General features: G+C 30.3%; 49 protein-coding genes (1 of these 49 only partly in view). 7 read left to right on the top strand and 42 right to left on the bottom strand.

Annotated elements, in window-relative coordinates; translation table 11 throughout:
- The 10 genes from atpE to RR561_RS06060 form a co-directional block, all read right to left on the bottom strand.
- Nucleotides 1-198: the 5' portion of an ATP synthase F0 subunit C gene (gene atpE, locus RR561_RS06100; RefSeq protein ID WP_332506666.1), read on the bottom strand. Its footprint begins 63 nt before the window's first position; only the first 198 of its 261 coding nucleotides appear in the window; its start codon is at nucleotides 196-198; its stop codon lies beyond the left edge, outside the window.
- Between the two features lie 109 nt (nucleotides 199-307).
- A complete protein-coding gene (atpB, locus tag RR561_RS06095) occupies nucleotides 308-1,018 on the bottom strand; it encodes a F0F1 ATP synthase subunit A (RefSeq protein ID WP_332506665.1) in 711 nt (236 codons plus the stop codon).
- Between the two features lie 3 nt (nucleotides 1,019-1,021).
- Nucleotides 1,022-1,411, bottom strand: a complete 390-nt coding sequence (locus tag RR561_RS06090; RefSeq protein ID WP_332506664.1) for an ATP synthase subunit I — start codon at nucleotides 1,409-1,411, stop codon at nucleotides 1,022-1,024.
- Nucleotides 1,412-1,415: 4 nt separating this feature from the next.
- The gene (locus RR561_RS09075; protein ID WP_334309598.1) at nucleotides 1,416-1,598 is read right to left on the bottom strand and encodes an AtpZ/AtpI family protein; all 183 of its coding nucleotides are present in this window, start codon (nucleotides 1,596-1,598) and stop codon (nucleotides 1,416-1,418) included.
- 358 nt (nucleotides 1,599-1,956) lie between these two features.
- Entirely contained in the window at nucleotides 1,957-2,586 is a 630-nt protein-coding gene (gene upp, locus RR561_RS06085) for a uracil phosphoribosyltransferase (protein ID WP_332506663.1), read from the bottom strand.
- A 277-nt stretch (nucleotides 2,587-2,863) separates the two neighbouring features.
- On the bottom strand, nucleotides 2,864-3,307 hold the full coding sequence (gene rpiB, locus RR561_RS06080) for a ribose 5-phosphate isomerase B (protein WP_332506662.1): 444 nt from the start codon (nucleotides 3,305-3,307) through the stop codon (nucleotides 2,864-2,866).
- Between the two features lie 169 nt (nucleotides 3,308-3,476).
- The gene (locus tag RR561_RS06075; RefSeq protein ID WP_332506661.1) at nucleotides 3,477-4,517 is read right to left on the bottom strand and encodes an L-threonylcarbamoyladenylate synthase; all 1,041 of its coding nucleotides are present in this window, start codon (nucleotides 4,515-4,517) and stop codon (nucleotides 3,477-3,479) included.
- 156 nt (nucleotides 4,518-4,673) lie between these two features.
- Complete coding sequence (prfA, locus tag RR561_RS06070) at nucleotides 4,674-5,738, bottom strand: peptide chain release factor 1 (RefSeq protein ID WP_332506660.1); 1,065 nt, start codon at nucleotides 5,736-5,738, stop codon at nucleotides 4,674-4,676.
- A 320-nt stretch (nucleotides 5,739-6,058) separates the two neighbouring features.
- Nucleotides 6,059-6,394 carry an AzlD domain-containing protein gene (locus RR561_RS06065; protein ID WP_332506659.1) on the bottom strand — a complete coding sequence of 112 codons (336 nt, stop codon included), beginning with the start codon at nucleotides 6,392-6,394 and terminating at the stop codon, nucleotides 6,059-6,061.
- On the bottom strand, nucleotides 6,387-7,127 hold the full coding sequence (locus tag RR561_RS06060; RefSeq protein ID WP_332506658.1) for an AzlC family ABC transporter permease: 741 nt from the start codon (nucleotides 7,125-7,127) through the stop codon (nucleotides 6,387-6,389). The genes RR561_RS06065 and RR561_RS06060 overlap by 8 nt, the downstream gene beginning before the upstream one ends.
- A gap of 714 nt (nucleotides 7,128-7,841) precedes the next feature.
- On the opposite strand from RR561_RS06060, the gene prmC reads away from it, so the two are divergent.
- Nucleotides 7,842-8,726 carry a peptide chain release factor N(5)-glutamine methyltransferase gene (gene prmC, locus RR561_RS06055; protein WP_332506657.1) on the top strand — a complete coding sequence of 295 codons (885 nt, stop codon included), beginning with the start codon at nucleotides 7,842-7,844 and terminating at the stop codon, nucleotides 8,724-8,726.
- Between the two features lie 239 nt (nucleotides 8,727-8,965).
- On the opposite strand, the gene rpmE is transcribed toward prmC, so the two are convergent.
- From rpmE to murC, 21 genes are all read right to left on the bottom strand, one after another.
- The gene (gene rpmE / locus RR561_RS06050) at nucleotides 8,966-9,166 is read right to left on the bottom strand and encodes a 50S ribosomal protein L31 (protein ID WP_332506656.1); all 201 of its coding nucleotides are present in this window, start codon (nucleotides 9,164-9,166) and stop codon (nucleotides 8,966-8,968) included.
- Nucleotides 9,167-9,315: 149 nt separating this feature from the next.
- Nucleotides 9,316-10,911: a transcription termination factor Rho gene (gene rho, locus RR561_RS06045; RefSeq protein WP_332506655.1), complete on the bottom strand. Its 1,596-nt coding sequence runs from the start codon at nucleotides 10,909-10,911 to the stop codon at nucleotides 9,316-9,318.
- Between the two features lie 135 nt (nucleotides 10,912-11,046).
- Nucleotides 11,047-11,940 (bottom strand): UTP--glucose-1-phosphate uridylyltransferase GalU, encoded by an 894-nt coding sequence (galU, locus tag RR561_RS06040; RefSeq protein ID WP_332506654.1) that lies wholly within the window; start codon nucleotides 11,938-11,940, stop codon nucleotides 11,047-11,049.
- Nucleotides 11,941-12,043: 103 nt separating this feature from the next.
- Nucleotides 12,044-13,012: a Ppx/GppA phosphatase family protein gene (locus tag RR561_RS06035; protein WP_332506653.1), complete on the bottom strand. Its 969-nt coding sequence runs from the start codon at nucleotides 13,010-13,012 to the stop codon at nucleotides 12,044-12,046.
- 30 nt (nucleotides 13,013-13,042) lie between these two features.
- Complete coding sequence (locus RR561_RS06030; RefSeq protein WP_332506652.1) at nucleotides 13,043-13,282, bottom strand: RNA-binding S4 domain-containing protein; 240 nt, start codon at nucleotides 13,280-13,282, stop codon at nucleotides 13,043-13,045.
- Nucleotides 13,283-13,681: 399 nt separating this feature from the next.
- Nucleotides 13,682-13,960: an HU family DNA-binding protein gene (locus tag RR561_RS06025; protein ID WP_106777299.1), complete on the bottom strand. Its 279-nt coding sequence runs from the start codon at nucleotides 13,958-13,960 to the stop codon at nucleotides 13,682-13,684.
- Between the two features lie 138 nt (nucleotides 13,961-14,098).
- Nucleotides 14,099-15,046, bottom strand: coding sequence for an SAM-dependent methyltransferase (locus tag RR561_RS06020; protein ID WP_332506651.1), 948 nt, complete (start codon nucleotides 15,044-15,046; stop codon nucleotides 14,099-14,101).
- A gap of 190 nt (nucleotides 15,047-15,236) precedes the next feature.
- Nucleotides 15,237-16,853: a putative polysaccharide biosynthesis protein gene (locus RR561_RS06015; RefSeq protein ID WP_332506650.1), complete on the bottom strand. Its 1,617-nt coding sequence runs from the start codon at nucleotides 16,851-16,853 to the stop codon at nucleotides 15,237-15,239.
- A 180-nt stretch (nucleotides 16,854-17,033) separates the two neighbouring features.
- On the bottom strand, nucleotides 17,034-18,128 hold the full coding sequence (locus RR561_RS06010) for a peptidylprolyl isomerase (RefSeq protein WP_332506649.1): 1,095 nt from the start codon (nucleotides 18,126-18,128) through the stop codon (nucleotides 17,034-17,036).
- A 12-nt stretch (nucleotides 18,129-18,140) separates the two neighbouring features.
- A complete protein-coding gene (gene mfd, locus RR561_RS06005) occupies nucleotides 18,141-21,548 on the bottom strand; it encodes a transcription-repair coupling factor (RefSeq protein ID WP_332506648.1) in 3,408 nt (1,135 codons plus the stop codon).
- Nucleotides 21,549-21,565: 17 nt separating this feature from the next.
- Nucleotides 21,566-22,126, bottom strand: coding sequence for an aminoacyl-tRNA hydrolase (gene pth, locus RR561_RS06000; RefSeq protein WP_332506647.1), 561 nt, complete (start codon nucleotides 22,124-22,126; stop codon nucleotides 21,566-21,568).
- A gap of 455 nt (nucleotides 22,127-22,581) precedes the next feature.
- Entirely contained in the window at nucleotides 22,582-23,316 is a 735-nt protein-coding gene (locus RR561_RS05995) for a hypothetical protein (protein WP_332506646.1), read from the bottom strand.
- Between the two features lie 167 nt (nucleotides 23,317-23,483).
- Nucleotides 23,484-24,563 carry a type IV pilus twitching motility protein PilT gene (locus tag RR561_RS05990; RefSeq protein ID WP_332506645.1) on the bottom strand — a complete coding sequence of 360 codons (1,080 nt, stop codon included), beginning with the start codon at nucleotides 24,561-24,563 and terminating at the stop codon, nucleotides 23,484-23,486.
- 447 nt (nucleotides 24,564-25,010) lie between these two features.
- Nucleotides 25,011-25,559 (bottom strand): Mpv17/PMP22 family protein, encoded by a 549-nt coding sequence (locus tag RR561_RS05985; protein WP_332506644.1) that lies wholly within the window; start codon nucleotides 25,557-25,559, stop codon nucleotides 25,011-25,013.
- A 449-nt stretch (nucleotides 25,560-26,008) separates the two neighbouring features.
- Nucleotides 26,009-26,962, bottom strand: a complete 954-nt coding sequence (locus RR561_RS05980) for a ribose-phosphate diphosphokinase (protein ID WP_332506643.1) — start codon at nucleotides 26,960-26,962, stop codon at nucleotides 26,009-26,011.
- Between the two features lie 279 nt (nucleotides 26,963-27,241).
- Nucleotides 27,242-28,621 carry a bifunctional UDP-N-acetylglucosamine diphosphorylase/glucosamine-1-phosphate N-acetyltransferase GlmU gene (gene glmU / locus RR561_RS05975; protein ID WP_332506642.1) on the bottom strand — a complete coding sequence of 460 codons (1,380 nt, stop codon included), beginning with the start codon at nucleotides 28,619-28,621 and terminating at the stop codon, nucleotides 27,242-27,244.
- A 264-nt stretch (nucleotides 28,622-28,885) separates the two neighbouring features.
- Nucleotides 28,886-29,539 (bottom strand): C39 family peptidase, encoded by a 654-nt coding sequence (locus RR561_RS05970; protein ID WP_332506641.1) that lies wholly within the window; start codon nucleotides 29,537-29,539, stop codon nucleotides 28,886-28,888.
- A gap of 696 nt (nucleotides 29,540-30,235) precedes the next feature.
- Nucleotides 30,236-30,634, bottom strand: a complete 399-nt coding sequence (locus RR561_RS05965) for an RrF2 family transcriptional regulator (protein WP_332506640.1) — start codon at nucleotides 30,632-30,634, stop codon at nucleotides 30,236-30,238.
- A 190-nt stretch (nucleotides 30,635-30,824) separates the two neighbouring features.
- Nucleotides 30,825-34,127 (bottom strand): BspA family leucine-rich repeat surface protein, encoded by a 3,303-nt coding sequence (locus tag RR561_RS05960; RefSeq protein WP_332506639.1) that lies wholly within the window; start codon nucleotides 34,125-34,127, stop codon nucleotides 30,825-30,827.
- A gap of 207 nt (nucleotides 34,128-34,334) precedes the next feature.
- On the bottom strand, nucleotides 34,335-38,897 hold the full coding sequence (locus RR561_RS05955) for a cell wall-binding repeat-containing protein (protein ID WP_332506638.1): 4,563 nt from the start codon (nucleotides 38,895-38,897) through the stop codon (nucleotides 34,335-34,337).
- Between the two features lie 330 nt (nucleotides 38,898-39,227).
- Nucleotides 39,228-40,574 carry a UDP-N-acetylmuramate--L-alanine ligase gene (gene murC, locus RR561_RS05950; protein WP_332506637.1) on the bottom strand — a complete coding sequence of 449 codons (1,347 nt, stop codon included), beginning with the start codon at nucleotides 40,572-40,574 and terminating at the stop codon, nucleotides 39,228-39,230.
- Between the two features lie 407 nt (nucleotides 40,575-40,981).
- On the opposite strand from murC, the gene purR reads away from it, so the two are divergent.
- The 3 genes from purR to RR561_RS05935 all read left to right on the top strand — a co-directional run bounded on the left by purR (nucleotide 40,982) and on the right by RR561_RS05935 (nucleotide 43,045).
- On the top strand, nucleotides 40,982-41,812 hold the full coding sequence (gene purR / locus RR561_RS05945; RefSeq protein WP_332506636.1) for a pur operon repressor: 831 nt from the start codon (nucleotides 40,982-40,984) through the stop codon (nucleotides 41,810-41,812).
- Nucleotides 41,813-41,983: 171 nt separating this feature from the next.
- Nucleotides 41,984-42,724, top strand: coding sequence for a pentapeptide repeat-containing protein (locus RR561_RS05940; protein WP_332506635.1), 741 nt, complete (start codon nucleotides 41,984-41,986; stop codon nucleotides 42,722-42,724).
- 18 nt (nucleotides 42,725-42,742) lie between these two features.
- The gene (locus RR561_RS05935) at nucleotides 42,743-43,045 is read left to right on the top strand and encodes a DUF898 family protein (RefSeq protein WP_332506634.1); all 303 of its coding nucleotides are present in this window, start codon (nucleotides 42,743-42,745) and stop codon (nucleotides 43,043-43,045) included.
- A 223-nt stretch (nucleotides 43,046-43,268) separates the two neighbouring features.
- Here RR561_RS05935 and RR561_RS05930 read toward each other — a convergent pair whose 3' ends face one another.
- Entirely contained in the window at nucleotides 43,269-44,648 is a 1,380-nt protein-coding gene (locus tag RR561_RS05930; RefSeq protein WP_332506633.1) for an aminopeptidase, read from the bottom strand.
- Between the two features lie 343 nt (nucleotides 44,649-44,991).
- Here RR561_RS05930 and RR561_RS05925 point away from each other — a divergent pair, with 343 nt between their 5' ends.
- Both RR561_RS05925 and RR561_RS05920 read left to right on the top strand, forming a co-directional pair.
- On the top strand, nucleotides 44,992-45,450 hold the full coding sequence (locus RR561_RS05925) for a MarR family winged helix-turn-helix transcriptional regulator (protein ID WP_332506632.1): 459 nt from the start codon (nucleotides 44,992-44,994) through the stop codon (nucleotides 45,448-45,450).
- A 51-nt stretch (nucleotides 45,451-45,501) separates the two neighbouring features.
- On the top strand, nucleotides 45,502-47,031 hold the full coding sequence (locus RR561_RS05920) for an endonuclease MutS2 (protein WP_332506631.1): 1,530 nt from the start codon (nucleotides 45,502-45,504) through the stop codon (nucleotides 47,029-47,031).
- A gap of 49 nt (nucleotides 47,032-47,080) precedes the next feature.
- Here RR561_RS05920 and RR561_RS05915 read toward each other — a convergent pair whose 3' ends face one another.
- From RR561_RS05915 to RR561_RS05900, 4 genes are read right to left on the bottom strand one after another with little or no spacing between them, the layout of a single operon-like run.
- Nucleotides 47,081-47,932 (bottom strand): hypothetical protein, encoded by an 852-nt coding sequence (locus tag RR561_RS05915; protein WP_332506630.1) that lies wholly within the window; start codon nucleotides 47,930-47,932, stop codon nucleotides 47,081-47,083.
- Nucleotides 47,922-48,806, bottom strand: a complete 885-nt coding sequence (gene rsmA / locus RR561_RS05910) for a 16S rRNA (adenine(1518)-N(6)/adenine(1519)-N(6))-dimethyltransferase RsmA (protein ID WP_332506629.1) — start codon at nucleotides 48,804-48,806, stop codon at nucleotides 47,922-47,924. The genes RR561_RS05915 and rsmA overlap by 11 nt, the downstream gene beginning before the upstream one ends.
- Nucleotides 48,807-48,821: 15 nt before the next feature.
- The gene (rnmV, locus tag RR561_RS05905) at nucleotides 48,822-49,358 is read right to left on the bottom strand and encodes a ribonuclease M5 (RefSeq protein WP_332506628.1); all 537 of its coding nucleotides are present in this window, start codon (nucleotides 49,356-49,358) and stop codon (nucleotides 48,822-48,824) included.
- The gene (locus RR561_RS05900; protein WP_332506627.1) at nucleotides 49,355-50,038 is read right to left on the bottom strand and encodes a DUF1836 domain-containing protein; all 684 of its coding nucleotides are present in this window, start codon (nucleotides 50,036-50,038) and stop codon (nucleotides 49,355-49,357) included. The genes rnmV and RR561_RS05900 overlap by 4 nt, the downstream gene beginning before the upstream one ends.
- Before the next feature lie 309 nt (nucleotides 50,039-50,347).
- Here RR561_RS05900 and trhA point away from each other — a divergent pair, with 309 nt between their 5' ends.
- Nucleotides 50,348-50,992, top strand: a complete 645-nt coding sequence (gene trhA, locus RR561_RS05895; protein ID WP_332506626.1) for a PAQR family membrane homeostasis protein TrhA — start codon at nucleotides 50,348-50,350, stop codon at nucleotides 50,990-50,992.
- A 285-nt stretch (nucleotides 50,993-51,277) separates the two neighbouring features.
- Here the strand turns inward: trhA and RR561_RS05890 are convergent, their stop codons facing one another.
- The 6 genes from RR561_RS05890 to RR561_RS05865 all read right to left on the bottom strand — a co-directional run bounded on the left by RR561_RS05890 (nucleotide 51,278) and on the right by RR561_RS05865 (nucleotide 57,352).
- Nucleotides 51,278-53,269: an ABC transporter permease gene (locus RR561_RS05890; protein WP_332506625.1), complete on the bottom strand. Its 1,992-nt coding sequence runs from the start codon at nucleotides 53,267-53,269 to the stop codon at nucleotides 51,278-51,280.
- A gap of 3 nt (nucleotides 53,270-53,272) precedes the next feature.
- Entirely contained in the window at nucleotides 53,273-54,028 is a 756-nt protein-coding gene (locus RR561_RS05885; RefSeq protein ID WP_332506624.1) for an ABC transporter ATP-binding protein, read from the bottom strand.
- 219 nt (nucleotides 54,029-54,247) lie between these two features.
- Entirely contained in the window at nucleotides 54,248-55,162 is a 915-nt protein-coding gene (locus RR561_RS05880) for a sensor histidine kinase (RefSeq protein WP_332506623.1), read from the bottom strand.
- Nucleotides 55,155-55,844 carry a response regulator transcription factor gene (locus RR561_RS05875; protein WP_332506622.1) on the bottom strand — a complete coding sequence of 230 codons (690 nt, stop codon included), beginning with the start codon at nucleotides 55,842-55,844 and terminating at the stop codon, nucleotides 55,155-55,157. Before RR561_RS05875 ends, RR561_RS05880 begins: the two co-directional genes overlap by 8 nt.
- 11 nt (nucleotides 55,845-55,855) lie before the next feature.
- Entirely contained in the window at nucleotides 55,856-56,665 is an 810-nt protein-coding gene (gene proC / locus RR561_RS05870) for a pyrroline-5-carboxylate reductase (RefSeq protein ID WP_332506621.1), read from the bottom strand.
- Nucleotides 56,666-56,686: 21 nt separating this feature from the next.
- Entirely contained in the window at nucleotides 56,687-57,352 is a 666-nt protein-coding gene (locus RR561_RS05865; protein WP_332506620.1) for an HAD family hydrolase, read from the bottom strand.
- Nucleotides 57,353-57,671: the final 319 nt, after the last annotated feature.

The raw sequence follows: 57,671 nt of genomic DNA, 5'->3' as shown, positions 1-57,671 counted from the left end.
AGACTCTGCAACTGCCTGACCTAGTATCATTGTAGATACGATGTCACTCTTTGCTTCTGGCTGATTTGCAACTGCTTCAGCACCCTTACCTGCAGCGTAACCCTGACCCATACCTGCACCAAAACCTGTAGCTACGGCAATACCTGCACCTATAGCTGAACCTGCGATTGCTATTCCTAAACTCATTCCTTCTAACATTGTGTTTTCCTCCTGTTTACTTAATTTTCTTTTAATAAAGTGTTTATTATTATATTATATAGTTTTCACTATACTATAGCGTTACTTTCATTTTTAACTTGCTTTCCAACTACTCTTCTTCTGGAACAACACTACTAACAAATACCATTGTTAACATTACAAATATAAATGCCTGTAGGGATCCTGCGAAAAGGTCAAAATACATATGAAGTGGGACTGGTATCAAAAACTGTCCTACTGGAATACTCATATGTGGTATTAGAGTTGAAATATATTGTAATAAGCTGTAGACCAATCCCATAATTATTGTTCCACCAAGTATGTTACCAAATGGACGGAAACTTAGTGAAATAGGTCTTGCTAATTCTCCTATAATATTAAGAGGTGCCATTAAAGGCGTTGGCTCTATAAGTGATTTGAAGTATTTTGGACCATTGAACTTTACTCCCATTACATAAATCATAAAGAATGTTATTAATGCCCATCCTACTGTTGTATCCAAATCAGTAGTTGGCGATTTAAGTGCTAAAAGCCCAACCAAGTTCGAAGATAAGAAGAACAACATTATTGTTCCTATATATGAAGTAATCCAAGGAACTCTAGATGTAAATGTTTCACCCATAGTTTCTTTTACTAACTTCCTCAGTGCGCCTATAGCCCACTCAAGAAAATGTTGCCTCTTACTTGTCGGTACCTTCTTTAGATCTCTAGTGAGTATAAATGCTGCTATAATTAGAAGTAACATTATAACCCACTGTACAACTATTGTCTCACTGATCTTTAGATTACCCAAGTAAAGGACATATCTGGCTTGATCCATATTTTATTCCTCCTTTCTCTTAATTTTTTTAAATACTAGCTGTTGCAATTTTATTACTAAGCCTGTACTAATTAATCCCAATGCTACTGTATATACGCTGATACTTTTATTTACTGCTGCAAACACTAATATCGCTGCATATAGAGTAAGTCTTAACATATACCCAAACATAGCAGCAACACTGGCCTTTCCTTTATTTTTTTCCACCAAATCAACAACGTTTTTGGTAAGCATTAACAAGGCCAAAATAGACACTAAACTACCTGCTATCAAACCGCCGACTGTGGCAAAGGACAACTTTTTAATGATTAGCATAATTAATATAATTACACAATCATAAATTCCAATTCCTATTAATATTTTTTTAATATCATTAAGTATTTTACTATCCAAGGCATCACTTCCTTTTCTTTATATATGATTCAAGAGTTCTATATAAACTAACAAAAGCGCTACCTATCCCAAGCAATATGAATATAATTGCAAATAAAGGTGCGGTATTTAGTCTTCTGTCAAGGTATATACCCACATAAGCGCATCCAAAAACGCATATTACTACTATTAATCCAAGTTGTGTCAATAAGGATAATGACTTTACTATCTGAAACCATTGTTTTTTATTCAATTAAATCTCTCCATTATCATTTTAATTTTAAAAAGTAGTATTTCAAACTTGTTACACGAGTTACATTTTATCACTAAATCTTATGATATTCTATCTTTTAACAATAATTTTACATTCCGTTTACCTTCTATATTTTTGCATTAACTGTATCTTTTAAAAATTTAAACTTTTCTAAATAAAAAGACTTTTTAAGAAGTCGTTAGCCCTATATATATTATTTTCTTCAACTAACAGTATTTAATTAGTGGTAAAATGTAACATAATAATTCAGAGGCTGTATGATATAGTATATCATACAACCTCTGCAATTCAATTATTTTGTGCCAAATAGTCTATCTCCAGCATCACCTAATCCTGGAACTATATATTTATGATCGTCTAGTTTTTCATCAACTGAAGCGACATATATATCTACGTCTGGATATTTACTATGAACTTCTTCAATTCCTTCTGGAGCAGCAACAAGATTTATAAGTCTTATATTCTTTGCACCCTTTTCTCTTAGCAGTTCAATTGCCGCTGTAGCTGAACCACCTGTAGCAAGCATAGGATCTACTAGAAATACTTCTCTTTCTCCTATATCCTGTGGTAACTTGCAGTAGTATTCAACTGGCTTGCAAGTTTCTGGATCTCTGTATAGACCAATATGTCCAACTTTTGCAGCAGGTATCAAGCTGACAAATCCGTCAACCATTCCTATTCCAGCTCTTAAAATTGGTACTATTGCTAACTTCTTACCAGCTAAAACTTTAGACTTTGTCTTTCCAACTGGTGTATCTATTTCTGTATCACTTAAAGGTAAATCCTTTGTAACTTCATATCCCATTAACATTGTTATCTCTGTCAATAGTTCTCTAAAATCTTTTGATCCTGTATCTTTCATTCTCATCAATGTCAACTTATGTTGAATTAAAGGATGTTCTGTAATTATTACTTTGTTCATAATATGCCCTCCTAAATTTATGTGCAATTTCTTGTTATTTTTTTTATCTGTTTTTCTTAAAAATATATCGTGGTTATTATAATTCTTTTTGTAACATTATTCAATAGTATTTCCATATTTTCTATATATTATTTTAATAAATTAAATATATTTCATCTATAGAATTAATCTATAGTTTTTAAATTGAATGTTACAAAAACTCTTTTATAAATAATTTCTAATCTTGATTAAATCGTAATAAAATATTTTTTAATACAATTTCAACTCTCTGTTTATACTACTTACCAGCTTCTATTTCCATTATCTTATCTATTCTATTTTGGTGTCTTCCACCTTCAAATTTTGAATTTAGATAAGCATCAACTATGTCAAGTCCTAGACCTACTCCAGTAACTCTTTCTCCTAGAGCTATCATATTTGCGTTGTTGTGTGCTTTTGTCATTCTTGCTGAGAATGTATCTCCAACAGTTGCACATCTTATTCCCTTTACCTTATTTGCAGCTATTCCTATACCAATTCCTGTGCCACATACTAATATACCACAGTCTGCTTGGCCATTTGCTACTGCATCTGCGGCTTTCTTAGCGTAATCTGGATAATCTACAGAATCTGTAGTGTATGTTCCGTAATCTTCAACCTCGTAACTATTTTCTTCAAGGTGCTTCTTAATTGCGTTTTTTAAGTTTAGACCGCCATGGTCACATGCTAATGCAATTTTCATAATACATTTACCTCCATTGTTTTTTATCTTACCTTTTAAACATTAAATTAAACTTAATAACATCTGTTATTTTAGTCTTTTTACAAAATCTATTTTAAAAATAAAGTAAAACCTTTGTCATTGCAAATTATTTGTGCTATTCACGTTAATTTGCATTATTATTTCTCGCTTAAGCCTCTATAATTCTATACCCTGCAGATTTTTTTAATCTGTTCATAATCGCAACGCCTACGCCTTTTTCTTCAAAGCTTTCTGTATAAGCTATATCTATTCCTTCTTTGTCAAGTTTTATCAATTCATCAAATAAATTATGAGCTACATCTTCATAGTTATCACCCAGATTGAATGTCTTGGTATTATATCTGCTTAAATTCTTACCCATGCATAAAACACCTGTTTTCAATCCTTTTTTTGAATTTTCTTCTATCAACTCATTTATTTTTAATACTCTAGCTTCATCATTTCCAGATACTATATATACTTGTGCATCTGGTGAATAATGCTTGTATTTCATACCTGGTGCTTTGGCTTTTATATTATCATCTTTATTCATTATAGATGGATCTATCTCTACCTTACCCAAGACTCCTCTTAACATTTCAAGAGTAACACATCCTGGTCTAAGTACTAGAGGATAGTCTCCAGATAAATCTACTATAGTTGATTCTACTCCAAAGTTACACTCTCCACCTATAAGGATTGCATCTACTCTACCATTCATATCCTCTATTATGTGTTCTGCCTTAGTAGGTGATGGCTTACCAGATATATTTGCTGACGGAGCCGCAATAGGAACTCCTGCTGCTTTAATTATTCTTCTAGCAACTTCATCTGATGGCATTCTTATGGCAACAGTGTCTAAGCCTCCACTTGTTCTATCAGGTATTATGGATTCCTTCTTAAATAGAATTGTAAGTGGCCCTGGCCAAAATTTCTCCATAAGCATCTTTGCTTTTTCATCTACATTTTTTACAAGATCATCTACTTCTGAAATATCAGAAACATGAACTAAAAGTGGATTGTCACTCGGTCTACCTTTTGCTGTATATATCTTTGCCGCTGCATTTTCATCCAATGCATTTGCTCCCAGACCATATACTGTTTCTGTAGGAAATATTACAGTCTTCCCATCTCTTAACATCTTTCCAAACTCATCTATAGTATCCATGTCAATGTTATTTGGATCTATAGTCTTTATTATTGTTTCCATAAATTGTGGCAGATTCTCCAACTTGCGCCAGGGAGGAACTGCCAATCCTCCTTCCAACTATAATTTTATAGTTACTTAAAATTTCTAAAAATTTCTAAAAAAAGGCTCTGGCTTATAAGCCAGAGTCTCAATTAGAAAATTAATTTACACAATCAATTAAAATGATGACATCTTTTCTGTCTGGTCAACTGTTATTAGCGCATCTATCATTTCGTCTAGATCGCCATCTAGGAATGAATCCAGCTTATATAGTGTCAAGTTTATTCTGTGATCACTTACTCTTCCCTGTGGGAAATTGTAAGTTCTTATTCTCTCTGATCTATCTCCTGTACCAACCTGGCTTTTTCTTTCTTCTGCAATACCCTTTTGTTGTTCTGATAAGGCCTTATCATAAAGCCTTGCCTTTAGAACCTTCATAGCCTTCTCTTTATTCTTTAGCTGAGATTTTTCATCCTGACACGATACCACTTCTCCTGTAGGAACGTGTGTCAATCTAACGGCAGAGTCTGTAGTATTTACACACTGACCACCATTTCCAGAAGCTCTAAATACGTCAACTCTAACATCTTCTGGATTAAGCTGTATTTCTACATCTTCTACTTCTGGAAGTACAGCAACTGTTGCTGTTGATGTATGTATTCTACCGCCTGATTCAGTTGTTGGTATTCTTTGAACTCTATGTACTCCTGATTCGTACTTAAGTCTTGAATAAGCTCCCTTACCCTTTATCATAAATGAAACTTCCTTAAATCCACCAGCACCAGTTTCATTTGAACTCATAAGAGTCGTTTTCCATCCTCTTCTTTCTGCATATCTACTATACATTCTAAGTAGGTCTGCAGCAAATAATGCGGCTTCATCTCCACCAGCACCACCTCTTACTTCGACGATTACATTCTTTTCGTCGTTAGGATCTTTTGGTACCAATAGAATCTTAAGTTCCTGTTCTACTTCCTTAAGACTTGCATCTGCTTCAGATAGTTCTAACTTTGCTAGTTCTCTTAGATCTTCATCACTTTCTTCTTCCAATATTTCTTTTGACTCAGCAATCAAGTCACTAGCTGCTCTATATTCTTTATACTTCATAACAATTGGTTCTAGTTCAGAAGTTTCTTTCATTAGTTTTTGCCAAGTTGGCTGATCACTAATTATTTCTGGATCTGCAACTTTTTCGCTCAGTTCTAAATATTTATCTTCCAAAACTTTTAGCTTATTTAGCATTAATTTTCACCTTCCTATATAAATTAAATATCCGATATATCACAAAAAAATTCTTGTAATTTCATCTTTCGTTCCTAAACATAATCAATTAAATATTATAACATAAATACCTACTTTTAACAATAAATAAAGATTAAAATCTCAATATTATCATCTTATATTCGAATTTTCACAAAATATTTTAATAAATAAAACTATTGCTTAGGTTTTATTATATTTTTATTACCTAAATTGTTTTTCTCTTTATAATTATATCTTACACCCAATATAATCATAATTTCTATTTTATACTAATTTTAGTACTTTGGCCTTTTCAAACTTTACAATCTCGAACTTATAAGCATTGCTATAATTATTAGAATACCACCTGATACCACAGATAAACCAATATTTTTAAACTTTATTGAAATTGCTATAACAATGAGCATAGGTAGTAGCTTTATATTTTCTAGTGATAAGAAAATATTTCCATCCTTAAAAAATATATCTTTTACTATCAAAGCAACGAATACTCCAATTGGAATATATTTTATAAATCTTTCAAATTCTTTTGACGTTCCCTTCTCACCTAAAATAACAAACGGAATATATCTCATGGCAAACATACCTATAAATGATATAAATATTATTGCCATCTTTAAAACTGTACTAGTCATAAATATCCCCCTCATTATACCTTGAATTTATTTTTTCTCTTTGCTCCAACTTTTTATCCAAGAAGTATCCTATGCTAGTCACTATAAGAGCTATTATAATAAGGTCTAGACCACCTTGATATATGCTCAATACTGCAAATGATACTATTACCGAGACCACTAGCATCAATAGATCGAGTTTTTTTTCTATTTGTAATACTGTCAGTATTATAAACATGCTAGACATCATGAAAAAGCCTAAGTCGAGAGGTATATCAATTACTTGTCCAAACACTCCACCCAATCCATTTCCTATTAAACCATAAAGACAGGCAAATAAATTTAGATAGAGTGCACAGTCCCCATCCCACTCTTTATCTTTTTCATAGCATATCTTATTTACTGCAAAAGTTTCATCTGTAACAAATTGGGCAAATAAAGCTCTTTTTTTCCCTTTTAAATCTTTGGTATTATTTACCAATGAAGAGCTATACATTATATTTCTAAGATTCGTTATAAGAATTGTAGCAATCAAGTATATAGATATCTGTGGATATATTCCAGCTGATAACATGTTTGCTGCTATAAATACAGCACTACCTGAAAATATTAGACAAGATACCAAGAGTATCTCCAATACATTAAATCCGCTTTTTTGTATCATTGCTCCACCCATAAATCCTAATGATATATATCCAAAAGCTATAGGAATTGACATTTTAAATGCTTTATTAATCTTTTCTTTTCTAGACATAATACTCCCCTATCTGATATCATTAAACCATTGTATACAGTATCCTTCATTTTTTTGTTTTTTCTGAATTATCGTTTTCTTCTCTAACTAACTCTATTATACTATCAATTCATAGATTTTCTCAATCTCAAGTTCAAATTTCTAAAATATTCTTTTTTAAATCTTTTTATTAAATTTTATAGCAAAACTTCAATATTTTTATTTTCAAAAACATATCCCATTAATTTTAATTAAACAATTTGTTTACAAATAAAAAATAAATTTTAAATATATTTTTTTATAAATCTTCAATGAAACTGTCATAATTGAATATTCTTTTTTTTCAGATAAAAAATACGATTTGCATTTCCTATTTTTTAATAAAGTATTTTGTTTATTACATTCCCTGTCATATTTAATTATTAGTTGATAATCTCCCTATTGATTTTATATCTTTTCTAAATCCAAACAGCTTTCTTAATCAAACCTCTTTCTTAATCCAAATATCTCTCTAAAAATGCCTACGATTTATAAAAGTTTAATTTCTATATCAAAACTATTTATAGTTAGGTCTATGAAAATATAGTATACTTATATTCTAGCATGGTTTTAATATATATGTCCTTTCAACCTCGCTGTGATATTACAAATAAATATAAATTTTCTATTAAATAAGAGACAAACTTATTGATTTTTCTGTTTAATTATGGAAATGCTTATATAAAGGAGAGTAAAATGAAAAAATTAAAGGAAATAATCGCTGAATACACTGAAAAACTAAATAGTTCAAGCCCCACAGCTAGATTGGATGTTGAACTACTTCTTTCTAGTGTTTTAGCTTATGAAGATCGAATGCAACTTATCATGAATTATGACAAAGAATTGGATGAAAATAAACTAAAAGAATTTATCAATTTATTTGAAAAGCGTATGGAAAAAATGCCAATCGCTTACATTCTTAATGAAAAAGAATTTATGGGCTTTAAATTTTATGTTGATGAAAACGTACTAATACCCAGACCAGATACTGAGCTGATAGTTGAAGAATTGATTGAACAAATAGACAATTTATCTTCCACTAATCATAATATAAAAGTTTTAGATATGTGTGTTGGTTCTGGTGCAATTGTAATTAGTAGCTCAAAATTAATTAATAACAATAATAATATAAATTTTTATGCTGTTGATATTTCACAGGCTGCACTTTTGGTAAGCCAAAAAAATGCTTTTGATTTAGATGTGAATAATATTGAGTTTATAAATAGCGATCTTTTTAAATCCAAAAAACTTGATTCTTTAAAGGGCAATCTAGATATCATCGTATCAAATCCTCCCTACATAAAAGAAGATATCATACCTACATTAGAAACTGATGTAAAAAGTTTTGAACCGATGATTGCACTATCAGGTGGACAAAGTGGAATGGATTTTTATAATCAAATAATTGAAGACTCTAGAGAATTCCTAAAAATTGGAGGTATGCTTATCTTTGAATCTGGACATGACCAGTCACTAGATATAATTGATAAAATGAAAGAATGTGGATTTTCAGATATATATACAAAAAAAGATATACAGGGCTTTGACAGAATGGTTGCTGGAAAGCTTGCTAGTAAATAATTAAATCTATACAAGGCTTTGATAGAACTATCGCTGTAAAATTTGCTAGTAAATAATAAAATATATTAAAAGCTTTGATAGAGCAGTTGCTGAAAAGCTTATTAGTAATAATAAAATATATTAAAAGGCCGTGCAATATGCACGGTATTTTAATACAAAAATAAAAAATAGCGTACCCAAAGTACGCTATCTCAATGTAATATGTAAATTCGAATTTAAATATTGATTTACACGAAATATTATTCCATGTTGAATCTCTTCTTGAACTTGTCGATTCTACCACCCTTTTCGATATTCTTCTGCTTACCAGTGTAGAATGGGTGACACTCTGAACATATTTCTACTCTTATTTCATCCTTAGTTGATCCTGCCATAAATGTGTTTCCACATGCGCAACGTACTTCAACTTCCTTGTAATTTGGTTGTATATCCTTCTTCATTATAATTTCACCTCTTCCCAATTTTTCTTTATTTATTATTTCGGATTTAAAAATCCCTTAAATTCAACTCCCTTATTATATCATAATAATAAAGTGAATTCAACATCTTTATCAATACTATTCTAAAATTATTTATTTAAAGTATTGTATTATATGAAATTAATTTTTTTTATTATTTCTATAAATTCCTTGTTATTTTTTGTCTTTTTCATCTCTTCAATTACCTTATCTGCGGCAATTTGTGTGCTTTCATCACTGAACATTCTTCTTAGCTTGTATAAGACTTCCATCTCTTCACTAGTTAAAAGTAGATCCTCACGTCTAGTACCTGATTTGTACACATCTATAGCTGGGAAGATTCTCTTTTCAGCTAGTTTTCTGTCAAGATGAAGTTCCATATTTCCTGTTCCCTTGAATTCCTCAAATATAACATCGTCCATTCTTGAGCCTGTGTCTACAAGTGCCGTTCCCAATATAGTAAGTGAGCCTCCATTTCTAATATTTCTAGCTGCACCAAAAAACTTCTTAGGTCCATGAAGAGCTCCTGGGTCTATACCTCCCGATAAAGTTCTTCCAGTTGGGCTTATTGTTAGATTATAAGCTCTGGCAAGTCTAGTAATACTGTCTAATAATATTACTACATCATCTCCATGCTCAACTAATCTCTGAGCCCTGTTTAAAACCATCTCCGCTACTTTTACATGATGAGATGATACTTGATCAAAGGTAGAGTATATTACTTCACCATCAATTGATTCCTTCATATCCGTTACTTCTTCTGGTCTTTCATCAATTAAAAGTACTATCAACTTCATATTAGAATGGTTCACAGAAATGCTATTTGCAATTTTTTTCAAAAGAACTGTCTTACCTACCTTAGGAGGAGCTACTATCAGGCCTCTTTGTCCCTTACCTATAGGTGAGAAAAGATCTATTATTCTTGTAGAAATGCTATCTCCTGTAGTTTCTAGAACTAATTTTTCATTAGGATAAATAGGAACTAGCTGTTCAAAAGGCTTTCTATTTCTTCCAGAAGATGGATGATCTCCATTTATATAATAAATATACATAAGACCCTTAAATTTCTCACTTGGATTATCTGGCTTTGTGACTCCTGTTACAAAATCTCCAGTTTTAAGCCCAAATTTTCTAATTTGATTTGGAGATACATATATATCATTTTCTGTTGATAAGTAATTAGTACCCCTCAAAAATCCAAATCCATCAGGAAGTATTTCTAACACTCCCTCTGCCTTATTTTTATCCGTCATACTAGGCGGAGTGGAAAATTGTGTTTCAGATCCTCTTTTTTCATTACTATTATGTTCTCTATATTCATTGTCATTTTCAGACGAATTCTCATTATTATTTCTCTGATTACTATACTTCTTGAAAACATTGCTAGAATAGTTATTGTCTCTATGTTGCTTCTCATGTTTGACTGTTGTATTTCGATTTGATGTGTTTTTATGCCTATCAACTTCTTCATCTTTATTTAAAGCTTTCTCATCATTTTCTTTTACAATATCACTATTTTCTTTTGTCTCAGAAAGTTCTATTCCCATTGATATTTCAAACTCTCTTAAGTAATCTTTATCATCTTCGACTATATTTAATATCTGTTCTATCAAATCAGCTTTTTTATATGTTGTAACTGATTTTACATTCATTTTTTTCCCAATAATTCTTAACTCAACAATACTTTCCTTATTTAATAGTTCACGATAGCTTTCTCTACTGCTCATCTATTCACCCCCCTTTTATATTAATTCCCTAGTACTACACTAATTGCAAAAGCAACGCTTGATATAGCAAACATCGCTGCTATCAAAACTGCTACTATCTTATTAATCGTTTTGATTTTTTTCTTTGACATCCTATTACCTATCTTCCTTCTTTTTTTCACATATATTTGTAATGTAATTTAAAAATTCATCCTTTAATTCCGGTCTCTTTAGAGCAAAGTCAACAGTTGCCTGTAAGAATCCTTGCTTGTCTCCCAAATCATATCTTCTTCCTTCAAATACATAGGCATACATTTTGCTCTTCTCACTTAACTCTTCCAATGCATCTGTCAGTTGAATTTCACTATTTTTTCCTGGAGGCAAATCTCCTAATATATCAAATATTTCTGGAGTAATAATATATCTGCCAAGTATGGCTACGTTAGAAGGAGCCTTTTCTGGATCTGGCTTTTCTACTAGAGCCTTTACATCATAGACATCGTCTTCTATCTTTACACCATCTACTATACCATACTTATTTGTATTTTCTCTTTCTACTTCCTGAACTCCCAAAATTGTAGTTTTATATTTATCATAAGCATCTATTAATTGTTTAAGGCAAGGTTTACCACCCTCATTGTCAACTATATCATCGCCAAGCATTACTGCAAATGGTTCATCACCTATAAAATATCTAGCACAATATATAGCATCGCCTAATCCCTTAGGTTCTTTTTGTCTTATATAGTGAATATTTACCATATTTGATATGTTTCTTACTATTTCAAGAAGTTCAGTTTTGCCTTTATTTTCAAGTTCTAATTCTAGTTCAACAGATTTATCAAAATGATCTTCTATCGACTTTTTATTTCTTCCTGTAATTATCAATATTTCTTCAACACCTGATGCTACTGCCTCCTCAATTATATACTGTAGAGTTGGCTTGTCAACTATAGGGAGCATCTCCTTTGGTTGTGCCTTTGTGGCTGGAAGAAATCTTGTTCCCAGTCCTGCCGCTGGTATTACGGCTTTTTTAACTTTACTTGTCATTAAATTCAACCCCCATTCTTATTTTTCATGAAAACATTTTTAATACAGACAAAATATTCCATTTATTTAATTCATATCTTTTATTATATAATTCATACTATTATTAACGAGATTCTATTTTACTTTGAATATCCTTCAAGACCAGTCCTTCTAAGTTATCATATTCGCTAATTTGTATTGATTTCAAACAGAGATTTCTCATTATAGACTCTAATATCATCTCTCCTGATAAAATAATTTCTGCTCTTTTTTTCTGCAAACCAACTATATTTCTTCTTTGATTCAAATTCATAGATTTTATGTTTTCAATTTGATTTTCTAACTCAGAATATTTGACGATACTTGAGTGAACTTTTTCCATAGAATATACTTCTAGATTTTGATTAATTGCCGAAACAGACGTAATAGTTCCACCTATTCCTATAAGCTTTAGTTGCTTAAAATCAAATTTTTCCGATAGTTTACCACTTTCAAACATATGCTTTATATCCATTACTACGGATGAAACATTATTTTCAATATAGTTTTTTATTATTTTTAACTCTTGATCACTCTCCGGCATACTTGATACAAGCTTTTCAGTAAGTAATAAGGCTCCTAAATCCAGACTTCTTCTATAAAATATTTTGGTTTTATCTCCTATTATAAATTCAGTAGATCCACCACCAATATCTATTATTAAGACTGCCTCGTCCTTGATATCTATCCCGCCTACTACACCAGTATATCCTAAAATAGCCTCTTTTTCACCAGAAATTATATCTACATCAATTCCAGTTTCTCTCTTAGCTTCTTTAACAAACACATCACTATTTTTTGCATTTCTCAAAGCTGCTGTTCCCATACACATAACTTGCTCGCAAGCATAGTCTTTGGAAATTTCCGCAAATTCTTTTAGAGCATCGATATTACTCCTTATAGAATCATCACTTATAATTCCTGATTCATCTATTCCTTTGCCTAACCTAGTCGTATTTACATATTTTTTCCTGTCTAAAAAAGTATTTCCACTTATTTCAGACAGTAATAACCTCATAGAATTCGTTCCTATATCTATTGTAGCATATCTCATTTTTATAGCCCACCTTTACAAGTTTTTACGCTATATTGATTCATATAATTCTTTTGCTTCATTTTTTAGAACATGTTCTTTTATTTCTGTTATTCTATATTTTACAACCTTTTCTCCAAATGTAAGTGTCAGTATATCTCCAACCTTTACTTCAGATGACGATTTGGCTGGCTTGTCATTTATCTGAACCATTCCCTTTTCACAAGCTTCCTTGGCAACAGTTCTTCTTTTTATAATTCTTGAAACTTTTAAATACTTATCTAATCTCATGGCTCTCCTTTAACTTAAATATACATGCATTAATTATAACACATTCATAGCTATAAATATCATTATCTATATGACTATAAACAACATCAACTACTTTATAAGCTTTCTATGTTTATATCATACCCTTGTTCATCTTTATTCTATTTTCATTACTATTTTAACATAGATTACTTAATATAACCCATACAATCTCCAAAATATAATTTTCTTTTCTATTTTTTTCTGTTTTTCTTAACTAAATCAATATTTATCTAACTTATTTGTTTTTTATAAAATAATAATAAGTTATAAGTTATAAAAAATTCGAGGAAATAAAAAATAGTATTGAAAAGGAAAATCTTTTACAATACTATTTCTAAATCAAATATAAAAAGTTTTAAATACTTTTTAAAAGTATTTTTACTTATTTACTAATTCTTTAAGACCTTTACCTGCCTTGAATACTGGAGCCTTTGAAGCTGGTATTTCTATTACCTGATCAGGCTTTCTAGGGTTTCTTCCAGATCTAGCAGCTCTTTCTCTTGTTTCAAATGTTCCGAAGCCTACTAGCTGTACCTTTTCGCCAGAAACTAGAGTTTCTTCAACAACCTTCATAAAAGCATTTAGAGCTAATTCACTTTCCTTCTTTGTTAAATTACTCTTTTCTGCCATCTTTGCAACTAATTCTGCCTTATTCACAATAATTACCTCCCGTAATGTTTTTCTTATTTTTACAACTTAAATGTCTACAATTCTTTCTAGTTGACAAGTTTATTATACATAAGTTTTGGCTATTTTTCAATGTTTTTTATCAATTTTATTATTGTATATACATATTTATCTAGCACTTAAACTAATGCATACGCTATCACAGACCTCTTCAAAATCAAAGTAACCTTCTTCAATTCCTATCTGAGAATGCAATACAACATCATATAATGCTTCTCCTAATGATTCTATCATTTCTTCTATATTATCATTTTCAACAGAAGCTATAAGTCTTTTAGAATCAATACCCAATTTTTCTGCAATATCAACATATTCAAGCGATTTTATTTCTTCATTTTCTTGTCTCAATTTTCTAACTAAATCTTTTAGGTCAAAAACATCCTTAAATCTCTTCTTGTTTGATTTTGCTATAAAAAGACTTGTTAAATGATCAAATTGATTTTTATCTCTGTCTAGTTCGCTTAAACTCATCTTTTCTTTAAATTCTTGACCTTTAATACCCGCTGATCTTACTAAATATATCTCTTGATCATCCTCATAATACTCCATAAGCTTAATCTTTATATTTGAAGCAATAAATCTATCATATACTTGCGTAATAATAATATTTGAATCGCAATCCAAATCCTTCAATCTTACATCAAATGCATCTAAGAGCCTAAAACCTTCAGATGGATCAAACTCAAGATAGTTATACATAGCATCTATAAAGCTCATAGAGGCAATAACATCAACTTGTATGCCTTCTTTGCGTGCATAACTCTCTATTAGTGGAACTGTACTTTCAGCAACTCTAGGATGTCCAGGGACAGAGTATATTATATCATTATTTCTTCCAATTTCAAGCACTTTTTTTGCTATTTTTTCATAAACCGCTTCAAAGTTTTCTCCATCTTCATAATAATCGTCAAAACTCTCGTATTCAATTTCCAATTTTTCTAATATGGGATGATTTGCTGTTCTCATATAGATATTTTTAGATGTTTTCAATATTTCCATTGCACTAAAGCTTATCTGTGAAATATCACCTGCACCAAGTCCAACTATTGTTATCATAATATACCTCCTTTAATTAATGCTTAACTTTTCAAAATAAAATTAGGGATCGTACAAAATACTGCACAATCCCATATTTTTGTTCTTATATTCTATATCAATTTTTAAATTCACTACTAAAACCTTCATAATGTCATAAATTTTCAACACTCTATTTGAAAGCGTAATATATATTTAATTAATATAATTTTTATCTTACTAACTTCATTTTCTTTAGCTTGCTCAATATCTTCTTACCCTTAGGCATTGCCAATATCTCATCCTGCGAAATACCACCAGAACCTAATAATACTACAATGTAGATTACTCCACCAATTGCTATAGCTATTAGTGTTGCTATCTTTGGATTTATAAACATGCTTAATCCCATGTAAGAGTATCTTGCTCCTACAAACATAACTATAACTGTTATCAAAGGCTTGATAAAGAATTGCATCTTGTCAAATTCTATATCTAAAGCTTTCTTTATATAGATATACTCAATAATCGCCGCTATCATATATGAAATAACTGTACCTATTGCAGAACCCAATATATTAAATGCTGGCATTGCTGTCAAAGTATAACTTATAACTATTTTACCTACAATACCACAAAGTAATGCATATACTGGAATCATTGGTTTACCCATTCCCTGTAATATACCATTAAATGTGTATAAAAGACCCAAGAATATACATCCTGGAGCAAGAGTAAATAACATAAGCCCTAGTACCTCAGCAGGCTGTTTTGGATATAATAATCCCATTATAGGCTGTGACAAAGCTGCTAGCCCAAATGCACAAGGTAATACCAATAGTAATGTAATTTTAAATGCTAACTTTGCATTGTGTCTAGCTTCATCAAACTTTTTAAGTGTATATGATGCTGAAATAGCTGGTACAAGGCTCATACCAATAGCCGTAGTAAATATCATAGGCATAACTATTATAGGCATAGACATGCCTGTAAGCTGTCCTAACATAGAGTTGGCAGCCATTGTAGAGTATCCTGCTACTTCTAGTCTAGATATTACTATTACAGTATCTACAACATTAACTAGAGGCATTACACAAGCTCCTATACTTATAGGAATCACAACCTTAATAATTGTTTTTACTATAGAAGATGTTTTCTGCTTAACATAGCCTACACTCTCTTCCATCATTACTTTTCTTTTTTTAGCATCTTTCATATATACCATTACCAAGAATAGAAATGATGCAAATGCACCTATAGTAGCTCCTGATATACCACCTGCAGCGCCCAACTTAGGTCCAAACTGTGTCATTAGCATATATGCCAATATTAACCCTAAAAAAACTCTAAAAACCTGTTCTATTACCTGAGACACCGCTATTCTACTCATTTGTTGATATCCTTGATAATATCCTCTATAAGCGGACATCGACGGTACTATCAAAAGTGCCGGAGCAATTGCCCTCATAGCTGTGACTGCATTCGGATTATGCTGAATATTTGTTACAATATAGTCAGCACCAAAGAATAAAACTAAAAACATCACAAGACCTGTAATAAATAGCATCAAGTGAGTGATCTTAAATATCTCATTTGCACCTTTATGATTACCTAAGGCAGCTTGTTCAGAAACAAGCTTGGCTATAGCTGTAGGAAATCCTGCAGTAGCCAGCGTAAGAAATAGGGCATATACTGGATAGGCTGTCTGATAATATCCCATACCTTCTGCACCTATAAAATACCCCAAAGGTATTCTAAATATTGCGCCCAAAATCTTTATAATAATCCCAGCAGCACCTAAAATCAAGGTACCCATCAAAAAGGAATTTTTCTTATTACTTATCTCCATTTTGTCCTCCTATTAAATTTTAACTTCAAATTCACAATAGATATTATACCATATAAATACCAATTTATCCCCAAAATTTGCATATTTCAAGGTATTTTAATATATCAATATATCGATTAAATTGTTGTATATAAAAAAAGACTACCGTAATTAATTACGGTAGTCTTTAGTTTTTGTTAATTATTTCTTTTCTTCAGTTTTCTTTTGTTCATTTCCTGAATCTTTATTCTCATTTGTCTTTTTTTCTTCAGTTTTCTTTTCTGTATCTTTCTTTTCTGTTTCCTTCTTTTCTGCTCCTGTTGAACCGAATGGAATTTCCTTTACCTTCTCCTCAAACTTCTCAACTTTTGCAGTATCCTGAATCTTTGAAATCATTTCTTGACTGTTTTTCTGAGTCAATTCCTGCTTCATTTCAGCCTTTACCTTAGCATAGTCTAGCTTAGTCTTTTTGTTTACCTTTATGATATGGTATCCAAACTGTGTTTCAACTGGTTCAGATATTTCTCCTGGCTTCATTGAAAATGCAACATTTTCAAATTCTTCTACCATTGATCCCTTAGAGAATTCACCTAAAGATCCTCCAGCTTCTTTTGAACCTGGGTCTTGTGAATATTCTTTTGCTAACTTAGCGAAATCTTCACCGTCTTTGGCTTTCTTGTATATTTCGTCAGCCTTCTTCTTTATTTCTACCTTCTTTTCATCTGGATATGGCTTACCAGTCTTTTCATCTGTAGTTACCAAAAGTATATGTGAAGCATCTATCTTTTCGCTGTTTTCATCATAATACTTCTTTAATTTCTTTTCATCTGGAGTTGATTTCTTTTCAACAAACTTTACAACTCCTGTTATAGTAGCTGCCTGTTGTGCATAATCATCCATAAATTTTTCATCTAAACCGCTCTTAGTAAATGATTCTTTTGCCTTAGCATCTTCGAACATTTTCTTATTTTGAGCCTTAAACTCTTCTAACTGCTTTTGATCTGGTTTAATGTCATTCTTTTCTGCATACTGTAAAAATATCTGACTCTGAACTAGTGAATCTAAAACCTGAGTTTTTATAGTATCCTGATACTTAGGATCCTGCTTTTTCATAGTTTCCCAAATATTATCACCATACTGAAGCTCTGTTATCCACTTGCTAAACTTCAATTGATCTTCAAATTCCTTAGTCGTAATTGCTTTTCCATCTACTGTAGCCACTGCATTGTTTCCAGTACATCCTACTGCGGATACACCAATTACGCAAGCCACAAAAATAGCCAATAGTTTCTTCAAAATTTTGTCCTCCTAATTTTGATTTTTTGTTTTTTGTCTCTTACAAAAGCCTTCTAACATATTTACTAGTTCCATTACTATATCGTATCCGCTACCTTCTTTTGTATCATATTTTGTAAAAGGCATAAGATCAATAGTCTGACCAGTTTGCTTGACTTTATCTATCTTTAATCTCTTACATAGAGATTTAATGTAAGCAATGTTTAGTAACGTCTGAGTCTCTTTTGGAATATCAGAGAATCTGTCTTCTAGCTCTTCCTGCATCTCATACATATCTTCCTTACTATCAATTGTAGCAATTTTTTTGTACATTTCTAGCTTGATAATTTCATCCTGAATGTAACTAGAAGGAATGTAAGCATTGACACTTAATTCTATTTCAACATCTATATCTTCTACTATTTCTTCACCCTTAATCTTAGAAATAGCTTCATTTAACATCTTAACATATAATTCGTAACCAATTATTGCCATATGACCGTGCTGCTGAGCTCCTAGCACATCACCTGCACCTCTTATTTCAAGGTCTCTCATCGCAATTTTAAACCCTGATCCAAACTCTGTAAATTCCTTTATAGACTTCAATCTCTTCTCTGCAACTTCACTTAAAACTTTATTTCTTTCATACATAAGGTATGCATACCCTTGTCTAGAGCTTCTTCCTACACGACCTCTTAACTGATATAGCTGAGCTAGTCCCATCTTATCTGCATCGTATATAATCATTGTATTTGCATTTGCTATATCCATCCCTGTTTCTATTATAGTAGTACATACCAAAACATCAAATTCTTTTGACAAGAAGGAAAGAACTGTATTTTCCAACCCCTTAGAAGACATTCTACCATGTGCGACACCTATTTTGGCATCTGGCACAAGTCTTCTTATTCGAGATGCCATTTCTTCTATGCCCTCTACTCTATTGTAGACAAAAAATACTTGCCCTCCTCTTGCTAGCTCTCTATGAATTTCATCTTGTATAACACTATCTTTTGCTTCTATAACATAGGTCATTACAGGATATCTTTCTTGAGGAGGTTCCTCTATGATACTCATATCTCTTATACCACTCAAAGACATGTGCAAAGTTCTAGGTATAGGAGTAGCTGATAAAGTCAATACATCTACATTTGCCTTTATCTGCTTCAAAGATTCCTTGTGTTTTACTCCAAAACGTTGTTCTTCATCTACTACGACAAGTCCCAACTTTGGCATATCTATATCTTTAGATACTATACGGTGGGTACCTATCAAAACATCTACCAAGCCTTTTCTAGCATCTTCAATAATTTCTTTTTGTTGCTTTGCTGTTCTGAATCTACTCAAAACCTCAACCCTTATTGGATATCCGTCAAATCTTTCAGTAAAGGTATTATAATGTTGTTGTGCAAGTATTGTAGTCGGAACTAAGACAGCCACCTGTCTTCCATCTGTTACTGCCTTAAAAATTGCTCTAATAGCAACTTCTGTCTTTCCATAACCAACATCACCGCATACCAACCTATCCATTACCTTACCCGATTCCATATCTTTCTTAGTTTCTTTTATTGCTTTTAACTGATCTTCAGTCTCCTGATATGGAAAGCTATCTTCAAACTCTTTTTGCCATATAGTATCCTTGGAAAACTTATATCCTTTTCTACTTTCACGTTTTGCATATAAGTCTATAAGTTCCTTGGTCATATCATCGATTTCTTTTTTTACTTTTCTTTTTGCTTTTGACCATTCAGTTCCGCCGAGTTTATTTAGTCTTACTTTTTCGACATCTCCACCTATATATTTTTGAACCTTATCCATTTGATCTATAGGCACATATAGGCTGTCTCCACCTTGATAAACTACCTTTAGATAGTCTTTTTTGATTCCACCTACACTGATTTGCTCTATACCAGTATACTTACCAATACCACTATTTTCGTGAACGACATAATCCCCTACATTTAATTCTATAAAAGAATCAATCTTTGTCGAGTTAGTTTTTTTCTTTTTTTTCTTTTTCTTTATCCCAATCTTATTGGAGCCTACCATTTCCTTATCTGTTATTATCTGGAACTTAACATCTGGATACATAAATCCTTGGCTAATATTTGCTCCAATCACAACTATCTGAGATGTTTTTATTTCCATATCTCTCTTAGTTGAGTATATACTCTCTATTCCATTTTCAGATAATAAATTATGGACCTTTTTTGCTCTTTCTGTTGTGCCCGTTGCAATTACTATCTTATAACCGATATGTCTAAGTCTTTTAATTTCTTCAACAAAGAGATCTAATCTTCCCTTATATCCTGGAATTTCCCTACTGTTTATTGTAAATTGATGATTAATTTCAACATCATTCACAGGCTTTGCTAGTAAGGAGTTAAATATTGCCTTTCTATTTTTCAACCTATACACAACATCATACATGGAAAACAATAAATTACCCTGAGTTTTTAGAGCTAATCCTCTTTCTAAATTCAAAGTATAATTATCCTTAAATTCAGCTGATAAGTTTTTATATCTTTCCTTGCCATGGGCAACATCATCTACAAATACGATTGCATCATCACTTAAATACTCGATCAAGCTCTCATACTTTCCATCATATAAATATTCTATGTAATTCTCAAGACCATCAAAATATTCTTTTCTCTCTATCTTTTCAATGTTTCTCATTATATCCAAGTCTGTAGAGTCGCTTGTTTCAGATTTTATCTTTTCAACTCCCAAATTTACATCATCTGGGTATATAAAATCTCTTGAAGGAGTAATTGTTACCTTCTTCATTTTGTCTACAGATTTTTGTGTATAAACATCAAACTCTCTGATAGAATCTATTTCATCATCAAAAAATTCAAGTCTGATAGGATAGTCATACAAGAGAGTGAATATATCTACTATCCCACCTCTTACACTAAATTGACCAAATCCCTCAACCTTGCTGACTCTTTGATATCCTAGATGAACCAATTTTCTTGATAATTCATTTATATCTATTCTCTGTCCAACTTTCAAATTGAATACATTATCCATGATAATGCTCTTTGGTACATATTTTTTTGCGAGTGCATCTGTATATGTTACCAATATTATTTTATCTTTCTTAAACAACTTAAAATATGTCTTTAGTCTTCTAGCATCTAATTTTCTGTCCCTAGCATCTAAACTATAAAAAAGAAGCTCATTTGTACCAAGAAATTCAACTTTACTTTTCATGTATACACATAACTCTTCATATATTTTTTTTGCCTCATATTCTGTATTTGCAACATATAGCATCTGTCTAGATGTATTTTTGTAAATAGAATATGCAGTATTGACTTTACTTGCTGGAAGAAGACCATTAATTTGAATATTGCCCTCTTTTTCCGAGAGTGACTCTATCATGTTCGTGTATTCTAAGCTATTTTTTAAAGAACTAATTAATACATCTTCCATTTTAATCGCACCATACCTTAACCATTATATTTGTTCATTGCTGGCTCAATACCTGAGCTTATAATCTCTTCTACCGTCAAAACAGCTCTATCCAAACTTTCATCAAATGACTTTGAATCTTCACTAGATAGTCTAGACAGTACAAAATCTGCCAAATCCCACCCTTCAGTAGGCTTTGACACCCCTATTCTAATTCTTGGAAACTCTTGTGTAGATAGGCTCTTTATTATTGATTTCATTCCATTATGAGAACCTGCGCTCCCTTTTTTTCTTATTCTTAACTTCCCAACATCCAAGTCTATATCATCATACATCACTATCATATGATCATATTCTGGCTTGAAAAACTGACATACACTAACTATAGATTCCCCACTCAGATTCATATATGTTTGAGGTTTTACCAAAATAACTTTCTCTGAGCCGATTCTTCCTTCTCCAATCAAAGCCTTATGCTTTAACTTATCTATTTTTATACCGTGCTTATCTGCCAATCTATCTATTGCATCAAAACCAGCATTATGTCTAGTATGTTCAAATTTTTTACCAGGATTTCCTAGTCCCACTATTATATACATTTTATCTTAACCCTTCCTAAATTATTTTTTAAATTCAGATAATATCAATCTTATAAGCAAAAAAGAGATATTTATTCAATAAATACCTTATATTTATAAGTAACTTCATTAATAAAAAATAAATTTACAGCTTCAAACATCCACCTCTAGTTTATACTGGAATACAAAATTGATTGTTGGACAAATATTCAAAAGCTTCAAATATCTATACATTCATTTATATACCCCAAATGTCCACTTAATAGCCTTAAACTCTTATTTATACATAATTTTATTTAATATTTTTTATATCAACAACTTTATTACTCAACATTATCAACTTCATCATTAATATTGGAGTGGAAATATATTGTCTATAGATAAGATTTAAAACTGCAAATAATAATTTTAAAAACTATATATTCATTTTTTATTGTAATTTCTTAACGACTTTTCCTATTAACAGAATTTCGTCTCTATATACATAAAGAAACTATAAAACCAACAGAAATAAACGGAGTGAATGAAATCAAACCGTTAAAAAAACTTTTATTATCTAAAATATTCAAGCATATACAATATAATCCAGACGCGATAAATGATACAAAAAATATAAAAATTGATTGATTCATATTTCCAAAGCTAGCCACAAAAGAAAAATAGAGTACATCGCCCATTCCCATTGCTCCTGTAGCTTTTGATAATGTATAAGAAATTAAAAATATAATCACAACACTATATACATTACCTTTTATATCATTCATCAAAAAAAATATATGTTTTAAAAAATAAGTAAATTCATTTATTTCAAAGGATTCATTCGCATATTGTCTATATAAACTCGTTATCTTTTCTGTAAAAGTACAATCAAACTCTATTGGAAAGTATCTTTTGATATATACTATATCTACTATTATAAATGTTAATACTATCCCTACTTGTACTATAATACCACAAATCAAGTCTTCATCAAACACCAATCTGTATTTTGTATCAGTATAAGAAATTATAAATAATATCGGTATAGAAAAACTTATTCTCAGTAAGTAATACAAATTTCCAGAAAAAAGCACACAATATTGAATAATAATTAATATAAACAATAAAGTACCTGTTTTTTCCATGTTATTTAGCTCTATTCCCCTATTTTTTAATACCCTATCCACTATTATAATTTCAAAAAACGCCAAAAATAAAAAGTAATTATACATGGATAGCTACTCCTTTATCAAATAAATTTAACTTTTTATTAACATTATTTTATTATTAATCAACACAAGCAAGATTACACACCCTTCACTATTAAAGCAAAGCAATATTTAAAGATAAATTTTAATTAAAATCACACTTTTTCAATCATTTTATAATCCCTCAAACTCTAAAAAAGTGAATCTTCTTCTCGGAAATAGACCGTTTTACTAGATATATTTTTTATATGTTCAATATCGATGCAATATGATTCTAATTGTTCATAACTTATTTTATTTTGATTATATAATCTTATTAAATCTCTGTCCATTGAGATCATTCCTCTTGAAATATTTGTCTGTATATAATTTGCTATCTGATTGACTTTATCTTCTTTTATCATAGTGCAAACAGATTTATCTGCCAGTAAAAGTTCAATCACAGGTAAAATTTCATCATCTACTAATATCAGCCTCTGTGACACAATTGCCCTCAATACAATTGTTAATTCGTGCTTTATTTTTGATTTTTCATCGAAAGAAAACATTCCAATAATTCTCTCTATTGTTTCCGCGCCACCTAATGTATGAAGTGTACAAAAACATAAATGACCTGTTTCCGCCGCTCTAATTGCCATCTTCATAGTCTCTTCATCTCTTATTTCTCCAATTACTATAATATCTGGATCTTGTCTTAGAGCTGATCTTATTGCATTGGAAAAATTATCAGTGTCTAGTTTTATTTCTCTTTGTGTAATTATAGATTCCTTACTATCAAATATATATTCTATAGGATCTTCTATAGTTACTATATGTTTTTTGCAGTGTATATTTATATACTCAATCAATGCAGCTAAAGTCGTAGTTTTGCCTGATCCTGTAGGACCTGTAATAAATACTATCCCACTCGAATACTTTGTCATATCTAGCAGTATTTTTGGTAAGCCTAACTCATTTACTGTTTTTATTATCTTTGAAATTTTTCTCATGGAAATTCCTACTAACTTTGTATGCAAAAATATATTAGCTCTGTATCTATAGTTTCTATACTCAAATATGAAATCAATTTCTTTCTCAAAGCTTAGCCTTGACAATAATTCTTGACATCCTATAGATTTTAAAAACAATTCTATATCTGATTTATTTATACAATAATCTGTAAATAATATTTCTCCCTTATATCTAAAAGCAAGCTTTTTATCTTCCCTAATATGTATATCTGAAAAATCCATATCATTATACTCATCAATTATATTTTTTATCAAATTCATATTATAAAATGACTTCTCCTTTTTCTCAAATATTTCTCAATTTTTAAAATCAGCTTTCCATTAATTTTCATCTTCATCGTTTTCATTTCATTTTACTTTTTTTTTATTTTTAAATACTAAATAATTGTTTATTATAAATAATTCAGATAAATTTTTATTTATTTTCAATAGCTTTTAATAAGTATCAAAAGTTTCTATTTAAATATAGTCAAAAAATATATTTTATAACAAACTTTTAGCTTTATTTTAATTTAAATAGATAATTTTATATCTATTTTTTCTTTAATGAGCTTATTTTTATATTGGAGCAGATTTTTTTCTTATCATTGTATGCTCAGTCCATTATTGTAATGTATTTCATATCTATTTCTCTATTTTAACACTCAAGTGACAATAAATTTATAATATAAAAAACTCCAAACCAATCAAGGTCTGGAGTTACGATTATTATGATTTAAATGATAATATAATACCTAAACAAATAGAAAGCAACGCTGCAAATATTACTCTAAATTCTCCTGGAAGCAAGAATGTAATAGTGTGAGCTGGTAGCCAAAATGTAGGAATAGTACCTATTAAAACATTTTTTATATATGCAAAATAATCTATATTATTACATACATTCTGAAGGGTTACTTTTTCACCCTTATTATTATATTTAAGATCTAAATAAGTGTCTGAATGCTTGTGTAGAACCATAAACACTGGTCCAAATGTTGTATTCATCACAACTGATGTTGAAATAGCAAATACTATCTTAATAGCGAAAGTTGAATTTTCATCCATACCCAACTTTGCACCTATAGCGCTAGAGAATACCCCCATCATAAAGGCAATCCAAACTCCTAGAAGTCCCCAAATTATCATTCTATATCCTATAGAATGTGGAATAGTAAGCTTCTTATTTTTAATGCTAGAAGCTATGATTTCTCCCAAAGTCGCAAGTATAGCGAACTTTATGAAAGAAAGAACATATTGATTAGTAAAAAACGACATAAATACCTCCTAAAATACTTTTTCCTTTAAATCATTTTTTTCACAAAAAACCCTTATTATATTATACATAATAAATATAGTTATATCAATCACTAATTGCAACTTTATTTTTATTTATGATAACATTTTCCTATCATTAAGTTTTTAATCTTTTTAACCTTAATTATGCAGTTTTACAGCTTTTATATTTAATATTTTAAACTATTATTAATTATTTTTAAATATATTCCGTGCAATATTATTCATCAATTAAGAATGGCCTTTTACATTTTTAATACAGGCTTTATTTTTTTACTAATCCTTCTAAAAACATATTTTATTTTACTTTTATTTATAGCCTTTATTAATTTTTCAAATAAATATTAATATTTATCTAAACAAAAAAGTCCCTAAAAAGGAACTTTTTTGTTTGTTGATATGAATTTTATATTTCAAAAATAAACTGTATACTAGAACAGTTTACTTACTGAATCACAAGTATATATTCTGTTAATTGCATCTGCGAATATCTCTGCAACTGACATTGTCTTTATTTTTCCGATTTTCTTTTCTTCTGGAAGCGCTATAGTATCTAATACTATTAGCTCCTTTATTGGAGATGCTTCTATTCTTTCTATTGCAGGACCAGATAATACTCCATGTGTACAACATGCGTATACATCCTTAGCACCAAACTTCTTAAGAGCTGATGCTGCATTAACTATAGTACCTGCAGTATCTATCATGTCGTCAAGTAGTATAACATTCTTTCCTTCTACTTCACCGATAATGTTCATTACTTCACTAACATTTGGCTTTGGTCTTCTCTTGTCTATTATTGCAATAGGCACTTCTTTGTTGATATTATTAGCGAACTTTCTAGATCTAGTAACACTTCCTAAATCTGGAGAAACTACAACTAAATCATCTATATTTAAATCTCTAAAGTAATCAGCTAAGATCTTACCGCCTAATAAATGATCTACTGGAATATCAAAGTATCCCTGTATCTGACCAGCGTGTAAGTCCATAGTAAGAACTCTATCTGCACCTGCTGCTGTAATAAGATTAGCAACTAGCTTGGCAGTGATTGGATCTCTTGCCTTTGCCTTTCTATCCTGTCTTGCATATCCGTAATATGGTATAACGGCTGCAACTGAACCTACTGAAGCTCTCTTTAAAGCATCTATAAGTATCAATAATTCCATTAAATTATCGTTTACAGGACTACTAGTAGACTGAATTACAAAAACGTCGCAACCTCTAACAGTTTCGTTAATTGTAACTGCAATTTCACCATCACTGAAAGTATCAACCTTACAGTCAACTAATCCTATACCTAAACAATCAGCTATCTTAGTAGCTAATTCCTTCGATGCGTTACCAGCGATAAGCTTCATCTTATGGCTATTGTAACAACTCATAATAAACCTCCTAAAAAGTAATAATGTGACTTATATAATAATTAAAATTTTACATTCCGTATATTATTATATCACAATTTTTATTTTTATACATTAATTTATATAATATTTTTTGAACTTTTATTTAACAATATGTGCTTATATATCGATATTTTTATAGTAAATTAAAATTTTTCTAGATAAAACTATCTTTTCAAATTTTTCATTCAAATTTATTTTCCACAATAATGTTCATCATTATCTATCTTTACCGAATGTTTCTTAAAAGAACCTCGAAAATTATTTACTTTTTTCTTCATCTTTCTTTCTTTTCTTCTCTACCCAGCCTTCTTTGATAACCTGTCTTTCTCTGGCAATTGCTAAACAAGCTGCAGGTACATCTTCTGTAATTGTAGATCCTGTAGCTATAAATGCATCTTTTTTCACTGTTACTGGTGCAACCAAATTTGAGTTTGACCCTATAAAAGCATTATCTTCTACAATTGATCTGAACTTATTTTTGCCATCGTAATTAACAAAGACTACTCCGCAACCAATATTTACATTTTTACCTACCTCAGCATCTCCTATATATGATAGGTGAGAGGCTTTAGATCCATCCCCAAGTTTTGCATTTTTAACCTCTACAAAATCTCCAACCTTACAATGATTGCCTATTTCTGCCTTTGGTCTTAAATATGCGTATGGACCTACATTAGTGTGGTCTGCAACACTTGCATTTATCATTTCTGACTTCTTTACATTTGTATAGTCACCAACTGTAGAGTTTTCCATACTTGTCTGAGGTCCAATTTCACATCCAACCCCAATTTTGCTATTAGCTCTTAGCATACATCCAGGAAGAACTATCGTATCACATCCAATTTCTACATCAGAATCAATATATGTTGTATCTGGATCAATTATAGTTACACCATTAGTCATATGTTTTTCATTTATTCTTCTTCTCATTATTCTTTCTGCACTAGATAATTGATTTCTTGAGTTCACTCCCATAAGTTCTTCTATACTAGCACCCATATAGGCACCAGCCTTTCCAGAAGCCGCTCTAATAATCTCTATAGTGTCAGGAAGATAGTACTCACCTTGTGCATTATTATTATCCACCTTGGCCAAAGATTCCTTTAAAAACTTACCATTAAAGCAATATATCCCTGAATTTATTTCCTTTACTTTCTTCTCATCTTCACTAGCATCTTTTTGTTCTACTATTTTTAGTAATTCCTTGTTTTCGTCTCTTATGATTCTTCCATATCCTGTTGGGTCATCTACTGATGTGCTAAGAACAGTTACTGCAAAGTCTCCTTCATCATGATACCTAAAGAAATCCTTCAAAGTATCTGATTCTATTAATGGAGTATCTCCACAAAGAACTACAACTGTGTCTTCTTCATCTATATGGTCATTGGCCATCTTAACTGCGTGTGCAGTTCCTAGCTGTTCTTTTTGAACTACTGATTTAACATCTTCGCCCACAGCTTCTTTTACCTCTTCTATGCCATGCCCAAGAACTACAATAGTTTCATTTACACCTGCATCATTAGCTGCATTTACCACGTGGTTTACCATTTCCTTACCACATACTTTATGAACCACCTTTGGATGAGCTGACTTCATTCTAGTTCCTTTACCAGCTGCAAGTATTATAGCCTTCTTCATTTTTCATTCCCCCAAACCTATTTTATTAAATTCTACTAGTTTTTCTTTATAAAATCATCGTCTCAATTAACACCCATATGTACTCTATGTTAATCAACATATTTTCTATCAAATTCTACTTCTTTTAAGAGTCTTACCATATAATTTTTATGTACTTAGTTAGAATTTGATATTTTTCGCATAATTTACATCTACATAATTTACATCTATAAGTATTAAGCAAATTATATTGAATATGCATAAATTTTATCAAAATTAATTATATCATATAACAACTGCTCTTTGTCCCATCTGCATATATAATTTTGTGAATTCTAAGAAATTCACACTTCTTCTCCCTTTTTGAGGATCTACTATGCTTATCATGCCCTTGCTTACTCCATCTACAACTACACAGTGTAGATTCGAGTAAAGCGGATTTTTCTCACCACTTGGAGATGTATAATATCTTCCACCATATCTTGGTTTTTCGTCATCTATTGTATACCAAACTGCCACTGGTTTCTTTTTAAATATGACTTGATTTAACACTCCAAATACTGTCATTCCTGTTTTGTCCTTTGCTTTTACTGATACGCCACTTGACTCAAAATATTTATTCGCTGCATCTGCTATTGGAGCTGCATAACTATAATATCCAGAAGACTTACCATATGGGCTACCTATATATGCTAGATCTGGATCTGCATTGCTCATTGATGAATGTTTCAAAAAGTTATCATTTAAGAACTCCTTACTTACATCAAAACCATTATATCTCATTATCATTTCTAAAGAAGTAATTTCACATCCATTTGGCATGCTCGGATATTGATATACTGGCTGTACATATAGATTTCTAGTCGGTATCAAGTAAAATGCTAAAACTATTACTATAACAATTAATAGCTTTTTCATTACACTTCCTAAAGTTTTCATTTTTTCACCACCTGTAGTATTCCCTTACATTTTGATTGCTCAAAATCATAATTTTAAAGTTATAATCTCAGCAAAATCATATCTTATATATATTACCACATTATATTGCTTATTCAAGAGTAAAAACTCTATCTTCTTACTAATTAGAAAGACTGTTGTATTAGCATTTTTTTATTTATTTTTTCAAGAAGTTTATCTTATAATAAAAATACTTTACATTCTAAGACTTTGCAAATTATATTCACCTATTTTTATACTATATACTTTTTTCGTTTTATTTTTTATTGATTCTGTATTTCTGAATATATGTATGTTATAATAAACCAAAACTCCACATTAACTACACGATTTTTTTATATACTATACTTATTATTTTTTTTACATATTATAATATATAAAATGTTCGGTATCTTATAGTAAGATTATGTTGTTTTTCATTAAATTAAAACGATTATATGTGTTTTCTCGTATATATAATCGTATTTTTTCTATTAAAATTCATATTATAAACATTTTAATTTCATATATATATTGTTTATAAAATAAAAACCACAGAAAACTGTTAATTTTCTGCGGTTCTGTTATCAATAATTGTTATCATTGGAACTTATTTTCTTCATAATTTTTCCTGTTTAAAATACTATTTTATACATATTGTATACCACAGTTTTTTTATTGTTTACTACTTTATTTTACTTAAACTAAAGTATCAACTGTTGTCTTAGAAAGTTCCTCTTCTAGCTGTTTTTGAATCTTTGAATACATCTTGCTTACCTTGCAATAATCAGATCTATCAGCTGAACAATATCTATCTTCTTCTAAACATCTGTTTATTTTTATTGTTGACTCCATTACGCTTATTACTTCTAGAATACTTATACTACTTGGTTCTTTTTTAAGTGCAACTCCACCCTTATTTCCCCTCATTATAGTAACTAAATTATTTTTTTCTAAAATCTTTACTATTTTTGTTACATAAGCTCTAGAAATACATAAATTATCTGATAACTCTTTAGTACTTACAAATTCATCCATATTAGTGGATAGGTATAAAACTATTCTAATTGCATAGTCAGTTGTAATATTTAATTGCATCTTTCTTCCTCCTAACCTAACAATACACTTTGTTACAATCTTTAATATACAATGAGTTGTATATTAAAATTTCAAATTTATAGTTCAATACACCACTATAAATTTACACTCTTAAAATGCTACTCATGTGCACTCCCTAAATGTTACCAAATTTTCATACAAACTTCAACTGTTTTTTTAATATATTTAATTATCTTTTGCCTAAATTTACTGAATTAGTATATCTTTTTGATATTTCTACTGCCGTATTGTATCTATTACTTCCTGATACTCGTTCCTTATTTTTAACATTTAGACTATTTTCTATATCTTTTGATACTGATTCGTATCCTCCTGCTATTAGTATATTTTCTATATTCCAATCATTAATTATTTTTTCTGTTTGAGGATGAATATTATTTGGTGTAGTCAAAAGTATTGGAGTTTTATATTTAGCTGATAATAGACCAACCGTTATTCCATCAGGGAAATTAGTTCCATCAACCAGAATCATATCTTTTTTATTATTTGTTTTTTTTCTGACTTCCTCAGCTACCAGATACGCTGTTTCATACCTATCTTGTCCACCTATTCTACTAACTAATTTTTTGTTTGATTTTAATTTATCTTCAATTTCCTGAGAAACTGATTTTTTCTCTCCACCAATTATAACTTTATTAATGTTCCAGTCATTTAATGCCTCCACTGTTTCATTATTTAAAGACTCAGGTTCTGTAAGAAGTATTGGTGCTCTTTTCTCACTTGCCAGATCCGAAACAGAGATTGCATCAGGAAAGTTTGTTCCATCTACCAATATTGCTGCCTCCATATTATTACTAGTTAACCTGACTTCTTGACCAATTTTCTTTGCTGTTTCATATCTATTTTGACCAGCTAACCTTCTTATATTATATTTTTTATTGTCTAACTGATTTATTACCTTCTTTGATATTGATTTTTCTCCTCCAACTATAATCAGTTCGTCAATTGAAAGCCTATCAATTTCTCTTAAAGTTTCTTCTGACACTTTATTCTTTTCAGTTAAAAGTATTGGGCTCTTCTTTTCATTAGCTAATACGGATGATACTAATACATCTGTATACTTATTTCCACTAGACAATAATACTGTTTTTTTTGAGTTATTACCATTACCATTTCCATTTGATCCATTATTGCCTGATTCTTCCTTAGCAGCAATTATTTCAAATGCCATTTTTTTCTCCTTAGAATTTTTTAGCTCAGAATCCAATTTCTCCTTTACTTCACTTGATATAGAAAAGCTATTTTCATTACCTTTATTTTCAACTGAATTAATATTGAAATTCATTAATTTCATCTTACCATTACTGCTATTTTCATTGTATAACTTTTCATCTATTATTTTATTAAGTTCATATTTTCCCTCAACCATATAAATAGATTCTATAGGAAAGTAATTTATATTCGGATTTTCATAGTTAAATACTATCGTTTTTAATTCTTTATTATTATATATAGTCTTTTTTTCATTACTAATACCATTTTCAGATTTTATATTTCTAATATCTATTTTCTCCAATAAAGTATTTGAAAATATCAACTCTGCACTTACAAGATTTTTCACATTCCAATTTGATATATTAGGACTGGCTTTTTCTGCATTTTCAAACATTCTATCCATACTTTCAACTTTTCTTGTATCCCAATTACTTACATCTGGATTAGCCAACTTTGAATTTCTAAACATACCATTCATTGTTTCAACGTTAGATGTATCCCATTTACCCACATCAGGTTTTGCTAATTTTGCCCCACAAAACATAGAATCCATATTTTTAGCACTGACTGTTTTCCAGTTACTAATGTCTGGATCAGCCTTTTTAGTATCTCTAAACATTGCATTTATATAGACCGCTTTTTCTACATTCCACTTACTTACATCTGGATTTGCTTTCTCAGATTGACAAAATATTGAATACATGTTTATAACATTTCCCGTATCCCAGTTGCTTACATCTGGATTTGCTAGCTTTGTTTTTCTAAACATAGAATACATACTTGTTACTTTTGACATGTTCCAATTGGTCACATCTGGGTTGGCTATATCTGCCTCATTAAACATAAGACTAGCATTTACCAAGCTATCGGTCTTCCAGCTGCTTACATTCGGGTCAGCGCTTTCTGTATTAGAAAACATAGAAGACATTTGTGTAACGTTTTTCACATCCCAATTGCTTACATCTGGATTTGCTAATTTTGTATTTGCAAACATAGAATGCATTTCGGATACATTTGATGTATCCCAACTACTTACATCTGGATTCGATTCTCTTGCACTTTCAAACATGAAGCTCATATTTTTAACCTTTCCTGTTTTCCAACTACCTACACCTGGTTTGGAAGATACAGCAGTTCTAAACATAGATGACATGTCCTCTACATTCTCCGTATTCCAATTGTCTACCTGTGGATTAGCACTTTCTGCTCCTTTAAACATAGAGTTCATGTTTGTTACTTTTCCTGTGTTCCAACTCGTTACTTCTGGCTTGGCAACTTTTGCACCTTCAAACATTGATGTCATATCTTCTACATTCTCTGTATTCCAATTAGCCACATTTGGATTTGAATTTTTTGCATCCTTGAAGGTTGCATTCATACTCGTTACCTTTGATGTGTCCCAGTTACTTACATCTGGATTTGCTGATTCTGCTCCTTCAAAAACCGAACTTAGATTTGTAATCTTTGATGTATCCCAGTTACTTACATTAGGGTTTGCTTTTTTTGCATTTCTAAACATCATATTCATACTTTTAATTTTCGATGTATCCCAATCGCCTACATCTGGATTAGCCTCTTTTGCTCCACAAAACATCGAATATGTATTACTTACATTATATGTTTTCCATTTACCTATATCTGGATTGGCTATTTCAGTATTTCTAAACATTCTATACATACCAGAGACTTTCGCAGTGTTCCAGTTACTTACATCTGGATTGGCTTTTTTTGCTCCTTCAAACATCATGTTCATGTTAGTAACATTAGAGGTATCCCACTTACTCACATTTGGATTAGCCGCTTCTGTATTACTAAACATTCCACTCATACTTATAACATTTGAAGTTTTTATATCTTCATCTATGTCTAAGCTACATTTATAATCTTTAAACATATCCTCTGAATTATTTGGTAAAAGTACATCCTTATTGATCTTTAAAGTCGCATCAGATTTATTTTTAAAGTTAATTTCTAAAGCTCTCAATTTTTCAATGTTTATTTTTTTATCTTCATCAGATATATCTGGATTTTTAAGTTTTATTGTATATATATTTCCCTCTTCAAACAATCCTAAACCACCTTTAGAATATGTTAACACTCCAAGATCTCCTATATAATTTTTATGTTCTATATTTTCACCCTGTCTTGCCATAAATTGATATTCAGCAAAAGAACTATAATCTATATTATATGCAAATATACTTAATACTAATGCCGATGATGCAAATACTGTCGTAAATTTTCTTATCTTTTTCATATTCCCTCCTTATTGACCGAATATTTAAAACTTTCCGTAAATTATACTTACCCAGTTTTAGTATATTATAATTATTTTTTTTACTAAATAATTATTTTTTTTATTTTTTTAGTAATTATAAAAAGAAGTGAATAGTTTGTAATTAAAGGGCTTTAAACTATTCACTCCGTTTTTTATTATTTTATATTTAATTAAAATTAAATATAATTATTTAGTTTTAAGCAAGCTTTTACTTTCTGTATATCTTTTTGAAATCTCTACTGCCGTATTATATCTATCACTTCCAAACACTCTATCTTTATTTTTAACATTCATACTGTCTTCTATAGATTTAGACACTGACTCATAACCTCCACCTATTAATATATTCTCTATTTTCCAAGTTTTTATTATATTGTTTGCCATAGGATGAAGTTTATTTGGATGTGTAAGAAGTATAGGTACTCTATACTTTGCTGCAAGGATGCTGATTGTTATTCCATCAGGGAAATTTGTTCCATCTACTAATATTGCATCCTTAGTATTATTGGTTTTATTTCTTAGCTCTTCAGCAACTAGATATGCTGTCTCATACCTATCCTTTCCTCCAATTCTGTTGACTGAGCTCAGGTCTTTTTTCAATTCATCTTCAATTTTTTTGGATACCGAATTTTCCGATCCACCAATTATCACTTTTTTAATTTTCCAATCGTCTATTGCTTTTTGAGTAACATCCTTTAGTGACTTAGGTTCTGTCAGAAGTATCGGTACTCTTTTTTCACTAGCTAAGTCCGATACAGAAATAGCATCTGGAAAATCTGTTCCATCTACTAATATTGCTGTATTTTTATTTTTTGATGTCAACCTTACTTCTTTTCCTATTTCTCTAGCAGTTTCATACCTATTTTCACCAGATATTCTTCTTACATCATAATTCTTTGTTTCAAGTTGCTTCACTACCTTTTTTGATACTGATAAAGGCCCACCAGAAATTATTACCTCATCTGTTTTTAGTCGCTTTATTTCATTTATCGTATTTTCTGATAGTGTGTCAGTATACGACAATAATATTGGACACTTTTTCTCATTTGCCAATACTGAAGCTGTCAAAACATCTGTATATTTTTCTCCATTAGCAATTATCACATAATTTTTTCCTGTATCAGTAGAACCTCCACCAGATCCTCCAGACCCACCACTGGATTCTTTTGTATTCGTAATGATAAAGCCTTCTTTTTCATTACCTTTTATATCTGATTTATATCCCTTAATTTTTTCCTCTGATACTGTATAATCTATCTTTTTCTTTTCTTCAGTATCTTCATACTCGGCTAAATCTTTGAATGTGTGTTCCCATTTATTTGATTCATCAAGCACAACTGTCTCTTTCTCTACGCCATCTGCTAAAAGCTTGATCTTTGCTGAATCTTTCTTTTCTCCTATCCAATTTTTATTAACAGAAATACTTATATTTCCCAGTTCCGGAACATCTGTTTCATGTATGTTTTCAATTGTAATGTCATTTAAATCATTTTTGACATCTAGCCTTATGAACGATTCATTCTTTTTATATCCTTCAGGCGCCTTTGTTTCCTTTATATAATAAGTTTTTCCAATTAATAAGTTAGGAATTGTTGCCAAACCATTTCTATCAGTTACTATATTTTCAAGAATTGCTTTTTCATCTTTATCTTTATAAATACTGAATTCTGCATTCTCTAATTTCTTATTCTTATCATTTTTGTCAACCTTATTCAATATTACATCCTTTTTTTGATAGTTAACTAAAACATCCACTTTTAGTGCTTCCAAATACATCTTCTCATTATTTGTAGATATAGCAAAACTGTTGAATGCTTTTTCACCATCTAATATTGTGTCATCATTTTCTACTTCATTATGAGTAACTATGCTGGCTTTTTCATTAACTTTTATTTTCTGTCCATCCTTTAGTACTGCTTTTATCATGGTAACCTTAGATAAATCATCCACATCTTTTTTCCAATTAAGTTGATTATTTTCTTCTATTGTTGCTTTTGGAATATCAGTAGAGTAATATATTTCAAACTTTTCTTGCCCCTCTACCCCAATTAAATGTGTCTTGAATTTTGATCCTCTGTCAGTGTAATGTCCACTTTGATTTGGAACTATACTCTTATCTCCCTCATAAGGAAGTATATCTATCACTGATAGTTGTGTGACATCTTGTGTAGAACTATTGACAAATAAGAACCTATAATCAATCTTATCTCCTATAGTTGACCTCGCACCTGTCGAGGATGAAAAATAACTATCAGCTTCACTACTCATTTTAACTTCTTTAAATGAAGATAACATCTTAGGAGGCGAAATTTTAAACTTGACACTTTCAAAGTCTGTAAATCTATTTTTTACTTCCGGTCTGTTTTTCCCATCATTAAGAATATTTTCCCATAAATTTTTAGGGCTATCTTTTTGAAGTATTCCATACTGTTTTCCATCTTTATTATCTACCTTGTTATTGTCAAATGATAAAGACGAATATATCGTATAACTTCCTTGTAAGAGCCTACTAGTTGTTTTAAAATCAAGTGGAAATTTATTTTCAACATCTCTAGTAGTTTCGTTTGCCAGTATTTTAGGAGTTTCAACTGTTTTAGGACTTGCTATTACCAAATTATATCCCGCCTTATATCCTCTAACTACTTCCATTTTCTCAAATACATCCTTATTTTCTATAGGTTCAAGTCCATCAGGAACCAGATAGTATATATTTAAATTTTCAGGTTTCGTTGCATCAGAGTTGTTTCCTTGCCTAGTATGTTTATAGGAAATATTTGTTTTAACTATTTCATCAATAAAAAAATTTGATCCATTCTCTATTGTTATAGGATTTTTTTTCTCAATCATCTCGTATTGCAACATCATATTATCCTGACAATAGTCAGATGATCTAAAAACATATTTCTCTATCTCATCAGAATTTTTATATTCTACTACACCCTCCACAAAAGCAGATGTGTTTTCTTTTATTAAAGCTTCCTCACTATTATTTAACTTATTTTTCAAAGTAGTAATTATTTCAGGCTTTAATTCAGCTATTACTTCACTATATATACTTTTGTATAATCTATTTATTTCTTCTTTACCTTCCAGTACAACTCCTTCACCTGGATATTCAAAATTAATTTGACTATAATCCCCAACTTCTATTTCAAACCATCCCTTATCATCAAATGACTTGTTATAATTTGAATAAAAAACTGTATCTATGCCGTCTTTTAATAATACTTTTTCTTTGCTAGGTCTTTTTATACCATAAACTTTAGTTTCCCGAAGCTGATCTGACATTTTATTTTTATCTGCATCACTTAAAGATCCAGCTATCATTATTCTGATTTTAGTGGCTTTTGCATAGTCTTTTATCACTATTTCAGACTTTTTAATATTCAATTTTTTGATTTCTCTCTGATCGCCTGCCTGACCAATATTTGTAGAGTACATATTCATATGAGTATATCTAACCTTTTGATTGTTTAACATATCGGAATTATATGGCAAATATATATTATCTGACCAAGATATATTATAATTAGTCAATGTGTCATAGTTATTTTTAATAAACTTTGTGTACCTTCTCGTTGATACAGATGTCAATACTTGTGAGTAAAGCTTTATATCTACATACCATGTATTTGCTTTTATATCATCTTGAACTTTTCCATCAACAACTGCCTGAATACTATAATTAACCCTCAAAGATTTACCTTTAGAAGATGTAGTATATTCACTTAGATCAATTCCACCCAAATTGAGCTCTATAGCTGTATTGGAAGCTGTAATTTGATCTTTTTTTAAATCTTTGTAATATCTTCCAGTAGATTCTTCAAGTAGCCAGCCTGTTTCAGCCTTTACTGAAAGTCCTTCTGGTATGCTAGCATAGATCCTTCTATCTCGCGGATCTTTTATTTTTGCATCCAAATCTTTCATTGTTAAAATGTCAAACTTTTTATAGGTATCTTGTTTTACAATATTATTAGCATCCACAGATGAAGATAAATTTAAACTGGTATCTCTTGAATTACCCTGTTCAATTTCTGACTTTCCTGCAATAATCATAGAATCACTTGATAATTTTGTTCCATTTTTATCGTAAAATATCTGTTTTACTTCATATTTTTCCCCATTAATTACATTTCCATCTAATAGATTCATATTTAAAGGAGTTGCTCCACTGTATCCACCTGTTAATTTATTATAAACAGTTATTAGCTTCCAAGTATCTTCTCCCTCTTCTATTCTAACCTCTTTTACAATCTCTGGAGCTGTAGATATATCTGCCTCTACTGGTTTTTTAAATTTATCTTTTGCTATTTCAACTACAATGTAGGATCCTTCATCAATAACCGTTACATTTCCAGAAATACGCATATCATTATATATTGTAATATCCTGACCTGCATAATAATTATAATTCTCGTCATCATTTAATAATGTAACATCATATAATCCTGTGTCCTCATTTTTAGTATTATCATCAAGTTTTAAATTTGACCTTTCTTTTAAAGCTTGATCCTTATTCATTTTTTCTGTATTTACTGTTTTTGTGCTACTTAAAATCATAGGTGGATCTTTTCCTGTTTGATTGAAATTTTTAATTGTTTTAAATGCACTACTATCATAAAGACCTCTATTGTCAAAATTCACTTCTCTATTTCCGGATATGGCCATAGATGGCAGTATTGATCCTAGTAAAAAACTTAGCATTATCACCATAATAAATATAAGCTTTACAATATTTTTCTTGAACATAACTTCTCTCCTCTCAAAATAATTTTTAATCCTTTATAAAGATATAACTCTTTTTGTCTAAACATCTTTTTAGAAGTATTTAAATTTTAATTAGATATTCATCAAAAAGATCATAATTTTCATATACCCACGTTATATTCAAGAAATTATTTTTCATAATATTCACAATATTATGAAAAAATACCTTTTTTTAGAAAGCTTATCTTATTTTTTCTTATTTTTCCTTATTCTTATCAAAATAAAACCACTTATAATTTTTCTATTGTAGATAAAAAAAGATCACAGAATTTAATAATTCTGTGATCTTTTTTCATTTTTTATACAATTCTATTATAAAAGAGCTTCTCCTACCTTATTGACTGGACCTGCTCCACAAGTTACCAAAAGGTCATCCTCTTCTAAGTTTTCTTTTAAAAATTCTGATATCTCATCAAATGTAGGCATATATACTGCGTCTACATTATTTTGATACAATTTTTCTACCAAATCCTTCGAACTAATATCTCCTGGATCTTTCTCTCTAGCTGCATAGATATCGGTAATTATTACTTTATCTGCCGCATAAAAAGCTTCTGCAAATTCATCCAAAAGAGCCTTTGTTCTAGAGTAGGTATGCGGTTGAAACACAACCCAAAGCTTATTTTTCTTCAAAGTTTTAGCTGCTGCAAGAGCTGCTTTTACTTCTGTTGGATGATGTGCATAGTCATCTATTATCAAGGCACCATTATAATAGCCCTTTTTTTCAAATCTTCTTCCAACGCCTGTATATGTTTTTATTGATTTTTTAATAGTATCAACTTCTAAGCCCGATACTATTGCTGCAAGTATTGCTGCTGTAGCATTGTATACATTGTGTAATCCATATACTGATAAATCAAAGCTACCTAAATTAATTCCTTTATATTTTAGGTTGAACATTGCATAGCCATCGTTATCATATCTAATTTCTGAAATTATAGCATCATTATCTGGTCTTTGCCCAAACTTAATTATGTTTGCTTCGACTTCATACATTATGTCCTTAGCATTTTCGTTATCACCATTTACTATAAAGTATCCATCTTCTGGAAGTAATTTACCAAATTTATTAAACGAAGCCTTTATTTCATCTATTCCTGAAAAATAATCCAAATGATCTTCTTCAATATTTAAAACGATTGATATAAAAGGATTAAAGTTCAAGAAACTATCCACGTACTCACACGCTTCTGTAATAAAGTGTTCTGAGTTTCCTATTCTTACATTGCCCCCAATTGTACTAAGATTTCCACCAACTAATATTGTTGGATCCTTCTTTGCATAATCGAATATCGTAGAGAGCATACTAGTAGTACTAGTCTTTCCATGTGTTCCTGCTACAGCTATAGAGTTTTTGTATTCTCTCATGATCTGTCCCAGAAATGCTGCTCTATTTATCATTAGTACGTTCTTTTTCTTGGCTTCCTGAAGTTCTTCATTATCATTTGATATGGCCGCAGTGTATACTACAAGATTTATATCATCACTTATATTTTCTTTTCTTTGACCAATATGAACTGTAGCACCTAAATCCCTAAGATGGTTAACCAAGTATGATTCCTGCATATCCGATCCAGTAACCTTATAACCCTTATTTATACATATTTCTGCAAGGGCACTCATGTTTATTCCACCAATTCCTATAAAATGTACATTCATTATATTTTTCACCTCTCAATTATTAAAAAACTATACAATATGAACGTTTTATATGGTATAATTAACTAATGTTCAGTATCTAAAATGTTTATTTTGTGTAGTTTTTATCATGTATTAAATTTTTCATGACATGTACATTGGCAAGTAAAAACTTGTAGGGTATCTCTTGTATCAGCAAGTTCTATTTGCGTGTACTAAATTTCAAATATGTGCATGCTTTTAAATTTAACTAGCTATATTATATCACAAACAAAAAAAAATAGTTGATTTAGCTAAAATAAAAAACAATGCATAATCACAAAACTACATGAATTGGATTAAATATATATGAAGTTTAACATAAAAATATAAGCTCAAAAATGTGAGCTGTAGCAAAATCTTAGTAATTTAGGAGGAAAGAAGGAATTATGAACAATAAATTTAAAAGAAATGAGAGAATAGGTGCTATAGTAAAAATACTATCAGATAATCCTAATAGGATATTCACACTTAGCTTCTTCACCTCACAGTTCAACGCTGCAAAATCAACTATAAGTGAAGATTTGATCGTTGTAAAAAATGTATTTGAAAAACTTCAACTAGGAAAAGTAATTACAATTTCAGGAGCTGCAGGTGGTGTCAAATATATACCTAAGACATCAAAAGAAGAAAATGAAGAATTTCTATGTCAGCTATGCGAAAGAATTAAAGAAGAGGGAAGAATTTTATCAGGCGGATTCTTGTATTTAATAGATCTAATATATGATCCAACCGTAGTTTCAAAAATAGGAGAAATTTTTGCTTCAAACATTGATTATACAGACGTGGATTATATAGTGACTATGGAAACCAAGGGTATCCCAATGGCTCTAATGACTGCTAAGGCTATGAATATTCCACTTGTAATTATAAGAAAAAATACAAAGGTATCAGAAGGCCCTACTATCAGTATGACATATGTAACTGGCACTTCATCTAAAATAGAAACTATGAGCTTACCTAGCAAGGCACTAAAATCAGGTAGCAAGGTAATTATAATTGATGACTTTATGCGTGGTGGCGGTACTATCAAGGGAATGACTGAGCTAATGAAAGAATTTGATACGGAAGTTGTTGGTATAGGCGTGTTTATATCCACTATACAACCTGAAAATAAGCTTGTTTCAGACTATATTTCCTTGCTTGAACTCGATGTTCAGGGTAATACAATACTGGTACATCCAAACCTTAAAACTTTCAATGACGAATATAGAGGATAAAAAGCATGGTTTTTTGGGTATAACTAAAGTACATGAGTAAATTTTACAGATATATACTTAATAAAGCAAAAATTTATAAGTATATTTTTAGAAATGTATTTTTATAAATTACATTTCCTATTTCGTACCCTGGTGTACGATCACTAATTTATATATTAGGAGATGAATATTATGAGAGATTTAAATATCAGTAATTTTTTAAAAGAAATCGAATTATTTAGAGAGTCAAAAAATACAGATAAGCTTTTAGATATGAGAGGAATACATCTAATCAAAGACTCTAAATATGATGAAGATGTTATTAACCTAAAAAACTTTGATTTTAGCTATATTGATTTTTCTTGGTGTGACTTCCAAGATATTGATCTTAGTTATTCAAATTTTTCTTATTCTATATTTGACAATGGATCTTTTAAAAATGTAAATTTTTCCTATTCAAAGCTAGTAGATGTTAGTTTTTTCGGTGCTGACTTGAGAGGGTGCGATTTATCTTTTACAGATTGTGATGGCACTATTTTTACCTCCTCACTTTTAGTAGCTTCTAATTTAGAAGGACTTAAAGATACTGAAAGAACTGTACATTTTAGAATATCATGTCCAGAAACTGGCTACTTCTTTGGATACAAAAAATGTTTTAATGATAGGATGGTCAAGCTTCTAATTCCATCAGATGCTAAGAGATGTTCATCTACTAGTAATGCTTGTAGATGTGATAAGGCTATTACTGTTGCTATTATGGATAAAGATCAGACAGGCTTTTATACTGAAGCGACTTCTTTTGTAGATGAGAACTTTACTTATCGTCTTGGTGAAATGTCATATGCAGATGGCTATCACGAAGATAGATGGCTAGACTCATCAAATGGAATTCATTTTTGGATGAGCTTTGAAGAGGCTCTTAAATATATGTAAGATAAGGGAGGTAGTATTATGCAAGAATCATATTTTGATGGCGGTCTACTTCAGTATGTAGGCTGGACTATACTAGGAACTTTGATTACAGTATTTACACTTGGAATTTGCTTTCCATGGGCTTGTTGCATGATTTATCGTTGGGAAATAGAACATACTGTTGTCAACGGCCAGAGACTCTATTTTGATGGAACTGCTACTCAGCTATTTGGAAACTGGATTAAGTGGTTCTTACTCACAATAATCACTTTAGGAATATATGGATTTTGGTTATTCATAAAATTAAAACAGTGGAAAGTGAAACATACTCACTTTATGTAAAATAAAAAAAGACGTTCATAAATTGAACGTCTTTTTTAATATTCATATCATAAAATAGTACACTTTCTACAGCTAATTATTTTGAATATAATTATTTTCAAACAAACTTTTGATATACTTTGCCTACTATAAGTATTTGCTTTCTGATTCGAATACTCTCCACTTAGTCTATCTCTACTTTTTCATGCAATTTTTCATATATACAAGATACATCCCTTTACAATTATCTTAAGAATGCTTTATATGCTTTTTTTGTCATGTAAGCATCTGCCTTCGATGCCAGCTCAACTGGTGCATGCATCGAAAGCATTGGTGTTCCCATATCTACTACTTCCATTCCGTATTCAGCAAGAATATATGCGATCGTTCCACCACCACCTTGGTCTACTTTACCTAGTTCACCTGTCTGCCAGATTACATTATTTTCTTTGAAGATATCTCTGATCTCTGCAAGGAATTCAGCATTTGCATCGTTACAACCAGATTTTCCTCTTGCTCCAGTATATTTTGACATTGTAATTCCATATCCTGAAATTGACGCATTTTTTTCATCCATTACACCCTTGTGATTTGGATCAATCGCTGCAGTTACATCCGCAGATAGAACCTTAGAATTTGCCATTGCCCTTCTTAGTTTAATATCAGAATAATCATTCATTGTAGCCAATACTTCAGCTACAAAGTTTTCAAAGTACTTTGCTGACATAGAGGTATTTCCTACAGATCCTATTTCTTCTTTATCTACAAATAAACCAACTGCTGTAATTTTAGGATCTTCCACTTCCAAAATCGCCTCTAGATTTGCATATGAACATATCCTATCATCATGTCCGTGAGCTGCTATCATTGCTCTATCAAATCCTACATCTCTTGCCTTTGCTGCTGGAACTGCCTCAATCTCTGCAACTGCAAAATCTTCCTCAATCATATTATATTTTTCTTTTAATATTTCAAGAACCATCATTTTTATAGGATTTTTGTCATCTTTTATCCTATAAGAAGAATGCCCTACAACTATGTTTAAACTCTCAGCATCTACTCCAGCACCTAGAGTCTTTTTATTTTGATCTGCACCTAAATGTGGTAGTAAATCATTTATAAAAAATACAGGATCATCTTCATCTTCACCTATATTTATATTGATTTTTTCTCCTTTTGAATTAATTACAAAACCATGAAGAGCAAGCTGTATTGTAGGCCACTGATACTTTCTTATTCCTCCATAGTAATGAGTCTTAAACATTGCCAACTCACAATCTTCATATAGGGGGTTGGGCTTAAGATCTAGTCTTGGGCAATCAATATGAGATCCCACTATATTCATTCCCTTTTCTAGGTCTTCTCCTACAACCATCAATACTGCTGATTTATTTTTATTATTTAAATATATTTTATCGCCTTCCTTTATTTCTTTTTTAATAGCTTCTTCAAGTGATATAAATCCTTTACTTTTTGCTTTTTCTATTATAAAGTCTGTAGCTTCTCTTTCTGTTTTAGACTTATCTAGGAAGCCTTTATATCTTTTTGCATACTCAAAGATTTCCTTATGCTCTTCCTTATCAATATTTTTCCAAATTGACTCTCTTTTTAATTCTAGTTTCAAAATAACCACCAACCTTTTCTTTTTATTTTTCTAGTAATTACAGTATATACCATTTATAAAAAAATTATCAGTATATATATTATTATCATGCATAAAAATAATACTATACTTTTAAATTATTATTTTTTACGTATCTTATTATGTTTTTTAGACTATTTTTCTTTTCTCTTTTTATTTATTTCTTTATACCCTTATTATATTTTTTTATTTATGCCCTCATATTATTCTATTTTTTTATTAGTTTATTATCTTTATATGATTTCATATATTTTTATTGACATTTATCTTTTTTTAATATACTATAAGAATAGTCCCAAGTCGGACTATATTGAAAGGTCGGTGAATGATGCCAGGTAAGATATCTAAAAAACTAGAACAGATTGATGCTTTATATAGAAATTATAATTTACTCTACCAAAGGCTGGCCAGCCATTTAGGACTTTCTTATAATAAGATGCTAATACTCTATACATTGAATCAAAAACAAATTTGCACGCAGAAATTTATTTCTGATAGTCTTTTTCTTCCAAAGCAAACAGTAAATTCGGTGGTACAAAGTTTATTAAAAGACGACCTAGTATATCTTGAAGTCTCTAAAGAAAATAAAAAGATAAAGAATATATATCTGACAGAAAAAGGAAAGGAATTGGCAAAAGAAACAGTTGATCTTTTGCTTGAATCAGAAATATCTGCTGCAGAAAACCTTAGCGATCAAGAAATTGATTTGTTGGTTAAACTTACAGAAAAACATCTGTATTTTATTGAAAAAGAAATAAATAAAAATTTTAAAATGAATACTTAGTCACATATTTAATTAAAAATTGATGGCTAAGTAAAGAAGAAAGGATAAAAAATGAATAAAACATTAGAATTAATAGGATTTGAAGAAGTGAGATCCTCACTTAAAGAATTCGCATTGACTATAGAAGCAAAGAATAAAATAGATACTATGAAGCCATATGAAAATAAAGAAGATCTATTACATCAATTAAATAATGTTACTAAGGCAAGAGAAATGATTGAAAATATAGGGAAGCCACCACTAGCTCTTATGATAAAAACTAGAGACTTAATAGATAAATGTGAATCAGGAAAATTAATGGAAGCACATGAAATACAAGATATCGGTGATTTTTTAAGATCAGTCAAACAGCTAAAAGAATATTTAAATAAAGGTTTAAAGTATAATGTGAATTTCACTGAATACCAAGAACAGCTTATTTATCCAGAATATGTACATAATGATATCGATCGTTGCATTAAGAGTGGGCGCATTGTAGATGAAGCTTCTAGCAAGCTTTTCAAACTAAGAAAAAAAATTCGAAAGTTAGAACCTCAGCTAAAGATCAATGCTCAGAATACTCTTGATAAAAATAAAAAGTATGCTTCTGAAAACTTTATTGTAAATAGAGATGGAAGATGGTGCGTACCTGTTAAAAAAGAATATCAACACAAAATTTCTGGTATGAAAATTTCAAAGTCATCTACTGGAAATACTATTTTTATAGAACCAAAAGCCGTTACCAAGATTTATGAGGACTATTTTCAGGCTAAATTGGATCAGTATACAGAAGAGGCAAATATAATAAACATCTTGATGAATGATATATCTGAGTTTAGATTGGCTTTACTTGAAAATATTAATATAATTTCAACTCTAGACTTTATATTTGCAAAGGCAAAGCTAAGTATTGATATGAATGCATCTGAAGCTAAAATTAACGATGAAAGATATATAAATATTGAAAAAGCAAGACATCCATCTATCAAAGAAAATTGTGTACCTCTAAACTATTCAATTGGACGTGGATATAGAGGTATTATTATCACTGGTCCAAATACAGGTGGTAAAACAGTCGCAATAAAAACTATCGCACTATGTAGTAATATGGCAAACTATGGATTACATGTACCAGCAGAAAAAGCTGATATTGCCTTTAATACTAAAATATACTGTGATATAGGTGATAATCAGGATATCAAGAAAAATCTATCAACTTTCTCATCACATATAAAAAATGTTTTAGACATAATAAAAAATGTCGATGAAAACAGTCTTGTAATATTTGATGAATTAGGTTCTGGCACAGATCCTACAGAAGGAATGGGAATTGCAATTTCTATTTTAGAAGAGTTGAGAAGAAAAAATTCACTATTTTTGGTTACTACACACTACCCTGAAATCAAGGATTATGCAGACAAACATGAAGAGATTATCAATGCTAGAATGGCATTTGACAGAGAAAATCTAAACCCTCTTTATAGAATAGAGCTTGGAAAATCAGGAGAAAGCTGTGCTCTACATATAGCAAAAAAGCTAGGAATGCCAAAGTACATGTTGGACATTGCCTCAAGATATGTATATGGAGATATCAATAGTTAAAAAAAGAGTGTTGATTGTTTACACAATCTACACTCTTTTATTGTTTTCATTATTTTTTAAATACATCCTTATTTAGATAGTCATACAAATCGGTATACACTTCATAATAAGCTGTATTATCGCCACAATGTACTTTTATAAAATCTTTTCCCATTGTTTGTATAGAGATATTGACACCAGATTTTTTTATTTTTATTGTATAGTTTTGTTTTGACTTACTAAACTCTTTTTCTGGTTGAATTTTTCCAACTTCTCTTTTGTATAGAATCTTATGTATTAGCTCTTTCTTTTTCCATGGCCATACTTTTTTTTCTTCATTATTATGATACAGTTTCATCTCTCCTATTTTATCTCCATTGGTAATAAAATCTACAGATGTATATATCATTCTTCTATACATATTTCTAAAATCTTCTTTATCCGATACAGGTATCTTATAGTATTCCTTCTTATTTCCTGCTGTTACCTGAAAATAGTTGAAATCCGTCTCAAATGTAACATTATTATTTGTTTTACCCTTATTACTTGGATGAAATTCTTCATTCACACCTCTTACTACTACAAAGTTACTCATAGCTCTTTTAAATGCTTCCAAAGTTTCACCTTCAACCTTGATATTGTCTACCTCATCATCAGAGATATACATTTTTTTACTTTCCTTAAATCTCTCAAGGGATCCTTTTTTATTTTCTTGAGCCTTTTTCATCTCTATTTCTTTTTGAACTTCAGTTTTTTCACCGTCATTTTCTACATTCATTACATTAGTAGTATTATTACTACCATGTTTAACTAGATATCCTCTAGCCAGCTTGAAGGAAATAAAATATAGAAGAAAGAATACTATTATCGCAATTATAATTATTGCAGATTTATTTAGTTTCTTTTTTCCATTATTGCCCATGATTCATCCCTTCTATTTTTCTATTTATACAGTCTGATAATCTTGCAAATTCATAAAGACTAAGAGTTTCTCCTCTTCTTTTTTCATCAATATCAGCCTCTTTCAAAGCTTCACCAACTACGGGTTTTTCAAGTATACCCATACTAGTAAGAGAATTTAATAGAGTTTTTCTTCTTTGGCCAAAAGCTGCCTTAACTGTTTTAAAAAATATTTCTTCATTTTCTACCTTGTACTTTTTCTCCGGTCTAACTCTCAATCCAATGACAACTGAATCCACATTTGGTTTTGGAACAAATAAATGTCTAGGTACATTTGTTATTATTTCTGTATCACAATAATATTGGACTGCTACTGATAATGCTCCAAAGGCCTTGCAACCAGGATCTGCATTCATTCTTTCAGCAACTTCTTTTTGAACCATTATTACTATATCAGTCACATTTATATTTTCTTCCAAAAATTTCATAATTATAGGTGTAGTAATGTAATATGGAAGGTTTGCTACAAGCTTTACAGGGCCACCATCTAGATGTTCGTCTATTAATGCTTTTACATCTGCTTTCATAATATCTTCATTTACTACTGATACATTTTCATAATCCTTTAATGTTTCTTTTAATATTGGTATTAGATTTCTGTCAATCTCAACTGCCATTAGCTTATCTACTTTACTTGCCAATTCTCTAGTTAAAGTACCAATTCCAGGTCCAACTTCTATTATTTTGTCGCCTTCACCTGCATTTGCACCTTCTACAATTTCATCTATTATATCATCATCTATCAGGAAATTTTGCCCTAAAGATTTTGTAAATTTAAATTTATGTTTCTTAACTATCTCCATAGTCGCTACATGCGACGAAAGTCTTTTATCCATTTAGTTTCCTTCCAATTATACACATACTTTTTCTACGGCAGATTCAAACTCTTCTCTTGTCACTCCGTAGTGATTTAATCTATTTAAAAATTGTTTTGCATTTCCATAGCCTATTCCTAGTATTCGACCGACTAAGTCTCTTTTTTCTGAAGATTTTTCTCCACCCAACAATCCATGCCTTACAAGATCTTTCTGTGAGAATTCATTTCTTTCATCCTTAGTTTCTGTCCTTACCTTTTCTAAAGCTGCCAAAATACTCTCTGGACTGGCATTTTCTATCCCTATATCTCCATCTTTTATAGCTTCTTCTCTTGGTAAAAATGCATGCTTACACTCTGGAATCTGCGCTGAAATTGTCTTTCTTATCTTTTCACCTGCAAAGTCAGGATCTGTAAATATTATTACTCCTTTTTTTGCTTGTGCTGTCTTTATTCTCTCCATTACTCCCTTAGGAAATCCAAATCCTCCAGTTGCAATAAGCTCACAATCAAGTGCTCTTTTTACAGCTGTTATATCATCTCTTCCCTCTACTACTATTACTTCTTTTATCATTCGTCTTCCCCTCTTATAATTGCTCTTGCTGTCTCACTTAATATATTGGAACAATAACAAAGCATCAATACATCCAAAAGTTTATTTTCATTATCTATTATATCATCTCTTCGCAATGAAGCAATCATATCATCTAGATGTTCATTGACTATTTCATGCATAATATCTTTTTTTGATATGAATTTTTCATATATTTCCTCTATATCCAGCTTTTCTTTGTTTTCCTGAATTTGTTTGAAAGCATCTTCTTTATTAATATTCTCATCAGTTTCAAGAGAGCTATCCTTTTCATCTATCTGCTTATTTTTATCCACAGACTTATCTGTATTTTTAGCTGTCTTTTTAGACTTTTCATTTAAGTTATCCACCTTATCTACAGATTCATCCACGACTTGTTTTATTTCTGATAGACTTAAATTCCTCTTGAGCATACATGTAATCAAAATCATTAATATATGTTCTTTATTATATTTTTTCTTGACCGCTGGCTGTATAATACCACCTTTTGAATAGTTATTGATCATCGTTTTTGTCAGTTTTTGTTCATTTTCATTATATGGAAACTTTTCATCAAACAGACTTAGTACTTGATCCATATAAAGATATATATTTGGTATTTCTTCTATTTTAATCTCTTCTTTTTCTAATAAGTTATATATTATTTCTTTTATATCATACATTTTATCATCTCCAAATCATACTTATAATTTTATTTCTTTAGATATTTGAGGACAAGATCTATACTTTCAGATTTCGACCGTACTTGTATATTATAACATCTATTCTTTATATATTTTCATACAATTTGTTAACAAACACTTATTATACCATGTATTGAAGCTTTACGTTATATTTTTTTGTGCATTCCAATACATATTTTTTATATTTTTTTTGAGTATTTACTTGATATTTTCTTCAAAAAGATATATACTTACTTCATAAGTAGTATTTGATACTACTTACTGTATTTGTTAAAACGAGGTGGGAAAATGAATGTACTAAGAGATCCAATCAGTTCTATAACGCATTTACTTGCAGGAGGACTGTCTGTTATTGCTTTAATATTATTAGTTGCCAAGCAGCTTGTAATTGGAAATGTAAATACAATGTTATTTGTTTCAAGTATTATTTTTGGCGTTTCCATGATACTTCTATATTTTACTAGTGGTATCTACCATGCAATTAGTTCTACTAAAGAAAAAGCAATTGCTGTTATGAAAAAAGTCGATCATTCTATGATATATATATTGATAGCTGGTTCTTATTCTCCATTTTGTCTTTATGTATTGCCCAAGAAAATAGGTGTACCAGTATTTATTATACTTTGGATAATTGCTATTTCGGGAATTACTTTAAAGGTATTTTGGATTAATATGCCTAGAGTTCTATCAACTGCTTTATATATTGGTATGGGTTGGGTTGCTTTATTTGTAATCAAAGATCTATATCTAAACTTAGTTGCACCAGCATTTTTCCTATTAGTACTCGGAGGTGTTCTTTATACTATCGGTGGAGTTATATATGCAATTAAAAAACCAAACTTTAAAAATTGGAATTTCCATGATATTTTTCATATTTTTACTATGCTTGGTTCTCTATCGCACTTCTTACTAGTATTTTTATACCTTATATAAAATACTTTTACATAAGCCAAACAATTTTAAAATAATATATGTATTTCTTAATTTGAGATACAAAAAAAGGAATTCCAGCCCCACGCTTTTTGGAATTCCTTTTTTCTTTGTCGTAAATTTTGAATTTTTTATAAAGCGCAATATTACACTTTATAGCTTATCGTTTGTAAATTTCAAGTCACTCTTATTTGCATCTTCTTGTTTGCAAATTCTAAGCACTCTTCTTTATATCTTCTTGTTTGCAAATTTTTAAATCATTCTTTAAGATTAATATATACTATAAATTTATTTTACTATCTTGTAATATATATTAGATGTTATCTTGAATATCAATAAATATATCACTGCAAACAATCCAATTACTAATGCAATATTTATTCCATATTTATAGTATCCATATACACCAAACAGTCCTAACAATTGATATACTATTTTGGATGCTACCAAAGAGTGAATTAAGGCAACTATCAGCGGTATGAAAAACATCCAAACTATCTGAGTTTCGGCTGTCTTTTTGATCAATTTATCAGGCAAACCAACCTTTTTCATTATCTGATATTGTTTTCTATCTTCGTATCCTTCTGATACTTGCTTGTAATAAGTGATTAATATCGTACCAATTAAGAATATTAGACCTATCATAATACCTAGGAATAAAAATCCTCCATTTAACTGATATATAAATTGAGCAAGATCTGCTTGCGATTTTACAAATACCTCTTTATTTGGAATATTTTTCTCAAGATTTTTAAAATAATCCTTAGATGAATTTTCTACATTCCAAGCAGTATATAAATTTATCTGAGACGGATTCCACTTCCCAGTGTCAATATCCTTTACCTTATAGAAGTTTGCCATCTCTACTAACTGTTCATATGATGGAACTATTATTTTATATGACTCTACCGCAATATTTCCTGGTATATCCATATCTTTTACTTCCATATCATAGGCCTTGCCCATCAAGTTTATTCTTCCCATTCCCTTAATCATATTCTTATTGTTTGCAGCAATCAATACCTGATTATCTCTTAGCTTGATATTTTGCCCCATTTCCTGATTATAAGAATCCAATGTAGAAACTATTATATAGCACGATAGTTTGCCCTCTGAACTTGTTGAGTCTGTGGATACAACGCTATCTCCATCCTTATATACAAAAGTCATCATCTCTTCTTTTGAATATATTTTGCTTACTTTCTCATCTTTTTCTAGGTTTTCTTTCACTATTTTTTCAGATTTTGCTACTTTATTAGCTACATCTTCTTTGCTATCATAGACTGTAGCACCTTTATATGGCTCCATAGTATATTCTCTATTCATAGTAGTGTATATTATAGAGTCCATATTTTTATATATTGTCAGAGTCGCTGACAGAGTGATAATTACACCCGTGCAAAGCACTGCTATACTGGCAAGTCCTAGAGCATTCCCCTTCATTCTATACATCATTCCTGATATAGATATAAAATTTTTATCCTTATAATAATTCTTTTTATTTTTTTTCATAATCTTTAATACGACTATGCTAAATGATATGAATAAGAAATAAGTAGCAAATATTACCAAAAGTGAAGCTACAAAGAATATTCCCAAACTTTTTAGAGTTCCTTCTGTATAAAGAGCTAAAAAATATCCCCCAGCTAATAAAGCTAGTCCCACAATAGTTAAAAGCAACTTTGATTTCGGTTCAGTGTCTCCTTTATACTGCTTTGAAAGTAGTTCCATTGGAGATGACTTACTTATATTTTTAATATTTAATAGATATACTACTATAAATATCAGTAAAATATATACCAATGTAATTACTAAACCATATGTAGAAAATGGATAGTTAGAAAGCTTTGCTGAGCCACTATCTATCAGTTTATTCACCATTAAAAACATAAACTTACCTAAAACAAAGCCGCCTATTATACTTATTAACGTTGTTATTACAAATATTATCGTCTGTTCAATAAATATTATTTTTCTAATATGCTTTTTTTCTAATCCCAAAATTGCATACAAGGCAAACTCTTTATTTCTCCTCTTCACCAAAAACCTATTTGCATATAATATGAAAATAAAAGAAAATATTCCTATTATTACTACACCAAAATTCATAAGTATTGGCAAAGATTGATGTCTCGTTTTTACATACTCATTCTGAGAAAGACATATCATTATATTAAAGAGTGCTATCATTATACTGCTTGAAAGTATGAAGGGTATAACAAATATTTTATTTGCCTTCATATTTTTTAAGGCAAATTTACTTGCTAATTTAGTGCCCATGTTTTACACATCCCTTCTATTTAGTACAGATTGTGCTTGTGAGATTTTTTCCATAAAATCATTTATACTTTCATCCTTAGCTCTGTATATTTCATGAAAAACTATGCCATCTTTTATAAACATAACTCTCTTTGCATATGCTGCACTTCTCAGAGAATGTGTAACCATCAATACCGTCTGACCATTTTTATTTATTGATTCAAATAGTTCCATAATATTTTGCGATGATGAAGAGTCTAATGCTCCAGTAGGCTCATCAGCAAGTAATATACTTGGCTTTGTTATTATCGCTCTTGCTATTGCTACTCTTTGCTTTTGCCCACCAGATACTTCATAGGGATACTTTTCTAATATCCCTTCTATACCTAGTATTCCTTTTATCTCATCTATCCTTTTGTCCATTTCCTTATAATTTACATCAGAAAGAACAAGAGGCAGATATATATTATCTCTATTAGAAAAGCTATCCAATAAATTGAAATCTTGGAAAACAAATCCCAACTCACTTCTTCTAAACCTTGCTATTTGACTTTCCTTAAGAGTAGTTATATCTTTTTCATTAATTATTACATTTCCTTCTGTCGGTCTATCCAGAGTAGAAACCATATTCAAAAGAGTTGTTTTGCCACTACCAGATTCACCCATTATTGCTATAAACTCACCTTTTTCTACGCTAAAATTAATATTTGATAGGGCTTCTGTCATTGCTCCATTTTTCCCATATATTTTCTTTAGATTTTTCACTTGTAATATATTCATTGTTTACCTCCATATTTTCTTCTTTGTTTTATCTTAATTACATTCTATCAATTATTTAAAAAGGCTGCATTTATTTTATATTACAAAAAGGGGATTAACCTTACAAAACTGAAAGATTAGTCCCCTTAACTATATTACTGGTATTTTTTTATATTTTATATCACTGATTCAAATCAAATATTTAAATATCTAGTAGCAAACTATAAAAATAAATATATTTTACAGTTTTATATTTATATCTTTTCTTCCAAAGTTTATAAAAAAAGAACTTCCCTCACTTAATACCGATTTGACATCTATTTTAATAGATAGTTTCGATGAAATTTCTTTTGCCAGAAATAGACCTATTCCACTAGATTTTTGATTTAATCTACCATTAAATCCAGAGTAACCTCTATCAAATATCTTAGGAATGTCCTCTGACCTAATGCCTATACCTGTATCCTTTATTTCAAGGGAGTTTCTTCCTCTATGATACATTATAGACACCTTACCACCGACAGAATACTTAATAGCATTTGATATTATCTGCTCTATTAGTATGCTCAACCATTTTGAATCAGTTAATACTTCATCTTCTATATCTTCATATTCAAGGGTAATTCTATTAGATATAAATATTATAGAATACTTTTTCAGTATTGGCCTTATTATTTCGTCTAGTTTAACTTTTGCAATATCCATATCTGCTTCTGGATCAGATATTTTGAGAAAAGTAAGGGCCATATTAGTATAATCTTCTATATAAAAAAGTTGTTTTTTTATTGCTGATTTATCAATTTCATCAATGTCTATCAATAAATTAGCTGCCGTAATTGGTGTTTTTATTTGATGTATCCACATCAAAAAATACTCTTGAGTATATCTCTTATTTTCTATTATTTTATTTTTTAATGCAGTATTTTCTAGTTCAAATTCTTCTAGCTTTTCTTTTGAACTCAGTTCTTTCTTATACATAAAATAAGAAACGAGTATATATACTGCAAGTGTCAGTAGTATAATTTGAAAGCCCAAATACAGATAGCTTCTATCCAAATCTGCCATAATAAATATAAGCCAAAATACCAACATCGAAAATATAGTTGCCGAAATATATTTCAATTCTTTTTTCAATACTTCTACAAACCTACTCAAACCAAGCTCCTTCCTTATTTAGATAATATCCCACACCCTTTTTTGTCTGAATGAAACCATCTAAATTTATTGAAGCCAATTTTTTTCTAAACCTTGCTATGTTGACAGCCAAGGTATTGTCATCTATAAAATTGTCACTTTGCCAACACTTGTCCATGATTTTTTCTCTTGAGGCAACAGCTCCTTGATCTCTAAATAAAGCCTCTGCTATTAACATTTCCGTTCTTGTAAGAGTTATTTCTCTATCTTCATATTTTATTTTGGCTTCTGCTAGAAACAATTGAACCTTTCCAAACCCCACAAAATTTATCTCATTTGTAAAGTTATAACTTCTTCTAAGGAGAGCTTGTATCTTTGCTATTGTTACATCCATATTTATAGGTTTTGTAATATAATCATCTCCACCAAACTGCATAGCCATTACAATATCCATGTTCTCACTCTTAGAAGATATAAATATTATTGGTACATTAGAAAACTTTCTTATTTCTTGACACCAGTAATACCCATTAAAATATGGAAGCATAATATCTAAAAGCACTAACTGTGGATTAAAATCTCTAAATTCAGACATTACCTCACTTAAGTTATCAACACAATGAACTTCATATCCCCAATGTTTCAGCTCTTTTTTCATAGACTTTGCTATTATTTCATCGTCTTCTACAATCATTATTTTCATAAGTATATCACCTATTTCTGTTTAGTCATCTCTTTTGATGCTTCAACACAAGCCAATTGTCCCTTCATTACCACACCCCTAAGACCATTTTCTTCCAAAACATCTACAGCCTTAATTGTTGTTCCTCCTGGAGAGCATACCATATCTTTCAATTCACCAGGATGTTTCTTGGTTTCTAGAACCATCTTAGCTGCTCCATATACAGACTGAGCCGCAAATTCATAAGCTTGTTTTCTACTCATTCCACTTACTACTGCTGCATCTGCCATAGCCTCTATAATCATAAATACATATGCTGGTGAAGATCCGCTTACACCTATAACAGCATCTATCATAGATTCCTCTACTACTTGCGTTTTTCCAAATGAGTCAAATATTTCCTTAGCATCTTCAATATCTTTTTGTGTTACATTTGAATTTGGAGATAGTGATGACATTGCCTCACCTACAAGTGCAGGAGTATTTGGCATGGCTCTTATAATTTTTTTATCATCTCCAATTCTATCTTCTATTTCATCTATTGTCACGCCTGCTGCTACAGATATTACTAACATTTTGCTATCTATTCCTTCCGTAACATCATCTAGAACTCTTCCTATCATATTTGGTTTTACTGCCAAAATTATTACATCCGAAAATATTGCTACTTCCTTTGAACTTAAGCTTGTATTAATTCCAAACTCAGAGGATACTTGATCTATAGTAGACTGACTTCTTGCTGATGCCATTATATCCTTTCTTGCTAGTATTTTAGATGATATTACACCACCTAACATAGCTGTACCCATATTTCCTACGCCTATAAATCCCAATCTTTTCATAATTTTCCTCCTATACTTTATCTATTTATTATTTTCTTCCAACCATTCTATTACTCCCAAGAGATCATCATATATTGCCACTGTATCTCTTTTCATATCTTCGGTAGGCTGTTTCATATCTACTACGTTGATACATACAAACCCACCTCTTCTAGCAGCCTCAACCCCTGCAGGAGAATCTTCTATTACTAGACACTCTTCTGGCTTTAAATTTATCTTTTTTGCTGCCCTTAGAAATATTTCTGGATCAGGCTTTGAGTGAGTTACCTCATCACCATACATAAATGCCTCCATATGTTCATATATACCCTCTTTTTCCAATCTTCTCTTGGCTCTTTTTTTTCTAGTGGACGTTGCAACTGCTTTTTTATATCCGTTTTTTTCTAGATAATTTATTATTTCAAACACACCTGTCTTTACTGGTATATCCCCACTATCTAGATACTCAACCATGTCTGATACTTTTTCTTTTGAGATAGCTCTAAAATCTATGCTAGGATCTTTGTAAATTTCTTCTAGACCACTGATTACACCTTCTGCATTCCTTCCCATTACTTGTGAATATATTTCATTATCCATATGATGTCCATGCTTTTTCATAGTCTTTGTCCAAAACTCTGATGAAATTCTTTCGGTATCAAATATTACTCCATCAACATCGAATATTACTCCCTTTATTTTTTTCATATTTTTCCCTTCATAACATACAATAACATCTAGATTGTCTTTATTTTATATAATTAGTAATTACATAACTTTTCAATCAATTTATCTTCATATCTAAGAATATCATTTAAATTATTTTTTTTCAATCTTACTGATAACATCATTCTATATTTTTAGCTATCAATCTTTCTTTTATGAGACTTATAATTAAAGACATTACTTAAATATTGTTTTACATGTCTGTATTTTACATTTTTACATTTTTACATTTTTACATTTTTACACTTTTACACTTTTACACTTTTACACTTTTACACTTTTACACTTTTACACTTTTACA

It is taken from the genome of Peptostreptococcus sp., assembly GCF_036639115.1.
Classification (GTDB): domain Bacteria; phylum Bacillota; class Clostridia; order Peptostreptococcales; family Peptostreptococcaceae; genus Peptostreptococcus.
Note: the sequence above shows the minus strand (reverse complement) of the source record. Positions and strands in the feature narration are given on the sequence as shown.

Bases quoted from the DNA above. Each gene is read 5' to 3' on its own strand.
- RR561_RS05935 (WP_332506634.1), top strand. From the start codon at position 42,743: ATGCAAGAATCATATTTTGATGGCGGTCTACTTCAGTATGTAGGCTGG.
- glmU (WP_332506642.1), bottom strand. From the start codon at position 28,621: ATGAAGAAGGCTATAATACTTGCAGCTGGTAAAGGAACTAGAATGAAG.
- RR561_RS06015 (WP_332506650.1), bottom strand. From the start codon at position 16,853: ATGGAGATAAGTAATAAGAAAAATTCCTTTTTGATGGGTACCTTGATT.
- trhA (WP_332506626.1), top strand. From the start codon at position 50,348: ATGAATGTACTAAGAGATCCAATCAGTTCTATAACGCATTTACTTGCA.
- proC (WP_332506621.1), bottom strand. From the start codon at position 56,665: ATGAAAAGATTGGGATTTATAGGCGTAGGAAATATGGGTACAGCTATG.
- galU (WP_332506654.1), bottom strand. From the start codon at position 11,940: ATGACAAGTAAAGTTAAAAAAGCCGTAATACCAGCGGCAGGACTGGGA.
- RR561_RS05865 (WP_332506620.1), bottom strand. From the start codon at position 57,352: ATGAAAAAAATAAAGGGAGTAATATTCGATGTTGATGGAGTAATATTT.
- RR561_RS06060 (WP_332506658.1), bottom strand. From the start codon at position 7,127: ATGTCTAGAAAAGAAAAGATTAATAAAGCATTTAAAATGTCAATTCCT.
- pth (WP_332506647.1), bottom strand. From the start codon at position 22,126: ATGTATATAATAGTGGGACTAGGAAATCCTGGTAAAAAATTTGAACAT.
- RR561_RS05985 (WP_332506644.1), bottom strand. From the start codon at position 25,559: ATGTCGTTTTTTACTAATCAATATGTTCTTTCTTTCATAAAGTTCGCT.
- purR (WP_332506636.1), top strand. From the start codon at position 40,982: ATGAACAATAAATTTAAAAGAAATGAGAGAATAGGTGCTATAGTAAAA.
- atpB (WP_332506665.1), bottom strand. From the start codon at position 1,018: ATGGATCAAGCCAGATATGTCCTTTACTTGGGTAATCTAAAGATCAGT.
- RR561_RS06035 (WP_332506653.1), bottom strand. From the start codon at position 13,012: ATGAGATATGCTACAATAGATATAGGAACGAATTCTATGAGGTTATTA.
- RR561_RS05925 (WP_332506632.1), top strand. From the start codon at position 44,992: ATGATGCCAGGTAAGATATCTAAAAAACTAGAACAGATTGATGCTTTA.
- RR561_RS05955 (WP_332506638.1), bottom strand. From the start codon at position 38,897: ATGTTCAAGAAAAATATTGTAAAGCTTATATTTATTATGGTGATAATG.
- rpiB (WP_332506662.1), bottom strand. From the start codon at position 3,307: ATGAAAATTGCATTAGCATGTGACCATGGCGGTCTAAACTTAAAAAAC.
- RR561_RS05960 (WP_332506639.1), bottom strand. From the start codon at position 34,127: ATGAAAAAGATAAGAAAATTTACGACAGTATTTGCATCATCGGCATTA.
- RR561_RS05970 (WP_332506641.1), bottom strand. From the start codon at position 29,539: ATGAAAACTTTAGGAAGTGTAATGAAAAAGCTATTAATTGTTATAGTA.
- murC (WP_332506637.1), bottom strand. From the start codon at position 40,574: ATGAATGTACATTTTATAGGAATTGGTGGAATAAACATGAGTGCCCTT.
- prfA (WP_332506660.1), bottom strand. From the start codon at position 5,738: ATGCTAAATAAGCTAAAAGTTTTGGAAGATAAATATTTAGAACTGAGC.
- RR561_RS05915 (WP_332506630.1), bottom strand. From the start codon at position 47,932: ATGGGCAATAATGGAAAAAAGAAACTAAATAAATCTGCAATAATTATA.
- RR561_RS05900 (WP_332506627.1), bottom strand. From the start codon at position 50,038: ATGTATGATATAAAAGAAATAATATATAACTTATTAGAAAAAGAAGAG.
- RR561_RS05885 (WP_332506624.1), bottom strand. From the start codon at position 54,028: ATGAATATATTACAAGTGAAAAATCTAAAGAAAATATATGGGAAAAAT.
- rsmA (WP_332506629.1), bottom strand. From the start codon at position 48,806: ATGGATAAAAGACTTTCGTCGCATGTAGCGACTATGGAGATAGTTAAG.
- upp (WP_332506663.1), bottom strand. From the start codon at position 2,586: ATGAACAAAGTAATAATTACAGAACATCCTTTAATTCAACATAAGTTG.
- RR561_RS05965 (WP_332506640.1), bottom strand. From the start codon at position 30,634: ATGCAATTAAATATTACAACTGACTATGCAATTAGAATAGTTTTATAC.
- rpmE (WP_332506656.1), bottom strand. From the start codon at position 9,166: ATGAAGAAGGATATACAACCAAATTACAAGGAAGTTGAAGTACGTTGC.
- rho (WP_332506655.1), bottom strand. From the start codon at position 10,911: ATGAGCAGTAGAGAAAGCTATCGTGAACTATTAAATAAGGAAAGTATT.
- RR561_RS05890 (WP_332506625.1), bottom strand. From the start codon at position 53,269: ATGGGCACTAAATTAGCAAGTAAATTTGCCTTAAAAAATATGAAGGCA.
- mfd (WP_332506648.1), bottom strand. From the start codon at position 21,548: ATGGAAGATGTATTAATTAGTTCTTTAAAAAATAGCTTAGAATACACG.
- RR561_RS06020 (WP_332506651.1), bottom strand. From the start codon at position 15,046: ATGATAACAATAGTTGGACTTGGTGCAGGTGATATTTCACAGATAAGC.
- RR561_RS06075 (WP_332506661.1), bottom strand. From the start codon at position 4,517: ATGGAAACAATAATAAAGACTATAGATCCAAATAACATTGACATGGAT.
- RR561_RS05940 (WP_332506635.1), top strand. From the start codon at position 41,984: ATGAGAGATTTAAATATCAGTAATTTTTTAAAAGAAATCGAATTATTT.
- rnmV (WP_332506628.1), bottom strand. From the start codon at position 49,358: ATGATAAAAGAAGTAATAGTAGTAGAGGGAAGAGATGATATAACAGCT.
- prmC (WP_332506657.1), top strand. From the start codon at position 7,842: ATGAAAAAATTAAAGGAAATAATCGCTGAATACACTGAAAAACTAAAT.
- RR561_RS05995 (WP_332506646.1), bottom strand. From the start codon at position 23,316: ATGTATAATTACTTTTTATTTTTGGCGTTTTTTGAAATTATAATAGTG.
- RR561_RS06030 (WP_332506652.1), bottom strand. From the start codon at position 13,282: ATGAGATTAGATAAGTATTTAAAAGTTTCAAGAATTATAAAAAGAAGA.
- RR561_RS05920 (WP_332506631.1), top strand. From the start codon at position 45,502: ATGAATAAAACATTAGAATTAATAGGATTTGAAGAAGTGAGATCCTCA.
- RR561_RS05980 (WP_332506643.1), bottom strand. From the start codon at position 26,962: ATGAGTTGTTACAATAGCCATAAGATGAAGCTTATCGCTGGTAACGCA.
- RR561_RS05875 (WP_332506622.1), bottom strand. From the start codon at position 55,844: ATGAAAATAATGATTGTAGAAGACGATGAAATAATAGCAAAGTCTATG.
- RR561_RS06065 (WP_332506659.1), bottom strand. From the start codon at position 6,394: ATGACTAGTACAGTTTTAAAGATGGCAATAATATTTATATCATTTATA.
- RR561_RS05990 (WP_332506645.1), bottom strand. From the start codon at position 24,563: ATGAATTTGATAAAAAATATAATTGATGAGTATAATGATATGGATTTT.